A 55,705-nucleotide genomic window follows, 5' to 3' on the forward strand; every position below is an offset into this window, starting at 1 on the left:
CGCCTCCCGGCCCGGATAGGGCTCGTCCGGGCGGCGGGTCCCGCCCGCGAAGGGACAGGCGCCGTGCGATGATTGCTGCGTCACGCAGACACTGTGACACACATTCGCTGTGTTGTGCAGCAACATCGGAGGTGGCGGTGGAGCCGGAGGAGGTCGTGGCCGCGCTGGCCGCGTGGAGCGTGCGCCTCGTGCAGTTCAACGGGCTCGTCGCCGACCGGCTCGGGGTCGGGACCACGGAGCTGCAGTGCCTCTACGAGCTCGCGCAGCACGGCCCGGCCACGCCCGGCGCGCTCGCGGCGCGGCTGAACCTGACGACGGGGTCGGCGTCGCGGATGGTCGAGCGCCTGCACGCCGGCGGGCACGTGCGCCGCGTGCCGGACCCGGCCGACCGCCGCCGGGTGCTCGTCGAGCCCGAGCCGGCGTCGCTCGCGCGGATCGGGGCGGTCTACGAGCCGCTCAACGCCCGCCTGGCCGCCCTGCTGACCGACGTCGACGAGGCCTGGCTCGACCGCATGGGCGCGTTCCTCGTGGCCGCGGAGGAGCGCACCGACGACCTCATCCGGGAGCTGTGAGCGTGGTGTCCGCCGGCAGCGTCTCCGGCAGGCCGGCGCGGACCAGGTGCTCGGGGCCGATGAACGCCGTGACCTCGGCGATCCGCCCGTCGGGGGCGAGCGTGAGGACGTCGAGCACCATGCCGCGCCACCGCGTCGTCTCGTCGTCCCAGGTGTAGCAGCCGACGGCGAGCTGGCCGTTGGCGCGCGCGGGCACGTGGCGCCAGGGGGTGATCAGCGGACCGGCGTGCAGGAACGCGGTGACGGCCGGCAGCCCGCGGTACCAGGCGGCGCTCGGCGGCATCGCCCAGGTGACGTCGGCGGTGAGCAGGCCGACCAGCGCGTCGGCGTCGCCCGCCTCGAGCGCGGCCGTGTAGCGCGCGACGGTGGCGGAGAGCTGCACGTCGGACAGGGCGCGCAGGGTGCGCTGCTGGCTGGGGCCGTCGACCTTGCTGGCCAGCGTCGCCCGGGCGCGCTGCACGGCGCTGTTCACCGACGCGGTGGTCGTCGCCATCATCTCCGCGACCTCGGCGGCCGAGAAGCCGAGCACTTCCATGAGCAGCAGCGCCGCGCGCTGGTTGCCCGGCAGGTGCTGCAGGGCGGCGACGAAGGCGAGCTCGACGGTCTCGCGCTCCTCGACCGTCGCGTCCGGGTCGTCGGGGTAGGGCCCGAGCCAGGCCACCTCGGTGCGCGGCGGGTCGTCGGCGAGCCCCTCGCTCGACGGGCCGAGGTCCATCGGCAGCGCGCGCCTCCCGCGCCGGCCCGCCGTGTCGAGGCTGGTGTTGGTGGCGACCGTGTAGAGCCACGATCGCAGCGCGCCGGGGCGTCCGGGCCGGTCCTCGAAGCGGTCGATCGCCCGCCAGGCCCGCAGCAGCGCGTCCTGCAGTGCGTCGTCGGCGTCGTGGACCGAGCCGAGCATGCGGTAGCAGTGGGCGTGGAGCTCGCGGCGCAGCGGCCCGACGAGGCGCGCGAAGGCCTCGTCGTCGCCGGCCCGCGCGCGCTCGAGATCCGGGTCCGGGGCCGGCTCCACGGGGATCGTGCTCATGCCCGGGAGTCTGCCGCGTGGGTCCGACATCGCCGACCCCGATCCGGAGGTCACGGGACGCCGTGTCACTCGCCGCAACGCCTCTCGGGCCGCTCGGCCGACGCGCCTGCCCCGGCCGGACGCACCGTTCGACGCGGTGTGCCGTCATCCGGGGACTGCTGACTCGGGTGGGGGACGTCCGTGCCTAGTCTGTCTCCGTGCGCTCGGAGCGGTGGTCGTCCCGGACCGCGGACCTGACGCTCCCCGAGCGGGTGGCGTGGGTCCTCGGCGACGACGACGGCCGCCCGCTGTCCACGCTCACCGAGCCCGCGGGGCTGCTGGTGGCCGCCGCGATGGTCGAGCTGCTGCTCGACGCCTCCCTGCTCGACGCGGGCACGGCCTACCGCCGGGGGCCGGTCGAGGTCACCGATCCGCTGCTGCGGTGGGTGGGCGAGGGCCTCGTCGCCCACGGCGGCGCGAAGGCCGACCTGCAGCACGCCGTCACGGGCCCGCGCGGCGCGCAGATGATCCGCCGGACCATGGACCGCCTCGTCGAGCGCGGCCTCGCGGCCCGCGAGCCGCGGCGGGTGTTCGGCTACCTCACGATGCCGGTGTTCGGGTCCGCGCTGCGCGTCCACGACGTCGACGCCCTGCACCACGACCGTACGGCCGTCCGCGCCGTCCTCGAGGGCGACGAGGACCCCGACGAGGCCGTCGCGATGCTCGTCGTGCTGCTGCACCACGGGCGGCGCGTGCGCGAGCTGAGCCCGTCCGACCCGGCGCTCGCGGCCCGGCGCGCGCGGGCCGTCGCCGACGGCCGGCACGTGTCGCTCGGGGTCGCCCAGGACATCCGCCGGCTCGTCTCCCCGACCGTCGGGGCCGTCCTGGCCGCCCTCACCGCGACCACGGTGATCGGTTCGGACCACTGATCGCGTCCGGGTGGCTGCACTCGGCCGATTCCCTCGTCCGGACCCTCTGTGGTGGGGCTGTGGCGGGGCGCGAAACGGATTACGGTAGGGCATCCGTCCGGGCGCGAGGGCCCGGGACTGGGGGAGGGGAGCTTCCCATGACGTCCACCAGCCCTCCTGAGGGCCTGCCCGTCCTCGAGGCCGGCGCGCACCGGGACGCCGAGGCCGGCAGCTGTCTCATGGAGTACGTCTCCGTGCTCGCCGGTGAACGGTTCACCGACCGTCCACGCTGCACCCATCCCGCGCTCGCGGCGGTGGCGTGGCAGGTCAACGACGCCGTGTCGTCGACGGCCCGCCAGCAGCTGGGCACCCGCGCGGTGACGCTCATCGGTCTCGGCCGCGACACCGGCGTCGACGTCCGGCCGCTCGTGCTCGCGACGATCGCGCGCGCCGGGCTCGCGATCGATCCGGCCAACCGCTTCTTCCCCCGCCTGCAGCGCAAGCTGGAGCGGCGCGCGGAGCTCCGGCCCCGTCGCCGGGCCCGGGGCGAGGAGGGCGACGGCGGGCGCCTGGCGACCCTGCTGCACGTCGGCCCGGTCAACCACGCCTGCGCCCACCTGCTCGTGGCCGCCCGCGTGGCCGATCTCGACGCCGACGCGCGCGACCGGATGCTCATCGGGCTGCTCGACGACACCATCGCCGCGGTGCGCGACGCCGAGCGCGAGCGCCGGGCCGGGCGCGAGGTGCGGACGGCCGTCGCGACGGGCTGAGGCGTGCCCCTGCTGAGGGCAGCGGGACCTCTCACCGGGCTGACCGGCGGGACATAGGTGCAAGATCGCATCGAGACCGACCGTCGGACTCGACGCGATCGTGCGCCTAGCCGACCCCGACGCAGATCAGCGGCTTGACGCAGACGTCCAGGCCGCCGCCTCCCGACGACCCGCCGGCGTCGCGGTCGGGCTCGTGCTGCGGGCTGCCGCCGGACGACCCGGAGCCGGAGCCCGACCCGGAGCCCGCGCTCGTGCCGGACCCGGAGCTCGACCCGGATCCGCCGGCGGAGCTCGAGCCGCCGGACGACCCCGATCCGGCCGAGGACCCGCGCTCCGGGTCCGCGCGCTCGCGCGACGGGCTCCCCGTCCGGGGCGCGTCGGCGTCCCGCGGCACCGGGGTCGCGGCACCGACCGGGCTCGGCGCCGCCGGCCCCGACGGCGTGACGGCGACGGGCGCCGTCCCGCCCGGCGGCGGCGCCGGGGTCACCGAGCTCGACACCGCGGGCGCCGGCGCCGGGTCCGGGGCCGCGACGTCGGAGAGCGTGCTCGGGGCGAGGTAGCCCGCCTGCGCGGAGCCCAGCATCACCACCGCGCCGAACAGCGCCGCGAACAGCACCTTCTTCACCACGCCGACCTCCGACGCCGACCTCCGACCCGCGTCCCGGGCAGCCGGACATCGCGGGCGACACCGGGCGCGTGACCTGCGACGACAGGGTCTCGCCCGATCGCGGCGGCGGATCACCCGACAGGACGCGCGTGATCGACCCCCCGGCGTCACCGGCGTCCGGACGGGCGATCGGAGAGTCGCTGGATCGTGATGCCCGCGAGGGGCACGTCCGGCGGGCCGGCGAGCCCGTCGTCAGGCGGAACGTGCCCCTCGCGACGGGCGAGGGCTGCTGGCGAGGGGCGCCCCTCGCCGGTCTATTCGAGCGAAGGTGCCCTTCGCTCGGAACCGCGCGAGCCCCGGGCCCCGCGGCTCCAGAGCACCACGGGCGCCGCGGCGAGGCCGGCGAGGGCCGCGACGACGAACGCCGCGGAGCCGCCCGCCGCGCCGAACACCGCCGACAGCGCCGCCGCGCCGAGGCCGGTGCCGGCGTCGTAGGCGGTGTTCCACCAGGTGCTCGCGGCGCCCGAGCGGGTGGGACCGGCGCGGGCGAAGAGGGCGAGCAGCGTGTCGCTCTGCACGGCACCGAAGCCCAGGCCGACGAGCGTGGCGCCGGCGAGCACGGCCAGGCCGGCGGACGACCCGCCCACCGCCACCACCGCGGCGCCGAGGGCGACGACGGCGAGCCCGGCGAGCGTCGGGACGGGGGTGCGCAGGCGCGCGCCGGGCCGGTCGGCGAGCTCGCCGGCGAGCCCGCGCCCCGCGAGCTGGCCCGCGGTGAGGACGGCGAGCGCGATCGCGGCGGTGCCGGTGCCGCCGGCGAGGCCCGACGGCGCCCACAGCGGCAGCACCGTGATCACCCCGCCGGCGGCGGCCGCCGACACGACCATCGCCGTCCACGGCGGCATCGCCACCGTGGCGGGCAGGGAGCCGGTGCGGTCGCGGGGCGCTGCGCGGGTGGTGGGCAGGCGCGCGCAGCACACGGCCGCGACCAGCGGCATCACGGCCCCGGCGAGCAGCACCACGGTCGGGTCGAGCACCTCGTAGGCCCACACGCCGCCGCTGAGCAGGACGAGCTGCGGGAGGCCGAGCGCCACGCCGTAGAGCCCGATCGCGCGCCCGCGCCGCGACGGCGGGGCGAGGTCGGCGACGAGCGCGGCCCCGGTCACCGTCACCAGCCCGAAGCCGATGCCGCGCACGACGGCCACCGCGAACAGCACGGGCAGCGCGGCGGTCCCCGCGAGCAGCGCGGCCGGCACGCCGAGCGCCACGGCGCCGAGGATCAGCGCCGCCCGCGGGCCGGTGCGCCGCAGGACCGTGGGCACCGTGAGCTGGGTGGCGACGGTGGCCGCCATGAACACGCCGGTCGTCGCGCCCGCCGCGGCCGGGCTCGCCCCGCCCGCGGCGGCGTGCACGGGCACGAGCGGCAGCAGCAGCGCGTAGCCGCCGAAGGCGAGCACCGTCGCGACGAGGACCGCGACGAACGGGGCGGTCCAGAGGCCCGCCGGGCGGGGGTCGGTCAGGAGGCGCCGCGCGCGTCGAGCTCCGAGGAGATCTTCGCGGCGAGGTCGGTGTCCTTGGCGGTGAGGCCGCCCTCGGAGTGCGTCGACAGCTTGAACTTCAGGCTGTTGTAGCGGATGTCCATGTCGGGGTGGTGGTTGTCGGCCTCGGCGAGCTCGGCCACCGCGTCGATCGCGGCGATCGCCTCGGGGAAGCTCGGCAGCTTCGCGAACCGCACGATCGTGGCGTCGTCCTCGCGCTGCCAGCCGGGCAGGCCCTGCAGGGCGTCGGCGATCGCGTCCTCGGTCAGGAGTTCAGCCATGCCCGGATCCTGACACGTCCGGCCGGGCGCCACACTGATCACGTGCGCAGGGTCGTGGTCGGCGCCGCCCTCGTGCGCGACGGGCGGGTGCTCGCCGCGCGCCGGACCCGGCCCGCGGCCGCCGCCGGGCGCTGGGAGCTGCCGGGCGGCGCGGTCGAGCCGGGCGAGGACGAGGCGACCGCGCTCGCCCGCGAGCTGCGCGAGGAGCTGGCGCTCGACGACGTCGGCGTCGGCGAGCGCGTGGGGCCGGAGGTGGCGCTGCCCGGCGAGCGCGTGCTGCGCATCCGCGTCTGCCGCGCGGCGGGGGAGCCGACGGCGCTCGAGCACGACGCGCTGCGCTGGCTGGGTCCCGACGAGCTCGACGGGATCGACTGGCTGGACGCGGACCGGGCCGTGCTGCCCGCCCTCGCGGCCGTCCTCAGGCCGCCCGGGCCTTCTTCAGCGCCTTCTTGAGGTCCTTGCCCGTCACCCCGGCCTCGGTGAGGCGGGCGGCGCGCATGAGCAGGACCGGACAGCCCTTGCAGCGCGGCGTCGACCGGCAGCACTTCTTCTTGATCTTCTTGGCGCCGGTGAGCGGGGCGGCGTCGGCGTAGGCGACGAGGTGCAGCGGCACCTTCGGGCCCTTGGCCTTCTTGGGGGGTTTGGGCTCCTTCGGATCCTTGGGCTCCTTGCCCTTCTTCTTGCCGCCCTTGCCCATGAGGTGAGGCTAACCTCTGCCCCGTCGCGAGGACCAGGGGTGAGCGCGGACCGACCCGTCGGTCCCCACCCGCGGTGACCGTGTCACGATGACGATTCCCGGTACGGCCGGTGCCAGCTGCGCTGTCGACCGCCGACCGGGGCACGGAGCGGTCTCCCGAGGAGAAGGGCCGGACGACGGCGTGAGTGGTCCCCGACGTGCTGTCGGTGTGCTCCGTCTCCTCCGTGTCCTCCCCGCCCTGGCGCTCGTCCTCGCGGTCCTCGGGGCGTGCTCCGGCGCGCCCCCGCCCGTGGTCGGCCAGGTGCCCGTGCCGGCGCCCGCCCCCACCCCCCAGCTCGAGCCCGACCCCACCGAGCTGCGCATCGGCGTCGACGACCTCGGGGTCGGCTTCAACCCGCACCGGGTCGCCGACGACACCCCCCTCTCGCGCGCGATGGCCGCGCTGGTCCTCCCGTCGGCGTTCCGCCCCGGCCCCGACGGCGAGCCGCGGCTCGACACGTCGGTGGTCACCTCGGCGCGCGTCACCTCGACCGAGCCGTTCACCGTCTCCTACGAGATCGCCCCGGCGGCGAGCTGGTCGGACAACGCGCCGGTGGCCGCCGAGGACTTCGTCTACCTCTGGCAGCAGATGCGCAGCCAGCCCGGGGTGGTCGGCGCCGCCGGCTACCGGGCGATCACCGACGTCCGCTCCCGGGCGGGCGGCAAGGCCGTCGACGTGGTGTTCGACCGGCCCTACCCGGCGTGGCAGACGCTCTTCGACCACATGCTGCCCGCCCACCTGCTCAAGGACGCCCCGGGCTCCTGGGGCGGCGGGCTGACCGACAGCATCCCGGTGTCGGCGGGCCCCTTCACGGTGCGCGTCGTCGACCGCATCCGCGGGCAGGTCACGCTCGCCCGCAACGACCGCTTCTGGGGCACCCCGGCGGTGCCCGACGAGGTCGTCTTCCAGGCCGCCGAGGCCCCGTCGCTGATCGACAGGGTCCGCTCCGGCGACGTCCAGGCCACCCAGTTCCGCGCCGACGCCGAGGACCTCGCCGCCCTGCGCGCCGTCGGCTCCTCGCTGTCGGTCCGCACGCTGCCCGAGCCCGCGCTCGTCCAGCTGGCCCTGCGCAGCGACGACGGACCGCTCGCCGACGTCCGCGTGCGGCGCGCCGTGGCGTCGGCGATGGACCGCTCCGCGCTCCGGTCGGTCGGCACGAACGGCGGGCCGTCGGCGCAGCTGCCCGCCGACTCGTTCGGCCGCGCGCCGTCCGAGGAGGACTACCGCTCGACGCTGCCCGCGGACTCGCCCGCGGCGCGCCAGGACCTGGCCGAGACGTTCCGGCTGCTCGCCGACGCCGGGTACACGCGCGGCGCGGACGGCACGTGGGAGCGCGGCGGGCAGCCGCTGATCCTGCGCCTCGCCGCCCCGCCGCAGGTCGCCCCGTACGGGCGCCTCATCGCCACCCTCGGCACGCAGCTGCGGGCGGCCGGGATCGCCTCGGTCGTCGTCGCCGACGGCGGCATGTCGGGCTTCGCGCCCGGGCGCGGGCCGGCCACGACGACCACCCCGGGGTCGCCGAGCCCGGTCCCCGCCCCGCCCCCGACCGGCACCAGCCCGTCCGGCGGCGCCCTGCTCGCGACCACGCCCACCCCGACCCCGGGCGGCGGGACGAGCAGCACGCCGCGGTCCGGGCCGACCAGCAGCTCGAGCACCACGACGACCACGGTCCCGCCGACGCCGAACTCCTCGTCGGACCTCGCGGTGGCCGACATCGCCGTGGAGTCCCTGCCCATCGGCGGCGACCCGATCGCCGACCTGGCGTCGGTCGTCGGCTGCCCCGGCGGGCGCGCGCCGGCCACCTCGGGCCGCACGGGCACCGACCCGGGCGTCGCGCTGGCCGCCGCCGACGTCGCGCCGACGTCCCCGAACGCCCCGGGCGCGCCCGTCCCGAACGAGGCAGCCCCGAGCTCGGCCGCCGGGCCCACCAGCACGTCCCCGCCGACGAGCGCCGCCCCGCCCGCGTCGACCACCGGCGCGGCGCCGACGTCCACCGACGCCGCCGGGCCCTCCACGGCCGCGACCACCCCGGACGCGGACGAGCTCGACGAGCTCACCGAGGACCTCGCCGACCCCCAGGCCTCGGAGGCGCTGACGCCCACCGGCTTCTGCGACCCGGCCCTGCAGTCGCTGCTCGACGCCGCGTCGGCCGGCACCGTCTCGCCGGACACCGCGCTCGCGCTCGCGGAGCCGTCGCTGTGGTCGTTGCTGCCGGTGATCCCGCTCTTCCAGGCGGCATCGGTGCTGGTCAGCCCCACCGAGCGCACCGACGTGGTGGTCGGCCCGCTCACCGAGAGCCCGTTCGCCGGCGCCGACCGGTGGACGCCGCCCCCGGCGACCCAGCGCGGCGACGACGGCATCAACTGACCGACCCGGTCTCGCTGGGACTGTTCACGTGAACGTTCCCGGAACTCTTGCCGCTTTCTTCGGAAACCCTTAGGTTCCGAGCGGTCGAGTCACGCGCGGTGATCGATCAGTTGCCCCGCGCGAGGGACCCGGCGGTGCTACCACCATGAGGAGGAACGTTGCCGTTGCGTCGGTTGGCCACGGTCGTGGCCGCAACGCTCGCCGTGGCGCTGGTCGCCACCGCGTGCGGCGGGGGAGGGGGCGGCAACGACCAGGCCGCCCAGACCGTGAGCCTCGACTGGGGCGAGCCGGAGAACGCGCTGATCCCGGGCAACAACACCGAGCAGAACGGCGGTGACGTCCTCGACGCCCTGTTCGCCGGGCTCGTCAAGTACGACGTGAACACCGCGGCGCCCTCCAACGAGGCGGCGGAGTCGATCACGTCGGCGGACAACAGGGTCTGGACGATCAAGCTCAAGCCGGGCTGGACGTTCCACGACGGCACGCCGGTGACCGCGCAGAACTACGTCGACGCGTGGAACTGGGTCGCCTACGGCCCGAACGCCGCGCAGGCCCAGTCGTTCATGGAGAAGATCGACGGGTACGACGAGGTCTCGGGCGAGGCGCCGACCGCGCCGGCGATGCGCGGCCTGCGCGTGGTCGACCCGCAGACCTTCGAGGTGACCCTCAAGGCGCCGTTCGTCATCTTCCCGACGACGCTCGGGTACTCGGCGTACTACCCGCTGCCGCAGAAGTTCTTCACCGACCGCGCGGGCTTCGAGGCCGCACCGGTGGGCAACGGCGAGTACAAGTTCGAGTCCCGCACGCCGAACCAGAACATGACGCTGGTCCGCAACGACCAGTACGCCGGCTCGGACAAGCCGCAGGTCCCGCGCCTGGAGTTCCGGGTCTACGCCGACATCCAGACCGCCTACGACGACGTGGTCTCCGGCAACCTCGACCACGTCAAGGCGATCCCGCCGGCCGCGCTGACCGGCGGCCGCTGGCGCCAGGACCTCGGCGCCGGCGCGCACGCCAAGGACGGCCTGCAGACCACGGCGCTGGGCTTCCCGCTCTACGACCCGCGGTTCCAGAACCCGCAGGTGCGCCAGGCGATGTCGATGGCGATCGACCGCCAGGCGATCGTCGACCAGATCTTCGGCGGCACCTACAAGCCCGCCGACGGTCTCGCGACGCCGGCCGCGCAGGGCTACCTGCCCAACCAGTGCGGCGCGAACTGCCAGTTCAACCCGCAGCGGGCGCGTGAGCTGCTCGCCCAGGCCGGCGGCTTCCAGGGTCCGCTGACCCTCACGGCCAACGCCGACGGCGGGCACAGCGAGTGGATGCAGGCGGTCACCAACCAGCTGCGCCAGAACCTCGGCATCGACGCGCAGTACACCCCGCTGCCCTCGTTCTCCGAGGTCCGCCAGCAGGCCAACGCGTTCCAGTTCCAGGGGCTGTTCCGCGCCGCGTGGATCGGCGACTACCCGAACCTGGAGACGTTCCTGACGCAGCTCTACCGCACCGACGCGTCGTCGAACGACTTCAAGTACTCCAACCCGGCGGTCGACCAGGCGCTCGACCGGGCGGACCAGGCGCCGAACGAGCAGGCGGCCGAGGCGGGGTACCAGGAGGCCGAGCGGCTGATCCTCGCGGACATGCCGTCGATCCCGCTGTTCACACGGCAGATCATCTACGGGGACTCGTCGCGGCTCGCCTCCGGTGACCGCAACCCGCTGGACCGTCTCGTCACGACGTCCTTCCAGCTCAACCCGCAGAACTGACCCCGGACACCGACCACCACCACCGTCCGTGCGGGGCCGGGCACTCCCTGTTCTCATAGGGGAGCCCGCGTCCCGCACGGCGGGTCGGAACGACCGAGGAGTCCTCCCGTGGGTCGCTACACCCTGCGGCGCCTGCTGCAGCTGATCCCCGTCTTCCTGGGGACCACCTTCATCGTCTACGCGCTCGTCTGGGGCCTGCGCGACGACCCGTTCGCCGGCAAGTGCGGGCAGCGCGAGTGCTCGCCGGCCTTCAAGGCCGCCATCACGGAGCGCTACAACCTCGACGACCCGCTGATCGTCCAGTACCTGAAGTACCTGGGGAACGTGCTCACCGGCGACTTCGGGCAGACGTTCTCGGGCACCGAGGTCTCGACGCTGATCGCCGACGCCTACCCGATCACCGTGAAGCTCGCGCTCATCGCGCTGGTCATCGAGGCGGTCATCGGCATCATCGCGGGCGTCGTCTCCGGCCTGCGCGGGCGCGGGTTCGTCGACTCGCTGGTGCTGGTCTCGACGCTCTTCCTCATCGCGCTGCCGGTGTTCGTCACCGGCCTCGTGCTGCGCCAGGTCCTCGGGGTCGAGCTCGGCATCATCCGCACGTCGGTGTCGGGCGACCCGTCGATCGGCGAGCTGATCGTGCCCGGCTTCGTGCTCGCGAGCCTCTCGATGGCCTACGTCGCGCGCCTGACCCGCACGAGCCTCATGGAGAACACCCGCGCCGACTTCGTGCGCACCGCCGTCGCCAAGGGGCTGCCCCGGCGCCGCGTCGTCGGGGTGCACATGCTGCGCAACTCGCTGATCCCCGTGGTCACGTTCCTCGGCACCGACATCGGCGCGCTCATGGGCGGCGCGATCGTCACCGAGGGCGTGTTCAACATCCGCGGCATCGGCGGTCTGGTCTACCGCGGCCTCCAGCAGCAGGACACCGCGACCGTCGTCGGCATCGTCGCGCTGCTGGTGATCGTCTACCTGATCGCGAACCTCGTCGTGGACCTGCTCTACGCCGTGCTCGACCCGAGGATCCGCTATGACTGAGCCGCTGACCACGGCCCCATCACCCGGCGTCGACGACGGGGTCGTCCCCGACAACGGCCCCGGGCAGGCCACCCGCGGCCTGTGGGCCGACGCCTGGACCGAGCTGCGCGGGCGGCCGCGCTTCTGGATCGCCGCCGCGCTCATCGTCCTGTTGCTGCTCATGGCGCTCGCGCCGTCGCTGTTCACGTCCGTCGACCCCACGGTCGGGCTGCTCGAGCGGTCCCGGGAGCCCCCGGGGCCGGACGCGGTCTTCGGCTACGACCTGCAGGGCCGCGACGTCTACGCGCGCACCATCTACGGGGCGGCGCCGTCGCTGGCGGTCGGGTTCCTGGCGACGTTCGGCACCGTGGTCGTCGGCTCGCTCGCCGGGCTGCTCGCCGGCTACTCGCAGGGCTGGCCGGACTCGCTGCTCTCGCGCATCGGCGAGATCTTCGCGGGCCTGCCGTTCGTGCTCGGCGGCATCGTCATCCTGACCTCGTTCAACAAGCCGGGCCAGATCGTCGGCGCCGGTCAGCTGGTGTTCCAGGTGGTGCTGACGATCGTCGTGCTGACCTGGCCGGTGGCCATGCGCATCATGCGCGCGGCGGCGATCGAGACCTCGCAGCAGGACTACGTCAAGGCGGCCAAGGCGCTGGGCGCGGGCCCGTTCCGGGTGGTGCTGCGGCACATCCTGCCCAACACGCTGGCACCGGTCCTGGTCTACGGCGCCATCCAGTTCGGGGTGTTCATCGGCGCCGAGGCGACGCTGTCGTTCCTCGGCATCGGCCTGCGCGACCCCGTCGTCTCGTGGGGCGTGATGATCTCCGAGGCGCGCGACCGCGTGCAGGACATCCCCTGGGCCCTGTTCTTCCCGGCCGGCTTCCTGGTGATCACGGTGCTGGCCTTCGTCATGATGGGCGACGCCGTGCGCGACGCCCTCGACCCGAGAGGGCGGTGACCGTGGCTCCTCTCCTCGAGGTCGACGACCTCCGCGTCGAGTTCGGCCGCGGCCGCGAGACGGCGTCGGTGCTCAACGGCGTGAGCTACCACGTCGACGAGGGCGAGACCCTCGCGGTGCTCGGCGAGTCCGGCTCCGGCAAGAGCGTCACCGCGCAGACGGTGATGGGCATCCTCGACACCCCGCCCGGGCGGATCACCGGCGGCTCGGTGCGCTTCCGCGGCGAGGAGCTGCTCGGCGCCGACCCCGAGCGCCGCCGCCTGCTGCGCGGCGAGTCGATGGCGATGATCTTCCAGGACGCGCTGTCGGCCCTGAACCCCGTCTACTCGGTGGGCTTCCAGATCGCCGAGCAGTTCCGGTTCCGGCGCGGGATGTCGCGCAAGGACGCGATGGTGAAGGCCGCCGAGATGCTGGACCTCGTCAAGATCCCCAACGCGAAGCAGCGCGTGAAGGAGTACCCGCACCAGTTCTCCGGCGGCATGCGCCAGCGCGCCATGATCGCGATGTCGCTGGCCCTGGACCCGGAGCTGCTCATCGCCGACGAGCCGACCACCGCGCTCGACGTCACGGTGCAGGCGCAGATCATGGAGCTGCTCGACGAGCTGCGCCGCGAGCGGGGGATGGGCCTGATCCTCATCACCCACGACCTCGGCGTGGTCGCCGAGGTCGCCGACCGGATCGCGGTGATGTACGCGGGACGGATCGTGGAGCACACCGACGCCGCCTCGCTCTACGCGCACCCGGCGCACCCGTACACGCGCGGGCTGATGGACTCGGTGCCGCGCGTCGACGACGTCGCGGGCGCTCCGCTGCGCCCCATCCCGGGCCTGCCGCCGAGCCTGTCGGCGATCCCGGACGGCTGCCCGTTCCACCCGCGCTGCGCGCACGCCGTGGACGTGTGCACCGACGAGGTGCCGGCGCTGCGCGAGCTGGGGTCCGGCCACCAGGCCGCCTGCCACTTCGCCGAGCGCTTCGTCGCCGAGGGGCCCGACCGTCCGACGACGCACGAGGTGGTGTCCCGGTGAGCCAACCGATCCTGTCGGTCCGCGACCTGGTCAAGCACTTCCCGGTGACCCGTGGCGTGCTGTTCCGCAAGACCGTCGGGCACGTGCGCGCCGTCGACGGCGTCTCGCTCGACCTGCACCCGGGCGAGACGCTCGGGGTCGTCGGGGAGTCGGGCTGCGGCAAGTCGACGCTCGCGCAGGTGCTGATGCGCCTGACCCCGCCGACCAGCGGCACCGCGACGTTCGAGGGCGAGGACCTCTTCGCCAAGCGGGGCGCCGCGCTCACCGCGTGGCGCCGGGACATGCAGATCGTCCTGCAGGACCCGTACACGTCGCTGAACCCGCGCAAGACCGTCGGCGACATCGTCGGCGAGCCCTTCGACATCCACCCAGAGGTGGCGCCGAAGGGCGACCGGCGGCGGCGCGTGCAGGAGCTGCTCGAGGTGGTCGGGCTCAACCCCGAGCACATCCGCCGCTACCCGCACCAGTTCTCCGGCGGGCAGCGCCAGCGCGTCGGCATCGCCCGCGCGCTGGCCCTGCGCCCCAAGGTGATCGTCTGCGACGAGCCGGTGTCGGCGCTCGACGTGTCGATCCAGGCGCAGGTGCTCAACCTGCTCTCGGACCTGCAGCGCGAGTTCGGGCTGGCGTACCTGTTCATCGCCCACGACCTCGGCGTCGTGCGCCACCTGTGCGACCGGGTCGCGGTGATGTACCTCGGGTCGATCGTGGAGACGGGGACCGCGGAGGAGATCTACGGCCGCGCGAGCCACCCGTACACCCAGGCGCTGCTCTCGTCGGTGCCGGTGCCGGACCCGTCGCTGCGCGGGCGCCGCGCGGCGATCCGGCTCGAGGGCGACGTCCCGAGCCCGGCGGACCCGCCCTCGGGGTGCCGGTTCCGCACGCGCTGCCCGAAGGCGGCGGCGATCTGCGCGCAGGACCCGCCGGCGCTCGAGGTCCGCCCGTCGACCGACCACCCCGCCGCCTGCCACTTCGCCGAGCCCCCGCACCTCGTCCGGGCGGACTAGACGAGCTGCCCGTCGCGCACGAGCACGGTCGCCTCGGGCCAGGCCGCCGGCGGGCGGGCCGCGGCGAGCACCATCGCCGGGTCGGTGTCGGTGCGGTTCCGGTGGTGCGTGTCGATCAGGCGCGTCGTGACGCCGGGCAGGCGGGTCCAGCCCGCGGCGCGGTAGAAGCCCTCGACGGCGGGCCCGCAGGACAGGAACCCGAACGGGACGCCGAGGTCGACGAGCGCGTCCGCCACGCGGGCCATCAGCGCCCGCCCGACGCCCCGGCCCTGCCGGGCGGGGTCGACCGCGACGAGCCCGACGTCGCCGACCAGCACCTCGCCGCCGTCGGGGAGCGCCCGCAGGAACCGGCGGACGATCCCGGCGTGGGCCACCGGGGCACCGGCGTCGTGGGCCACGATCCGCCGCTCGGGACGCGCGCCGGCCCAGCTCCGCCCGTCGGCGAACCGGTCGGGCCGGTCGTACGCCCGCGCCAGGAGGCGGGCCAGCGGACCGTGCGCCGCGTCGTCGAGGTCGGTCTCCCACGACACCGACCAGGTCAGGTCCGTCACGGGAGTGAGTCTCGCCCCACCCCGCCCGGTCGCGTGCCCCCGGACGGCCTACCGTGCCCCGGGTGAGCCCCGGACCGCTGCTGCTCGTCCACGCCCACCCGGACGACGAGACGATCACCTGCGGCGGCGTGATGGCCCTGGCCACCGGCGCGGGCATCCCGGTCACCCTCGTGACCTGCAACCGTGGTGAGGCGGGCGAGGTGATCCCGCCCGGCCTGCGGCACCTGTCCGGCGATGCGCTCGGCGAGTACCGCGAGGGCGAGCTCGCCCGGGCCTGCGCGGCCCTCGGCGTCACCGACCACCGCTGGCTCGGCGAGGTCGGGGCGTGGCGGGACTCGGGGATGGTCCGGGTCGGCGAGGGCATCCTCGCGGCGGCCCCGGAGTCGGTCGACGACGACGCCCTCGCCACCCCGCGCGGCTTCGAGGCGCAGGTCAAGGCCCTGGTCGAGGTGATGCGCGAGGTGGAGCCGCGCGTGGTGGTGACCTACGACGAGCGCGGCGGCTACGGCCACCCCGACCACGTGCGCGCGCACGACATCACGCTCGCGGCGGTCGACATCGTCGACCCCGACGCCACGGTGATCACCGTCGTCGCCACCGCCGCCGCGCACGACGAGGTCGACGCCGGCCTCGCCGTCCTGCGCCGGCGGTCGTGGCTGCCGGTCCCGGTCCCGCCCGTCGAGGACCTGCCGACGGTGCCCGACGCGACGATCACCACCCGGGTCCCGCTCGGCGCCGCCCGCGTCGCCAAGCTGGCCGCGCTGCGCGCCCACGCCACCCAGATCACCGTCCACGACGACGGCAGCGAGCCCCCGGCCTACGCGCTGTCCAACGACCTCGCCCAGCCCGTCCTGCCCGCCGAGTGCTTCGTGCACCTCCGCGGCCCCGCGAGCGCCCCCGACGACCTGTTCCCGCCGTCGTGAGCGAGGGCGTCCCCGACTGCGTGGCAGGCAGCGAGGGTGACCCTCGCTCGACGGAGGAGCCCACCCCGACGCCGCGCCGCACCCTGCTCCCCCTCGCCGTGGTCGCCCTGCTCGCGCTCGACGCGGTGCTGCTCGCGTGGACCGAGATGGCGTGGCTGACCCTGCGCACCGCCGCCGACGGGGTCCCGCTGCCCCTCGCGGCGGCCGTCGCGCTGGTCACCGTCCCGGTGCTCGTGCTCGCCGCCGACACCGCCTGGCCCGCGAGCCACGCCCCGTTCGTGCCGCTCGCGGCGTGGACGCTGACGATCCTCGGCGCGGGGCTGTGGAGCCCCGCCGGCGCCGGGGTCCTGCCGCCGGACTGGCGGGCGGTCCTCCTGCTCGCGGCCGGGGTGCTGCCCGGCGCGCTGGCGCTGTCGTGGACCTCGGCGAAGCGGCGGGTGCTCACCCGGGCCCCGTCCGACGGTTGAGCAGCGCGCCGGTCGGGAAACGAGCCGCCATGCCCGCCATCCCCGACGAGCACGTCGTCCGCGTCCTGCGACCCTTCGTGGCCGCCACCGGCCCGGTGCTGCGCGGACTGCGTGACGCCGACCCGTTCCGTCTCGGCCGCCTCGCCGAGCGCCGCGCGATCGAGCTGCACGAGAACGGGGGCAAGGCCCTCCCGGCCCCGACGACGAAGCGCGGCAAGGTCGGTCGGGCCGTGCGCACCGGGCGTGCGCGCGCCCTCGACCGGCTCGCCACCTCGAAGCTCCCCGGCACGCCGCGCTGGCAGGCGATGAGCCCCGAGGAGCGCGACCAGTGGTGGGTGTCACGCGTCGGCCGCTTCACCTCGGTCGTCGCGTCGATCCCCGGCATCGGCGGTGCCCTGGCGCGCCGGCTGCCGGTCTCGGACATCCTCGGGCTGGGCGCCCAGGGCCTCGTGGTGTGCGCGATCGCGAGCGAGCACGGGATGGACGGCCGCGACGAGCAGGTCCGCCTGCTCGCGTCGGTGCTCTTCGGGCGCGAGGTCGACCCGCGCCGCCACGGCGACGCGCACGGCCCCGAGGTGGAGCGCGAGGCCGGCGAGCTGGCCGGCGAGGTCGGCGAGGGGCACACTGACGGCCGCCTCGCGGCGCTGGCCCGGGCCGTGTGGCGCATGGGCAAGACGCTCTGGGGCCTGCAGGGCGAGCTCGATCGGCGCCCGCAGGGCCGCCGGGCCTGGCGCCTGCTGGCGAACCTGCCGGTCGTCGGGGCGGTCGGCAGCTACCGCAACGAGCGCTCGGCGCTGAAGCGCGCCGCCCGCGCGGCCGCGAAGTGGGTCGCCCGGAACGGCGCGGTGTGACGGCCGCCATCGTCATCCGGGGCAATCAGGTCGCCCCCGCGCAAGCGTGACGGGGCGACGACCGGAATACTCGCCGCAGGCGTGCCCCGAGGCCGCGTGACACCACCACGCGAGGGTCCGGGCCGTCGGACGACGTGAGTGAGGAGCAGGAGCAGACGTGACGTACGTGATCGCCGAACCGTGTGTCGACGTGCTCGACAAGGCGTGCATCGAAGAATGCCCTGTCGACTGCATCTACGAAGGGGGCCGGATGATGTACATCCACCCCGACGAGTGCGTCGACTGCGGGGCGTGCGAGCCGGTCTGCCCGGTCGAGGCCATCTACTACGAGGACGACGTGCCGGACCAGTGGTCCGTGTACACGCAGGCGAACGTCGACTTCTTCGACGAGCTGGGTTCGCCCGGCGGCGCCTCGAAGGTCGGCAAGGTCGAGCGTGACGCCGGCCCCGTCCCGGACCTGCCGCCGCAGGGGGAGTGACCACCACGGGTCGGGTCGGGGTGCACTTCCCCGCCCTGCCGGACTTCCCGTGGGACAGCCTCGCCGGGGCCGCCGCGGTCGCCCGCGGCCACCCCGACGGGGTGGTCGACCTGTCGGTCGGCACGCCCGTGGACCCGGTCCCCGCGGCGGTCGGCGAGGCGCTGCGCGCCGCGTGGGACTCCCCGGGCTACCCGCAGACGTGGGGCACCCCCGCGCTGCGGGAGGCCGCGGTGGACGCGCTGGCACGCCGCCACGGGGCCGGGCGCTCGTCGGACGAGGGCCTGGACCCGGACGCCGTGCTGCCCACCATCGGCTCGAAGGAGCTGGTGGCGTGGCTGCCGACGCTGCTCGGGCTGGGCCGCGACGACGTCGTGGCCTTCCCCGACCTCGCGTACCCGACCTACGAGGTGGGGGCGCAGCTCGCGGGCGCGACGCCCGCGCGGGTGCGTGACGACGAGCCGCTGCCCGCCGGCACCCGCCTGGCCTGGCTGAACTCGCCGTCGAACCCGACCGGCCGCGTCCTGGACGCCGCCGCGCTCGCCGCGCGGGTCGCCGAGGCCCGCGAGCTGGGCGCGGTCGTCGCCGCCGACGAGTGCTACCTCGCCCTGCCCGGACCGGGGGTGCTGACGACCTCGGTGCTCGACCCCGTGGTGCACGGCGGCAGCGTCGAGGGCCTGCTCGCGGTGCACTCGCTGTCGAAGACCTCGAACCTCGCGGGCTACCGCGCCGGCCTCGTCGCCGGCGACCCGGTGCTGGTCGCCGGGCTGCTCCAGGTCCGCAAGCACGCCGGGATGATCGTCCCGCGCCCCGTGCAGGAGGCCATGACCGTCGCCCTGCGCGACGACGTCCACGTCGCCGAGACCCGCGCGCGCTACGACGACCGCCGCCGCGTCCTGCGGCCCGCGCTCGAGGCCGCCGGCCTGCGCGTCGAGCACTCCGAGGCGGGCCTCTACCTCTGGGCCACGGCCGACGAGCCGTGCCGCACCACGGTCGACCGCCTCGCCGCGCGCGGCATCCTCGTCGCCCCCGGCGAGTTCTACGGCCCCGCCGGCGGCGCCCACGTCCGCGTCGCCCTCACCGCCTCCGACGAGCGCATCGCCGCGGCGGCGGAGCGCCTGGCGGAGTGACCACCACCGGCACCCGGGTGCGCCCGGCCGTCGTGCTCCTGGCGGTCCTGGCCCTCGCCGTGAACCTGCGGGCCGCGCTCTCGGCCTACCCGCCGCTGCTCGAGACGATCCGCGCCGACCTCGGCCTCTCGGCGGCGTTCGCCGGGCTCGTACAGGCCGCCACCATCCTCATGATGGGCGCGGGCTCGTTCGCCGCACCGGCGCTCGCGCGCCGCACCGGGCGCGAGCGGGCCGCGGCGCTGGGCGTCGCGGCGATCGCGCTGGGCTCCCTCACCCACGGGCTGCCCACTGCCGTGGCGCTGGTGGTCGGGAGCCTCGCCATCGGCCTGGGCATCGGGGTGGTCGGCGTGGCGATCACCGGCGTCATCCGCGACCACCTGCCCGAGCGGGCCGGCACGGCCACCGGGCTCTACACCGTGGCGATGATGGGCGGGGCGACCGTCGCGTCGCTGACGGCGCTGCTGCTCCAGGACGCGCTCGGCGGGTGGTGGTGGGCCCTCGCGGCGTGGACGCTGCCCGCCGTCCTCGCCCTCGTCGTCTGGTGGCCCGCGACGCGGCAGCTGCACGACCTCCCGGGCGCGGCCCCCGTGCGCCTGCCGTGGCGCAACCGCTTCGCCCGGCTCGCCGTGCTGTTCCAGGCGATGTCGTCGGTGCAGTTCTACGGCTGGCTGACCTGGCTCGCCCCGTTCTACGAGGCGCAGGGCTTCTCGACGGAGCGGGCGGCCGTGGCGCTGTCGGTGTGGAACGTCGTGCAGATCCCCGCCGCGCTGCTGATCCCCCTGGCCGCCGAGCGGCGCCGCGCCTGGGCGCCCTGGGCGGCGTTCTGCGTGCTCTGCGCGACCGCCGGCGTCGCCGGCGTCCTCGTCGCGCCCGTGCTGCCGGTGGTCGGTCCGTGGCCGTGGATCGTCCTGGCGTCGGTCGCCGTGGGCGCCGGGTTCCCCCTGGGGCTCGCCGTGGTCGCCTGGCGGACCCCGGACGGGGCGACGGCGGCGTCGGTGTCGGCGCTGACCCTCGGGTCGGCCTACTTCCTCGCCGCGCTGGCGCCGCCGGTGATGGGCGTGCTCATCGACCTCGCGGGCTTCCGCGCGGCGCTCGTCGTGATCCTCGTGGCGGCGCTCGTGCAGGGCGTCGCGGTCGTGCGACTGGGGCCACGCCGGGTGACCTACGACCCCGAGACCGACCCCGTCCCCTAGGACCGGACCCGGTCCGACCGCGGTCGACGAACTCGCGTGGCTGCTCACCGCCGTCGGGTTCGCCGCGGCTGCACGCGTGTGGGCCGATCGGACGGTCGGCACCCACGTCGCGTGACACGGCTCACCGCGGCGAGCACCGTGGTCCCCGGACGGACGAGCGAAGGGGACCGTGATGGCCACGATCGGTGTGGACGAGGCGTCGTACCGCAGCGGTGACACCTCGGCGCCGCTGTCCGAGCAGACGATCGGGGACGCGCTGCGGGAGGCGGCGGCCGCGGCTCCCGACCGTCGCGCCGTCGTCGAGGGCGCGCCCGGCCCCGGGCCGCTGCGGACGCTGACCTACGGCGAGCTGCTGGGGCGCGCCGAAGCCGTCGCCCGCGCCCTGCTGGGCCGGTTCCGGCCGGGCGAGCACGTGGCCGTGTGGTCGGGCAACTCGCTGGAGTGGATCGAGCTCGAGTACGGGGCGGCGCTCGCCGGGCTGGTGCTCGTCACCGCCAACCCGGCCTACCAGGCCGGCGAGATCGCCTACGTGCTGCGCCAGTCGCGCAGCGCTGGCCTGTTCCACGTCGCGAGCCACCGCGGCAACCCGATGGCCGACATCGTCGCCGAGGTCCGCGACGACCTGCCCGACCTGCGCGAGGTCGTCGACCTGGCCGACTTCGACGCGTTCGTGGCTGGCGGCGACCCGGAGCAGGAGCTGCCCTCGGTGCGCCCCGACGACCGGGTCCAGATCCAGTACACGTCGGGCACCACCGGGTTCCCCAAGGGCGTGCTGCTGCGCCACCACGCGATGCTCGAGAACGCCCGCCTGACCCTGCAGCGGATGAGCGTCGGCCCGGGCGACGTGTGCGTGTGGCCGATGCCGCTGTTCCACACCGCGGGCTGCGGGATGGGGGTGCTCGGCACGCTCACGACGGGCGCGACGATCGTCTACCTCACGGTGTTCGACCCGGCGCTGCAGCTGGCGCTGATCGAGTCGCAGCGTGCCACGATCTCCGGCGGCGTCCCGACGATGCTCATCGCCCTGCTCGCCCACCCCGACCTCGCGACCCGCGACACCTCCTCGCTGCGCTGCCTGTTCGCCGGCGGGTCGCCGGTGCCGCCGGAGGTGGGCCGCGAGGTCGAGGCGCGGATCGGCGGCCGGATGTCGATCGTCTTCGGCACCACCGAGACCGCCCCGATCGTCACCGCCACCGCGCCCGACGACTCTGACGACGTCCGCCTCGGCACGCTCGGGTCGCCGCTCCCGCACACCGAGGTCAAGATCGCCGACCCGGTCGGCGGCGAGGCCGTGCCCGTCGGCACCGTCGGCGAGCTCTGCGTGCGCGGCTACCTCGTCATGGAGGGCTACTACGCCCGCCCCGAGGCGACCGCCGCCGTGCTCGACGCGGCCGGCTGGTACCACACCGGCGACCTCGCCTCGATGGACCGGGCGGGCACGCTGCGCGTCGAGGGCCGGATCAAGGACATGATCATCCGGGGCGGCGAGAACATCTACCCCCGCGAGATCGAGGAGCTGCTCCAGGGCCACCCCGCCGTCGCCGAGGTCGCGGTCGTCGGGTGCCCCGACCCGCACTGGGGCGAGACGGTCGCCGCGTTCGTGCGCCCCGCGGCCGACGCCGTCCCGACCGGCGAGGAGCTGCACGCCTGGTGCCGGGCGCACCTCGCCGCGTTCAAGACGCCCGCGAGCTGGCACCTCGTCGACGTCATGCCCGTGACCGCGTCCGGGAAGATCCGCAAGAACGTGCTGCGCGACCGGCTGGTCACGAGGGAGACGGACGCAGCCGACGCGTGACCGCCGCGTGCACCGGTTCGACGACGCGCGCGGCGACCGGGCCCAGGACGGCCATGAGCAGCACGTACGTCGTCGCCAGCGGAGCGAGGCCGGGGTCGACGGACCCGGTGGTCAGCGCGAGCCCCGCGATGACGATCGAGAACTCCCCGCGCGCGACGAGCACCGCGCCCGCGCGCCACCGTCCCAGGCGCCCGACCCCGATCTGGCGCGCCGCGAACCAGCCGGCGGCGACCTTCGTGGCCGTCGACACGATCGCCAGTGCGATCGCCGCCGGCAGCACGGCGGGGATCTGCGCGGGGTCGGTGTTGAGCCCGAACACCACGAAGAACACGGCGGCGAACAGGTCGCGCAGCGGGGCGAGCACGCGCGTGGCGCTCTCGGCGGTGTCCTCGGAGATCGCGATCCCGAGCAGGAACGCGCCGACGCCCGCGGAGACCTGCAGCTGCGAGGCGATGCCGGCGACCAGCAGCGCGATGCCGAACACCCGCAGCAGGAACACCTCGGAGGTCGGCGACTCGACGACCGCCGACACCACCCGGCCGAACCGCAGCGCCACCACGAGCACGACGACGAGCAGCGCCAGCGCGATCGCGACCGTGCGCAGGCCGGCGACGAAGCCGAGCGCGGCGAGGGCGGCCGTGGTGATCGGCAGGTAGAGGGCCATCGCGAGGTCCTCCATGACGAGGACCGAGAGCACGGCGGGCGTCTCGCGGTTGCCGAGGCGCCCCAGCTCCTCGAGCAGCTTCGCGACGATCCCGGACGACGACACCCACGTCACGCCGGCCATCGCGAGCGCGCCGAGCGGGCCCCACCCGAGGATCAGCGCGGTGACCGCGCCCGGCGCGGCGTTGAGCACCATGTCGACGACCCCGGCGAGCCACGACCGGCGCAGGCCGCCGACCAGGTCGGACGCCGAGTACTCGAGCCCGAGGAGCAGGAGCAGCAGCACCACCCCGACCTCGCTCGCGAGGCCCGTGAACGGCTCGATGCCCTCGAGCGGCAGCAGCCCGCCCGAGCCGAACGCCAGCCCGCCGAGCAGGTAGAGCGGGACCGGCGAGATGCCCAGGCGCCCGGCGAGCCGCCCGAGCACGCCGAGACCGAAGAACAGCGCGCCCAGCTCGATCAGCGAGAGGGCGGTGGTGTGCAGGTCAGCCGTCCTCGAGGATCGACGCGGCCTGCCCCAGCCCCTCGCCGGTGCCGACCACGACGACGAGGTCGCCGGCGCGGAACACGAACTCCGGGCCCGGCGAGGGCGACACGACGTGGTCGCGCACGACGGCGACGATCGAGGTGCTGGTGCGCGTGCGCATCGCGGTGTCGCCCAGCGTGCGCCCGTCGTAGGGCGACCCGGCGCCGACCGGGAACTGCGCGGTGCTGATGCCCTCGACCTCGCGCTGCTGGTCCTGCAGCTGCGCGACGAGGTTCGGCGCGCCCAGCAGCGTGCCCAGGGCCTGGCCCTCCGCGTCGGACAGGGCCACCGACGCGCTGCAGGCGTCCGGGTCCTCCCGCGCGGAGACGAGCAGCTCGCGGTGACCGTCGCGGTGGGTCAGGACCCCGATCCGCCGTCCGGACGCGGTGTCGAACTCCTGCTTCGTGCCGATGCCGGGCAGACGAGTGATCTCGACGTCCACACGCCCACCCTACGAGTCAGGGTCGCGGGGCGCCGTGCGCAGGGGTGGTCCCGGCGATCTCCGTGAGGGCCCGGCCGAGGACGTCGGAGGGGCGGGTGACCCCGAGCGTGAACTCGCTCGCGAGGACGTCGTGCGGTCGGCCCGACCCGCCCCGAAGGAGAGGCCCGAGCGGATCGTTACCGTTCCGTGACCTGCTGTGGGGCTTTGTCCTGGGGTTTCTCGGGCGGCGTTGTCGGGGGTCGGTCCTAGCGTTCTTCCCGTGAGCGTGGAGCAGGATCAGCGGCCCGGGCTGGTGGCCCGGTTGGCTGGTCGTGCTCCCGACGCCGATCTTCATGCGCTGTTGGACACGGTCGATCCGAGCACCTTGGACGGCCCGGAGCTGGCGGCGTTCGTGCGGGCCCGGTTCGCGGTGCACAACCGCGCCGAGGCCCAGCTGCTGGCCGGGCTGCGGGAGCTGGGGATGGCCACCGAGGACGCCGAGGGGCGCCCGCGGCGGTTGCCGAGCTCGGACGAGTTCTCCGGCGACGAGGTCGCCGCCGTGCTGGGGTGTGCGCGCACCACCGCGTCGCGGCGCCTGGAGCTGGCCGAGGACCTGTTCTGCCGGTTGCCGGTGCTGGGTGAGGCGTTGTGGTCGGGCACGCTCGACGAGCCGAAGGTCCGCGCGATCAGCGAGGGCGTGGCCGACCTGTCCGAGGACCACGCCCGGCTCGCGGTGGCCGAGGTGCTGCCCGAGGCGGCCGGCATGCCGGTGATGGCGCTGCGGGAGCGGCTCAGCGAGGTCGTGGTGGCGATCGACCCGGACTGGGCGGAGCGGCGACGGAAGCGGGCGGAGGCGCGGGGGCGGGTGGGGTTGGTGTGCAACCCGTCAGGGACGGAGACGTTGTCGCTGGCCGATGCGCCCGCGGCGGACGGGATCGCGTCGATGGCGCGGGTGGAGGCCCTGGCCGCGCAGGTGCGCGGGCAGGGAGTGCTGATCCCGATCAACCAGCTGCGCCTGCAGGTCGGCACTCGTCTGCTCGACGGCTCCACCGCCGGGATGACCGACGACGACCTCGTGGCCCTGCTCGCCGCCGAGTACCACGCCCTCCAGCGCCCCGACGACCCCGACGACCCCGACGACCCCGACGACGGCGGGCCCGATCACGGACCTGACGACCGGCCGGACAACGGGCCGGACGGTGGCGGGCCGGACGACGGCGGGCCGGTTGATGGACCGCACGAGAGTGGCCCCGAGGACGACAGCGCTGACGACGAGGCTGACGACGAGGCTGACGGCGAGGCTGACGGCGAGGCGGACGACGAGGCCGGCCACGAGACCGGGAGCGGTCGTCACGACCTCGAGCTGTCGGTGCCGGCGCCGGGCTCACCCGACGCCCAGGGCGCCGTGGACCTCCCTGGCCTGCCCGGCGTGCCCGGCCTGTCCGGCGAGCCGGAGCAGGAGCCGGAGCGGCGGGACGGGCGGTTGCGGCACGGCACCGTCGAGGTCCGGCTCCGCCTGTCCACCGCGCTCGGGCTCGACGAGCATCCCGCCAGCGTGCCCGGCTACGGCGCGGTCACTGCCGCCGTGGCGCGCGACCTCGTCCACGCCCGTCACCACGGCGAATGGCGCGTCGTGCTCGTCGACGGCGACGGGCACCTCCACCACGTCCTGCTCGCCCGCAGCCGACCAGCCGGCCCCCGCACGCGGGGGCGAGCACCGGGCGCGACCCGGACCGGCGCGATCGTCGAACTCCAGGTTCCGACGACGCTGCTCGCCGCCCTGAACCCGTACGACCACCCTCCCTGGGCGCCGCTGCTCGCCGAGCTCCGGCAGCGCGTTGCCGCGCTGCAGCGCGACGGCGCGCTGGGGACGCCTCCGGACGCGGGCAGCGGGCCCGATCAGTGGCGACGCCGCCGGCCCGGCGCCGAAGCCGACCGCTGGACCCGCGCCCGCGACCGGCACTGCGTCGTGCCGTGGTGCCGTCGCGCCGCCCACCGCGCCGAGATCGACCACACCCGCGACCACGGGCGCGGCGGCCCCACCGTGACCTGGAACCTCGGCGCCTGGTGCACCCACGATCACCGCGTCAAGCACCTCGCCGGCTGGCACGTGCGCCAGCCGATCCCGGGCTGGTTCGTCATCCGGACCCGCGCCGGGCTCATCTACACGACCGGGCCCCCGCGCATCCTGCGGTCGCTCCCCGCCCCGAGCCCTGCGGATCGACCGCGACCGCTGCCCGACGACGGCTGGCCCGACCACGCCACCGACAGCGAGCACCTGGACGACTGGCGACGGCGCTTCACCGCCACCGTCGGTGGGAGGACGACCCGACCCGCGTCGACGCCGCCGGTCGACCACGCCCTCGGTGACCCACCCCCGTTCTGAGGGGATCAGTCGTTCGCGTGCAGCGCCGCGTTGAGCTCGACCTTCGCGCCCTCGGTGCGCGGCAGGGCGTGCACGGTGCCGCTGACGGAGTCGCGGCGCAGCAGGAGCCCGGAGCGCCCGGAGAGCTCGGCGGCCTTGACGACGCTCCCGTCGTCCAGCGTCACGCGGGTGCCCGCGGTGACGTAGAGGCCGGCCTCGACGACGCAGTCGTCGCCGAGGGAGATCCCGATGCCGGCGTTGGCCCCGAGCAGGCAGCGCTCGCCGATCGAGATGACCTCCTTGCCGCCGCCGGAGAGCGTCCCCATGATCGACGCGCCGCCGCCGACGTCGGAGCCGTCGCCGACCACGACGCCGCCGGAGATACGCCCCTCGACCATCGAGGTGCCGAGCGTGCCGGCGTTGAAGTTGACGAAGCCCTCGTGCATCACGGTGGTGCCGCTGGCCAGGTGCGCGCCGAGGCGCACGCGGTCGGCGTCGCCGATCCGCACGCCCGTGGGGATCACGTAGTCGACCATGCGCGGGAACTTGTCGACCGAGTACACGGTGACCGGACCGCGGGCCCGCAGCCGGGCGCGGACGCGCTCGAACTCCGGCACCGGGCAGGGGCCGTGGTTGGTCCACACGACGTTGGCGAGGTGGCCGAAGATGCCGGTGAGGTCGACGCCGTGGGGCCGGACCAGGCGGTGCGAGATGAGGTGCAGCCGCAGGTAGGCGTCGTAGGCCGACGCGGGCGGGCCGGTGAGGTCGGCGACGGTGCGCACGGCGACGACCTCGACGCCGCGGGCCTCGTCGGTGCCGAGCGCCTCGACCAGGGAGGGCTCGAGCTCGCCGGCCGGCACGACGACGGTGCCCGGCTCCTCGGCCATGCCGTCCGCCGCGTCCGAGAGCTCGGGCAGCGGATACCAGGTGTCGAGGACGGTGCCGTCGAGGGCCACGGTGGCGAGGCCGACGCCGACGGCGCGGGAGGAACGCGGGGCAGCGGGAGTGCTCATCGTGCGCCAGGCTATCGGCCGCCCACTCCTGGAGGTCAGGTGACCGAGCGCGCCGCGTCGCGGGTCGCGACCGCGTCGACGCTGCTCGCGGCGGCGTCCGGCGTCGTCGACCTGTGGGCCGTGACGAGCCTCGGCGGGCCGTTCGCCGGCGTCGTGACCGGCAACCTCGTCACCGTCGGCGGCGCGGCCGGCCGCGGGGACGCGACCGCGGTGTGGCCGCCGCTGGTGGCCGTGCTCGGGTTCGCGGCCGGGGTGGCGGTCTGGTCGTTCGCCTGGCGGCGCCGATCCGAGGCCGTCGGTGCCCCGCTGGTCGTCGAGCTGGTCGTCCTGGGGGTGCTGGCGGGGGCCTGGGCCGTGCCGGGGGTGCCGACGCTGGTGCTGCTGGCGGTGGCCGCCGCCGCGATGGGTGGGCAGAGCAGCACCGCGCTGCGGCTGGGGGAGTCCACGACCTACCTGACGGGCACGCTGACCGGGGCGATGGCGGCGCTCGTCGCCGGCGGCCCGCGGGGGCGGATCGTCGCGCTCAAGCAGCTGGCGGCGGTGCTGGTCGGCGCGGCGGTGGCGGCGCTGGTGCTCGGGGTGCTCCCGTGGGCGGTGCCCGTGCTCGCCGTGGTGCTCGTGGCGGGCGCGCTCGTCGTGCTCGGACGCCGTCCCGCCGCTCGATGAGACGAGCCCTCACTCCAGCAGACCGACCACCCGGTTAGCCTCGGGCGGCGTGAGCGCTCCTCCCGTCACCCTCGACCTGCTGGCCGACCCCGTGTCGCTGACCGCGGCACTGGTCGACGTGCCGAGCGTGTCCGGGAACGAGGAGGCGCTCGCCGACGCCGTGCAGGCCGCGCTGGCGAGCCAGGCGCCGCACCTGGAGCTGCTGCGCTCGGGGCAGGCCGTCCTCGCCCGCACCCGCCTGGGACGCCCGCGCCGGGTGCTGCTCGCCGGGCACCTGGACACGGTGCCGATCGCCGACAACGTCCCCTCGCGCCGCGACGGCGGCACCCTCTACGGCTGCGGGACGAGCGACATGAAGTCCGGGGTGGCGGTGATGACCCACCTCGCCGCCGCGGTCACCGAGCCCGCCCACGACGTCACGCTCGTGCTCTACGACTGCGAGGAGATCGAGTCGGCGCGCAACGGCCTCGGGCGCCTCGAGCGTGAGCACCGCGACTGGCTCGACGCCGACCTCGCGCTGCTCGGCGAGCCGACGTCCGGGCAGGTCGAGGCGGGGTGCCAGGGGACGCTCCGCGTGGTGGTGGGCACGGGGGGCCGGCGGGCGCACTCGGCGCGCTCGTGGCTCGGCGAGAACGCGATCCACGCCGCGGCGCCGGTGCTGGCGCGGCTGGCGGCGTACGAGGCGCGCGAGGTCGACATCGACGGCTGCCGCTACCGCGAGGGCCTGCAGGCCGTGAGGATCGCGGGCGGCGTGGCCGGCAACGTCGTGCCCGACGCCTGCGAGGTGACCGTCAACTTCCGCTTCGCGCCCGACCGCACCCTCGACGACGCCCGCGCGCACGTTGCCGACGTCTTCGCGGGCTTCGCGCTCACCGAGACCGACGCGGCCCCGGGCGCGCTGCCGGGGCTGGCGGCGCCGGCGGCGGCCGGCTTCGTCGCGGCGACCGGCACCGTGCCCGTCGCCAAGTACGGGTGGACCGACGTCGCCCGCTTCGCCGCGCTCGGCATCCCGGCCCTGAACTTCGGCCCCGGCGACCCGAACCTCGCCCACACCCGCGAGGAGTCGGTGCCGGTCGGCGCGATCTCCGAGGCGTGCGACGTCCTGCGCACCTACCTCACGCGCGCCTGAGCCCGTCCCGTTCCGAGCGAAGGGCACCTTCGCTCGGATAGATCGAGCGAAGGTGCCCTTCGGTCAGGACCGGGCGAGCCTCAGATCGCGGCGACCTCGGCACGGCCGGCGACGAGCTGGCGCGTCACCGTCGCGATGCGCTGGCCGGCGTACTGCGTGGCCTGGCGCGTCTCCTCGGAGATCGGGATGGAGCCCTGGCCGTCGACGTGCGACGGGCCGTAGGGGTTGCCGACCTGGAACTGGATCGGGTCGGTGTAGCCCGGGGTCACGGTCACGCCGCCGAAGTGGTGGAACGTGTTGTAGAGCGCGAGCAGCGTCGACTCCTGCCCGCCGTGGGCGGTCGAGGTCGAGGTGAACCCCGAGTAGACCTTGTCGGCGAGCTGGCCCTGCGCCCACTGCGGGCCGAGGGTGTCGATGAACTGCTTGAGCTGCGCGGCCACGTTGCCGTAGCGGGTGGGCGTGCCGAACACGACGGCGTCGGCCCACAGCACGTCGTCCGCGGTGGCCTCGGGGACGTCCGCGGTGGCCTCGGCGTGGGCGGCCCACGCCTCGTTCGACGCGATGGCCTCCGGCGGCGCCAGCTCGTGCACCTTGCGCAGGCGCACCTCGGCGCCCGCACCCTCCAGGCCCTTCGCGTACTCCAAGGCCAGCGAGTGGATGGTGCCGGTCGAGCTGTAGTAGATGATCGCGACCTTGGGCGTGACCGCCACGGTGGTGCCTCCTGAGGAGAAGTTCGTCTTTCAACCAGGGCGTGCCACGCCCCGCGACGTCGCAAACCGTGAACCGCTGTGAACCCCGTGGTCCGGCCCCGTTCGGGTCGGGCTCCTACGCTCGACGGCATGCTCCACGACGACCCGGCGGGCCAGGACGCGACGGCGCCCCGCCCGACGACCATCGACCGCCGTCGCCCGGAGCACCGCGACCCGGCCCGGCTGAGCTCGACCACCGACCAGCGCCTGCTCGACTCGCGCGGCCCGATCGACTGGGTGCACTCCGACGCGTGGCGCCTGCAGCGCATCCAGGCGGAGTTCGTCGAGGGCTTCAGCGTCCTCGCCGAGATCCCGCGCGCGGTCACCGTGTTCGGGTCGGCCCGCACGCCCCGCGAGCACCCCGACTACGCCCTCGGCATGGAGCTGGGCGGGGCGCTGGTCCGTGCCGGCTACGCCGTCATCACCGGCGGCGGCCCGGGCGCGATGGAGGCCGCCAACCGCGGCGCATCCGAGGCCGGCGGGCTCTCGGTGGGCCTGGGCATCGAGCTGCCGTTCGAGCAGGGGCTCAACCCCTGGGTCGACCTCGGCGTCGGGTTCCGCTACTTCTTCGCCCGCAAGACGATGTTCGTCAAGTACGCCCAGGCGTTCGTATGCCTGCCCGGCGGCTTCGGGACGCTCGACGAGCTGTTCGAGGCGCTGGTGCTCGTGCAGACCGGCAAGGTCACCCGATTCCCCGTGGTCCTGCTCGGCACCGCCTACTGGAGCGGTCTGCTCGAGTGGCTGAAGGGGCCCGCCGTCGAGGCCGGGACGATCAGCCCGCGCGACGTCGACCTCATCCACCTCACCGACGACATCGACGAGGTCGTGAAGATCGTCGAGGAGGGCTTCCGCGAGGTCGTCGGTTCATGAGGCCGCTCGCGGTCTGCGTGTTCTGTGCGTCGGGGCCCGTCCCCGAGCCCGCGATCGCGCTGGCCGGCGAGGTCGGCGCGGCGATCGCGGCGCGCGGCTGGAGCCTCGTCTCCGGCGGCGGGCGCGTGTCGATGATGGGCGCCGTCGCCCGGGCCGCGCGCGAGGGCGGGGCACGGACGGTCGGCGTCATCCCCGAGGCGCTGGTGGAGCGTGAGGTCGCCGACGACCAGGCCGACGAGCTCGTCGTCGTCGCCGACATGCGCACCCGCAAGGGCGAGATGGACGCGCGCAGCGACGCGATGCTCGCCCTGCCCGGCGGGCTCGGCACGCTCGAGGAGCTGTTCGAGGCCTGGACGTCGGGGTACCTGCGCATGCACGACAAGCCCGTCGTCGTGCTCGATCCCGACGGGTTCTACGACCCGCTGTTCACCTGGCTGGAGAGCCTCGTCGGGACCGGGTTCGTGTCCGCCCGCGGGATGGCGGGCGTCGTGCGCGCCACCACGGTCGACGGGGCCCTGGACGCCCTAGCGTCGCCGGAGGTAGCGCACCAGCAGCGTGCCGTCGTCGACCAGCAGTGACCCGACGTCGAACGCGGCGGGCGGGCTGAGCGCCTCGTCGGTGCGCGCCATCCGTGCGGCCTGCCCGGCGACGGCGAACGGCGCGTAGCTCAGCCGGATCTCGTCGACGAGGTCGCGCGCGAGCAGCGTCCCGACGATCCCGGGCCCGCCCTCGCAGTCGATCCGGCGCAGCCCCCGCGCGGCGAGCTGCGCGACCGCGTCGGCGAGGTCGACGTCCTCGTCACCGGCGACGAGCAACTCGGCGCCCGCGTCCTCCCACGCCTGCCGCTTCGCCGCGCCGGCCGCCGACGTGACCACGATCGACGGGACCGCGACGTCGACGAGGCTCGTGGCGTCGGGCGGCAGCGACCCGGACGTGACCAGCGCCAGCGGGGCCACCGGCGCGAGGCCGTGGCGGGCGCGGCGCGCGGCGGTCGCGGTGTCCGGGCGCAGGCCGGGGTAGTCCTCGGCGACCGCGGTCCCGGCGCCGAGCAGCACGACGTCGGCGAGGTCGTGGGCCAGCGCGAACACCCGCCGGTCGGCCGGCGTCGAGAGCCCCCTCGACCGGCCCTCGACCTCGATGCCGCCGTCGAGGGAGCTGACAAAGTTCACCGCGAGCCAGGAGTCCCGGACCGAAGAACCAGCGGGGTAGGTGTAGAGCTCCTCGAGCCCGGCGTCGTCGAGCACTGGGTCGACTCCGGGGGCCGGCAGCGGCCAGACCCGGTGCATCACGTCCAGCGTTCCGCGCGCGACGGGGGCCGGTCGCCGAGCACGCTCGCGACCATCTCCAGGGTCTGGCGGGTCTCCTCGACCTGGTGGGCGCGCACCATCGTCACCCCGGCCGCCGCGGCCAGCGCCGTCGCGGCGAGCGTGCCCGTCAGGCGCCCGTGCAGCGGCACGTCGAGGGTCTCGCCGACGACGCCCTTGTTGGACATCGCGAGCAGCACCGGCGTCCCCGTCGCCACGAGGCGCGGCAGGCCGCGGAGCACCTCGAGGCTCTGCCGGGTGTTCTTGCCGAAGTCGATGGTGGGGTCGAGCAGGAGGCCCTCGCGCGGCACGCCGGCGGCCACGGCGCGCTCGGCCAGCGCGGTGGTGACCGCGACCACGTCGCCGACGACGTCGTCGTAGACCGGCCGAACCGGGTCGGTGCGCGGGGTGAGCCCGCCGGTGTGCGCGCAGACGTAGCCCGCCCCGTAGCGCGCGGTGACCGGCAGGATGTCCGGGTCCCAGCCCGCCCAGCTGTCGTTGACGAGGTCGGCGCCCGCGGCGAGGCAGGCCTGGGCGACCTCGGCGCGGTAGGTGTCGACGCTGATCGCGAGGTCGGGGTGCTGCTCGCGGGTCCAGGTCAGGGTGGGCAGGAGCCGGTCGAGCTCCTCGGCGACCGACACCTCGGGACCCGGGCTCGCGGGTACTCCGCCGAGGTCGACCACGTCGGCGCCGGCCGCGACCGCGTCGTCGATCGCCTTGCGGGCGTCCTCGGGCGCCCACGTGCTGCCCTGGTCGTAGAACGAGTCGGGCGTGCGGTTGACGATCGCCATGATGAGGGCGCGGTCACGGCGGAGGTGCCGACCGCGGAGCACGATGTGCGTGAGGGCGTCCTCGGCCGCGGCGCTCGCCATGCCGTCTTGATACACGATCTCCAGGGTCCCGAGACGAGGAGCAGAACGCAGCGTGAGGGCAGGCACCGAGGACTGGTTCGCCCGCCGGACGTGGGCCCGGCCGCCCTGGACCGCCGCCGGTCTGACCGTCGCGAAGGCCGGTCGCACGGTGTCGGTGGTGCTGCCGGCGCTCGACGAGGAGGCCACCGTCGGGGGCGTGGTGGCCGCCGTGCGTCCGCTGCTCGGGACGCTGGTCGACGAGCTCCTCGTCGTCGACTCGGGGTCCACCGACGCCACCGTCGCCCGGGCGCGGGAGGCCGGGGCGCGGGTGGTGGCGCGCGACGCGGTGCTGCCCGGGGTGCCGGTGCGCCCGGGCAAGGGCGAGGTGCTCTGGCGCTCGCTGGCCGCGACGTCGGGCGACCTCGTCGTCTTCCTCGACTCCGACCTCGTCGACCTCGGCCCCGACTTCGTCGTCAACCTGCTCGGACCGCTGCTCACCGTCGACGGCGTCGCGCTGGTCAAGGGCTTCTACCACCGGCCGTTGAGGCTTCCGTCTTCCGGGATGGCGGACGCCGACGCGGCGCTGACCGGCGGCGGGCGCGTCACCGAGCTCACCGCACGCCCGGCGCTCGCCGCCCTGCGCCCCGAGCTCGCCGGGGTCGTGCAGCCGCTCGGCGGCGAGTACGCCGCGACCCGCGAGCTGCTCGAGTCGCTGCCGTTCGCCGCGGGCTACGGCGTCGAGATCGGGCTGCTGCTCGACACCCACCGCGAGCGCGGGCTCGACGCCATCGCCCAGGTCGACCTCGGCGTCCGCAAGCACCGCCACCGCACCCTGCGCGCGCTGGGCGCCACGGCCGCGGAGGTGCTCGACGCCGTCGTGCGCCGCTGCGTGCCCGGGCACCCCGGCGCGGACCCGCTCACGCAGTTCGTGCCCGTCGACGGCGACTGGCTTCCCGACGAGCAGATCGTCGCCACCACCGACCGCCCGCCGCTCGCGACACTGCGCGCCACCGGGAGCTGACAGGGACCTGTCGATGGGTCGAGCTCCGCTCCGCTTCGTCTCCCTGTCGGGGTCTCCACCTACCATCGGGGCCCATGGGGAGCGCGCTGGTGTACGTGATCGTGGTCGGCCTCGTGGCCGCCGCGGTCTACCTGCTGGCGGCGTTCGTCTTCGGCCGCGGCGAGGAGCTGGCCCCGATGCCGCCCGGCGCCACGCCGACGCGGCTGCCCGCGCGCGACCTCACCGGCGGCGACGTGCGCGACCTGCGCTTCCAGCAGACCCTGCGCGGCTACAAGTGCAGCGAGGTCGACTGGGCGCTCGAGCGTCTGGCCGCCGAGGTCGACGCGCTGCGGGCGCGCGTCGACGCGATGGAGGGCGGGGAGCCCGCCCGCCCGGCCGTCGAGCCCGCCGCGGTCCTGCGGACCAACGGCACCGGGCTCGCCGACCCGACGCCCACCGACCCGACGCCCCCGGCGGGTTCGGCCGAGCGCACGTACGGACACTCAGCGTCGGCGGAACCCCTCCGCTGACGAGCAGAGGAGAGGCATGGCGCGACGAGAGATCACGCTGTCCGTGGACGTCGACGCGCCCGTCGAGACGGTCTGGCGGCAGGTCACCGACTGGGAGGCCCAGGGCGAGTGGATGCTCGGCACGTCGGTGCGGGTCACGCGCGGGGACGGCGTCAGCGTCGGCTCCGAGCTGGCCGCGACCACGGGTGTGGGGCCGCTGGGCGTCACCGACACCATGGAGATCGTCGGTTGGGACCCGCCGCACCGCGCGACCGTGCGCCACACCGGGGCCGTCGTGCGCGGCAGCGGCGTGTTCAGCGTGCTGGAGCGCCGGGGTGACGACGGGCGCGAGGCCTCGACGTTCGTGTGGAGCGAGCAGCTCGACCTGCCGCTCGGCCCCCTCGGCGCGCTGGGCTGGCCGCTGGTGAAGCCGGCGTTCGCGTGGGGCGTGCAGCGCTCGCTCGACACGTTCGCCCGGCGGTGCGAGAGCGCCCGATGACCTCCCCGGTGAGTGCGGCCGTGGTCGGTCCCGACGGGGTCGGCCGTTGCCCCTGGGGCGCCGGGGACGGGCTGCTCGCGGACTACCACGACACCGAGTGGGGCCGTGAGCTGCGCGGACGCGACGCGCTGTACGAGCGGATCAGCCTCGAGGCATTCCAGTCGGGGCTCTCGTGGCTGGTCGTGCTGCGCAAGCGCCCGGCGTTCCGGGCCGCGTTCGCCGACTTCGACCCGGAGGCGGTGGCCCGCTTCGGCGACGACGACGTCGAGCGCCTGCTCGCCGACGCCGGGATCGTCCGCAACCGCGCCAAGATCGAGGCGACGATCGCCAACGCCCGTGCCGTGCTCGGGCTCGCCGAGCGCGGCGAGGACCTCGACACGCTGCTCTGGTCGTTCGCCCCGCCCGCGCGGGAGGCGCCGCCGGTGGGCTTCGAGGACGTCCCCGCCACCACGCCGGAGTCGACCGCGATGGCCAAGGCCCTACGCGCCCGCGGCTTCCGGTTCGTGGGGCCGACGACGTGCTACGCGATGATGCAGGCCACCGGGATGGTCGACGACCACGTCGCCGGTTGCTTCCGCGCCGTGACGCCGTCGGGTGCCCCTGCGGCCGGTCGGGCGGGCGCCTGACCGGGGCGGACACGCCCGGGTGATCGCTCCGGTGTCGTGCCTGTCGGGTCCATAGGGAAGAATCGTCGCTTGTCACACGGCGCTCGCTCCCCGGCCGCCCTCTCGGGCGACACGGGGGACGAAGACGACCAGCTCGTGGAGGGAGCACGCTATGGCGGCCATGAAGCCCCGGACCGGTGACGGTCCCCTCGAGGTCACCAAGGAGGGGCGCGGCATCGTGATGCGCGTGCCTCTCGAGGGTGGGGGGCGCCTCGTCGTCGAGATGACGGCGGACGAGGCGGGCGACCTGCGAGAGGCTCTGCAGGGCGTGGTCGGCTGAGCACCCCGACCTCCGCGGGGCGGGACGGCGCCGGCCCCGCGGTCGCTGCGCAGGACGTCGCTGCGCAGTACGCGGCACCGGCGCTGCCCACCCCGCTCGCCGTCCTCACCACCGACGTCCCTCCCGGTGACGGCGCCGAGAGTGCCGCCACCGTGCGCTGGCGGCGGCGTGACGAGCGCGCCGACGACGGCGAGACCGCGGACGACACCTCCGACGACACCTCCGACGACGCCGGTGACGGTGCCGTCGAGGGGGCCGTCGAGGGTGCCCCGCCGGGCTGGCGGCCCTCGGCGGGCTCGGTCGCCGCGCTGCCCGGTGCTGGTCCCTCGGCCCCGGCGAGCTGGCTGGTCGGCGTGGGGGAGGGCCGCGCGCGGGACTGGCGCTCCGCCGGCGCCGCCGCGGTCCGCGCCGTCCGCGACGCCCCGGCGAGCGCCCTGGGCACCGGCGACGAGCGCGTCGCCGTCCTGCGCCCCGACCGTCCCGAGGACGCGCCGACCTCGGCCGACGACTGGGCCGCGCTGGCGCTCGGCGTCGTCCTCGGCTCCCACCGGTTCGCCGTGAAGTCCGACGGCACCCCGCTGCGCCTGCGGGTGCACGTCGGCGTCCCCGGCGAGCACCGCGGCGCGGTCGAGCGAGCCGTCGAGCTCGCCACGGCCACGGCCCGCGCCCGCGACCTGGCCGACACGCCCTCGGGCGCCAAGTCGCCGGCCTGGTTCGCGGACACCGCGTCCGCGCTGGTCGCCGACGCCGAGGGCCTCCGGGTCACCGTCCGCGACGAGCACTGGCTCGCCGCGGAGGGCTTCGGCGGCGTCCTCGCCGTCGGCGGCGGCTCGTCGCGCCCGCCCCGGTTCCTCGAGCTGGCGTGGACCCCGGAGGGCGCAACCGACCACGTCGTCCTCGTCGGCAAGGGCATCACCTTCGACACCGGCGGCATCTCGATCAAGCCGAACGCCGGCATGGCGGACATGCGCACCGACTGCGCGGGCGGCGCCGCCGTCGTCGCCGCGCTCCGGGCGGTCGCGCGGCTGGGCGTGCCGGTGCGGGTCACCGGGCTGGTCCCGCTCGCCGAGAACCACGTCTCCGGGTCGGCGTACCGCCCGGGTGACATCGTGCGCCACCGCGGCGGCACCACCACCGAGGTCACCAACACCGACGCCGAGGGCCGCATGGTGCTCGCCGACGCGATCGCCTACGCCCTCGAGGAACTGGCGCCCGACGTGGTCGTCGACGTCGCCACGCTCACCGGGGCGATGAAGGTCGCCCTCGGCGTGCGCACCGGCGGGGTCTTCGCCAGCGACCCGGCCCTGCGCGCGGCGATCGTCGCGGCCGGCGAGGGCACCGGCGAGGCGTGGTGGCCGATGCCGCTGACCGCCGACCTCGACCCCGACGTCGACTCCCGCATCGCCGACGTCCGCCAGGCCCCCGGCGGGCCGGGCGCCATCGCGGCGGCCCTGTTCCTGCGCCGCTTCACCGACGGGCGGCCGTGGGCGCACCTCGACATCGCCGGGCCCGCGCGCTGCGACAGCCCGCACGAGGAGGTCGCCAAGGGCGCGACGGGCTTCGCCGCCCGGACGCTCGTGGAGTTCTGCGCGTCACGCGCCTGACGGCTCGCGCAGGGCCGCGCAGAGCAGGCCGTCGGCGATCGGCAGCACCAGCGGCACGAGGCGCTCGTCCTCCCGGACGACCCGCACGGTCTCGCGCAGCGCGCCCGCGACGGCCTCGCGGCGCACCGGGTCGGCGAGCCGACCCGCCCAGAGCACGTCGTCGACGACCACCACGCCGCCCGGGCGCAGCAGGCGCAGCGACGCCTCGAGGTCGCGGGGCATCTCGGTGGTCACGCCGTCGACGACGACGAGGTCGTAGCCGGCGTCCGAGAGCTTCGGCAGCACCTGCCGCGACGTCCCCTTGATCATCCGGACGCGCCCGGGCGGGAACCCCGCCTCGGCGCACGCCGCGCGCGCCCGGCCCTGGCGCTCGCCGTCGGGGTCGATGCTGGTCAGCAGCCCGTCGGCGGGCATCCCGCGCAGGAGCGCGACGGTGCCGATCCCCAGGCCCGTGCCGATCTCGACGACGGCGCGCGCCCGCGTCGAGGCGGCGAGGAAGGTCAGCGCGGCCGCGGTCGCCGGGGAGACGGCGACGACGCCCGCCTCCGCCGAGCGCGCGCGCAGCCCGGCGAGCAGCTCGTCCTCGACGAGGAACGCCTCCGCCCGCTCGGCGACGCGGGTCCGGGCACGGGCGGCGACCTCGGCCTCGTCGGGACCGGGGGCGTCGGTGGCGACCGGGGCGCTCGCCTCCGGCCTGCGGACGGCACGCAGGGGCCGGGACGGGCCGCGCGCGCTCCCACCGCCGCGCCCGCCCGGGCGTCCCGTCGCCATGGGAGCAGGCTAGATCGCGTCGCGGCCGGGACCGGCGTGCCGCGCCGACACGCCGCCGACACGGTCGGGGTGAGGGCGGGATCACGTCCACCTGCGGAAACTCAGGGCCCTCTCAGCTCGACCTCACCCCTGTGACATGACGGCCCGCCAGAGTGGTGCCCACGTCGCCGGCACCCCGACCGGCCGCCGTCAGCCGAGCCGAGGAGCACGCACCCCGATGCCCGACCGACCCGCCCCCGCCGCCGCCGTCTCCCCCTCGGGCGCGCCGTCCTCGGGCGGGACGGCTCTCCTCGAGCGTCCCGAGCACGCCCCCGCGGCCATGGACGACGTCTTCGACGAGACCGGGACGTGGGTGCCGCCGACCTGGGACGACGTCGTGCGCCAGCACGCCGACCGGGTCTACCGCCTCGCCTACCGCCTCACCGGCGACGCCCACGACGCCGAGGACCTCACGCAGGAGACCTTCATCCGCGTGTTCCGGTCGCTCTCCGGCTACAAGCCCGGCACGTTCGAGGGCTGGCTGCACCGGATCACCACCAACCTCTTCCTCGACATGGTCCGCCGCCGCGCCCGGCTGCGGATGGAGGGCCTCCCCGAGGACACCGACCGCCTGCCCGGCGGCGGCCCCGACCCCGAGCAGGTCTGGTCCGAGGCCCACCTCGACCCCGACCTGCAGGCCGCCCTCGACGCGCTCGCGCCCGAGTTCCGCGCCGCCGTCGTGCTCTGCGACGTGGAAGGTCTCTCGTACGAGGAGATCGCGGCGACCCTCGGTGTCAAACTGGGGACCGTGCGAAGCCGCATCCACCGCGGGCGTCAGGCCCTGCGCGCAGCGCTCGAGTCCCGCGACCCCTCCTCACGGAGCTCGGCATGATCTCCGGACGCTCCGGGGGCTCGGGCTGGTCGCGGCGGTTCACCGAGGCCGGCCATCTCGCGCTCGACGCTGTCGTGGCGTTCGTCGACGACGAGCTGCCGCCCGGTCCGGCCCACCGCGCGGCCGCGCACGTCGACCGCTGCCTGTCCTGCGCCGCCGAGGTCGCCGCCCAGCGGCAGGCCCGGCGCCGGGTCCGCGCGGCCGGCGGTCCCGCCGTCCCCAGCTCGCTCATCAGCGCCCTGTGCTCCATCCCCGACGCGGCGCCCGTCCCGCAGGCCCCCGCGGGCCTCGCGGTCGGTCCCGACGGCGAGATCGTCGTCGCCGCCGACCCGGACCACGACGAGCCCGGCCACCGCGCCCGCCGCTGGCCCCGCCGCCGCGCCCTCGGGGTGCCGGTGGCCCTCAGCTCCGGGGTGGTCGTCGGCGCGGCCGCCCTCGCCGCGTTCGCCGGGCCGGCCATCGTGTCCGGCACCGCGCCGTCCTCGGCGGCCACGCGCGCCCCCGCTCTGCAGACCGTGGCGCCGAGCGTCACGCCCACCGCCGCGGCCGCCGACCTCGCGGTCCGCGACCGCACCGCCGCCTCGCGATCCGGCGCGCTGCCGGGCCCCGGCGCTCCCTGAGTGCCCGTCCGCTGACCGGCCCTTCACCGCTGCGGTCGCACGCTGTGACGGTGTCGACGCGTGGCGCGCCCCGAGGCTCTACGGTGGTGGGGCGATGAGCACCACCCTTCTGCGGCCTGCCCGCCCGCGCACCCGCCGGGACACGCGATGACCGGACCCACCGACCCGCAGGGGTCCACGCCCGACGCCGCCGACACCGCTACCCCGGGCGAGCACGCCGACGGCGCGACCAACGGCCACGGTCCGGCGCAGACCAACGGGCAGACCAACGGGCAGACCAACGGGCAGTCCAACGGGCACGGCGCGAACGGGCACGGCGCCGCGAACGGGCACACGAACGGCCACACGAACGGGCACGGCAACGGCCACCACGCCGACGAGCGCGAGCTCGCCGCCGTCTTCGGCCGCCCCGCGGGCGTCGAGGGCGGCTTCGGCGAGCGCGACACCGGTCGAGCGCGCCCGCCCGGCCGGGGCGAGGCCCCCGCGCCGGCGCTGGTCGCCGCGTTCGGCCGCCCCGAGGGCCCGGACGCGACCTCGCTGCAGCGCCCCGAGCGCCCCGCGGACGACGACCGGGGCCCCGACGACTTCTGGGAGAACGACACCGCCACCAGCGACCCCTGGCGCGACCCCGACGCGGGCGCCGAGCTGGGCGGTCCGGCGCTGCGGGAGTCGCGCTCCGGTGAGGCCGCGCGCCCGGTGGGCCCGCGACTCTCGGCCCGCGAGCTCGTCCTCGGGCGCCGTGTCCAGCCCACCGCGCTCGCCCTGCTGGCCGTGATGGCGCTGCTGCTCGGCGCGGTCGGCGGCGTGGTCGGCTGGGCCGTCGCGGGCGGTGCCGACAGCCTCGTCGACCCGGGCGCGACGCTCACCCCGGTCGAGGCGGGGCGCGAGCGCCCGCCGGGCTCGGTCGCCGACGTCGCCGGGCGCGTCGCCCCGGCGGTCGTCTCGCTCGAGCTGCAGGCCGGCAGCAGCGGGGGCACCGGCTCGGGCGTCGTGCTCACCCCGGACGGCTACATCGTCACCAACAACCACGTCGTCGAGCTGGCGGCCAACGACCCGCGCGCGAGCCTCGAGGCCGTCTTCGCCTCCGGGATGCGGGCGCCCGCCCGGGTCGTCGGGCGCGACCCGAACACCGACGTCGCGGTCGTCAAGGTCGACGTCGCGAACCCGGTGGTCGCCCAGCTCGGGCGCTCGGCGGACCTGCGCGTCGGCGACGGCGTGATCGCGATCGGCTCGCCGCTCGGCCTGGCCGGCACGGTCACCGAGGGCATCGTCAGCTCCGTCGACCGCCCGGTGCGCCTCGACGCCGAGTCGGCCGAGGCCAACCCCGTCATCGACGCCATCCAGACCGACGCGGCGATCAACCCCGGCAACTCCGGCGGCGCGCTCGTCGACACGTCCGGGGCCGTCGTCGGGATCAACACCGCGATCCGCACCCTTGGCGGCGGCGAGGGCGGCTCGATCGGGCTGGGCTTCGCCATCCCGATCGACGACGTCCGCACCATCGCCCAGTCGATCATCCGGACCGGCGGCTACGCCCACAGCGACCTCGGGGTGAACGCCAAGTCGGTCACCGACGGCACCGCGGACGGCGCGCAGATCCTCAACGTCCGCCAGGGCGGGCCCGCCTCGCGCGCGGGCGTGCAGGAGGGCGACGTGGTCCTGCGCGTCGACGACCGCCCGATCGCGTCGGCCGACGAGCTCGTCGTGGCCGTGCGCGAGCACCTGCCCGGCCAGACCGTCAGCCTCGGCGTCGTGCGCGAGGGCCGTCCGCTGACGCTGCAGGTCACGCTCTAGGGGGCAGGGTGTTCGACAACGTCGGCTGGCCCGAGCTGCTGGTGCTCGCCCTCGTCGGGCTGTTCGTGCTGGGCCCGGAGCGCCTGCCCGCCGCCGCGTCCTGGGTCGCGAGCACCGTGCGCACGATCCGCGACTACGCCACCGGCGCGCGCGACCAGCTGCGCCAGGAGCTCGGCCCCGAGTTCGACGAGCTGCGCAAGCCCCTCGAGGACCTGCGCTCGGTCCGCGACCTCGACCCGCGCCGCGCCGTGCGCCAGAACCTGTTCAGCGAGCCGCCCGCCGACGGCACGTGGAGCGGCTCGGCGACGCCCGGCACCGCGGCCCCCGCCACGCCCGCCACACCGCCGGCCACGCCGCCGACCAACGGGACGTCCCCGACCCCACCGCCGCGGACCCCCAGCCGGCCCCTGGGCGCCGGGGAGATCGCCCCCGTGGACCCGGACGCCACCTGACCCGTCAGGTCACTCCTCAGTTGACCTGGCGCCCGCGGCCCTCCCAGTACTGCTCGCGCAGCTTGAACTTCTGCAGCTTCCCGGTGGCCGTCCGCGCGAGCTCCTCGCGGAACTCGATCGACGTCGGCGCCTTGTAGCGCGCGAGGTGGGCCTTGCAGTGCTCGATGAGCTCGGCCTCGCCGACCTGCTGCCCCGGGACGAGCACCACCAGCGCCTTGATCGTCTCGCCCCACTTCTCGTCGGGCACGCCGATGACCGCGACCTCGGCGACCGCGGGGTGGTTGAACAGCGTGTCCTCGACCTCGATGGAGGACACGTTCTCCCCACCGCTGATGATCACGTCCTTGCGGCGGTCGCTGATCGTCACGTACCCGTCCTCGTCGACGCTGCCGCCGTCACCGGTGTGGAACCAGCCGTCCTGCAGCACCTTCTCGGTCTCGTCGGGGCGCTCCCAGTAGCTCTTGAGGACGACGTTGGACCGGGCGAGGACCTCGCCGTCGTCGGAGATCCGCACCTTCACGCCCAGGGCGGGGGCGCCGGCGCGCCCGAGCCGGGACGCCCGCTCCTCGGTGGGCTGGTCGTCCCACTCGGCGCGCGTGCGGTTGAACGTCAGCAGCGGCGAGGTCTCGGTGAGGCCGTAGATCTGGATGAACTCCCAGCCCAGCACCTCCTCGACCTGCGCGATCGTCCGCGTGGGCGGGGGTGCGCCCGCCCCGACGATGCGGACCCGTCCGCGGCCGGGGATCTCGCCCTCCCAGTCGGCGGCGGCGGTGAGCACGGCGCTGATCACCGCCGGGGCGGCGCACAGCACGGTGACGTCGTGGGCCGCGACCCGGCGCAGGATCTCCGCGCCGTCGACCTTGCGCAGGACCACGTGCTTCGCGCCGAGCCCGGTCACGGCGAACGGCATGCCCCAGCCGTTGGCGTGGAACATCGGCAGCGTGTGCAGGTAGACGTCGCGGTCGCTCACACCGAGGTGCATCCCGAAGGTCGTCGCGTTGACCCACAGGTTGCGGTGGGTCAGCTCCACGCCCTTCGGGCGGGCGGTCGTGCCGCTCGTGTAGTTGATCGTCGCGGTGGCGTCCTCGTCCGGCTCCCACGGCACGGGCGCGACGCCGAAGCGGTAGATCTCCTCGTCGCCCTGCTCGCCGAGCACCACCGTGCGCGCGCACGGGACGCCCTTGAGCGCCTCCTCGAGCTCCGGGTCGACGAGCAGCAGGCTCGCCCCGGACTGCTCGACGATGTAGGTGACCTCGTCGACCGAGAGCCGGAAGTTCACTGGCACCAGCACGCGCCCGTGGCCCGCCACCCCGAAGAACGCCACGAGCAGGCGCGCGCTGTTGTGCGAGACGATCGCGACGCGCTCACCGAACCCGACGCCCATGGCGTCCAGGGCCGCCGCCTGCGCGCGGGCGAGCTCGGCGACCCGTGCGTAGGTGAGGTCGGTCAGCGGCGCGGCCGGCTGGTCGGGCTCGTCGACGATCCCGGTCCGGTCGCCGTACACGATCTCGGCGCGGTCGAGGAAGTCCTGGATCTCGAACGGGACCTGCATCATCAACTCCCGGAGGACGGTCGGTGTCCCGCACGGTCTACACGTCGACGAGGACGTTCGGCGAGAGGTCGCTCACGACCGGCCTCCGCAGCTCGAAGACCGTCCGGGCTGACTGTTACTTTCGGTCACGTGCTTGCGCATCAGCGTGAGCCGGTCCGACAGCGCGTCCTCGGGGCGGCCCACCGGCTCGACAGCGACCCGCGCCTGCTCGCGGCGCTCGAGTGGGCGCGCTCGCGGCTGCCCGGCGACGCCGCGTACGGCGACCCGCTCTCGACCGGCGACGACGCCGTCGGCCGCGTCGCCGCCCAGCTCGCGCCCCTTGCGGCGACCCGCCCGAGCGTGCTGCGCGAGGTCGGGCTCACCGCGCTGCAGCTGTGGCAGGCCCACGCCGGGCTCGAGGAGCGCCCCAGCGACGAGCAGGTCGTCGTGCTCTTCACCGACCTCGCCGGCTTCTCCGACTGGACGCTCGAGGTGGGCGACGACGTCGCGGTGTGCGCGCTGCGCCGCGTCGGCGCAGCGGTGGAGCCGCTCGTGCGCCGCCGCGGCCGCGTCGTGAAGCGCCTCGGCGACGGGCTGATGGCCGTGCACCCGAGCGCCGAGGACGCCGTCGAGGTGGCGCTGGCCGCCCGCGACGCCGTCGCCGCGCTCGACGTCGACGGGCACCGCCTGTCCCTGCGGGCGGGCGTGCACGTCGGCACCCCGCAGCCGCTCGGCGGCGACTACTACGGGCGCGACGTCAACATCGCCGCCCGGATCACCGACGCGGCCGGTCCCGGTGAGGTCTGCGTCTCGAGCCCGACCCGCGCGCTGCTCGACGGCGGGGAGTTCGCGACGTTCCCGCTGAGCAGGCGCCGCGGCAAGGGCGTGCCGCCCGACATCACCCCGTGGCGGGTCGGTCGCCGGCCTCCGGGCTGAGCCTGTTCAGCGGGTTGGCGCGCAGGCCGCCCGACGGGTCGAGGCGGCCCAGGATCGCCGCGGTGACGCAGGCCAGGGATTCGACGCCCGTGTCGTCGAGCACGTCGAAGATCAGCCGGCGGACCTCGGCGGCGTGGCCCGGGGCGGTCTGCCGAACCTTCTCCAGGCCCGCGTCGGTGAGGCGGGCGACGGTGACGCGGCCGCTCTCGGGCGAGGGCTCGCGCGTCACCCAGCCCTGCTGCTCGAGGCGCGCCACGACGTGCGAGAGGCGGGAGAGCGAGGAGTTGACGGTGGCCGCGAGCGCGCTCATCGGCAGCGTGCGCCCGGGCGTCTCGGAGAGCATGGCCAGCGTCAGGTAGGAGAACTGGGTCAGCCCGGCGTCGCGCTGCAGTTGCGCGTCGAGCGCCGCGGGGAGGAGCGTCATCACCGCCGCGGTGCGCCGCCACGCGCGCTGCTCGTCGTCGTCCAGCCAGGGCTCCTCGTGCATGGGTCCCACATTACTTGATGCTTCAACTCTTCGCAGGTAGTGTCCGGAGTTGAAGCATCAACTTGTCACTCCAGGGAGACACCATGGACCCGTTCGCCACCGCCCACCCGGGAGCGGCGTTCGACGCCTACGAGCCGGCCGCGCGCGAGCGCGCCGCCCTGCGCACGCCCTGGACACCGGAGGACGGCCCGCTGCCCGCGCTCTACGTCAGCCACGGGGCGCCGCCGCTGTTCGACGACGCGGAGTGGATGACGCGCCTGGGGGAGTGGGCCGACCGGCTGCCGACCCCGGAGGCGATCCTCATCGTCTCGGCGCACTGGGAGTCCGCGCCGCTGACGCTCTCGAGCGCGGAGGCCGGCACCCCGCTGGTGTACGACTTCGGCGGCTTCGCCGAGCGCTTCTACCGGATGACCTACGCGACCCCCGACGCCACGGCGCTCGCGGCCCGGATCGCGGCGACGCTGCCCGACGGCCAGCCGGTGCACACCTCCCGCCGCGGTCTCGACCACGGCGCCTGGGTGCCGCTGAAGGTCATGTACCCGCTCGGCGACGTGCCCGTCCTGCAGATGAGCCTGCCGACCGAGGACCCGGACCGCCTGCTCGCCATCGGCACCCGCCTGCGGGAGCTGCGCAGCGAGGGCGTGCTCGTCATCGGCTCGGGCTTCATGACCCACGGCCTGCCGTTCCTGTCGCGCGAGATGCTCGCCGGCCAGGAGACCCCGGGCTGGACGGGCGACTTCGACGCCTGGGCCGCCGAGGCCCTCGACCGCAGCGACCTCGAGACCCTGCACCGCTTCCGCGACGCCCCGGGCATGCCGTACGCCCACCCGACGGCCGAGCACTTCGTGCCGCTGTTCGTCACCCTCGGCGCGGCCACCGACCCCGAGGGCCCGGTGACCACGACGATCGACGGCACCATGTGGGGCCTCTCCCGGCGCTCACTGCAGGTCGCTTGACAGTCGGGCCTGTGACGAACGAACGGCGCTCTCGCTGCTTCCGAAGCAGCGAAAGCGCCGTTCGTTTCTCGGGGTCCTTGGCGAGCGACGGTACGGGCTCGCCCGGGTGGCGCAGGCGGGATGAAAACGCTGGCGCACGGCACGAGCGCCGGGGCATCCTGCCCAGGATCGGGGCGAATGTCCCCGGGAACGACTTCGAGGAGTGAACGCCATGGCCGCCCTCTGCGGGCGCCAGGTGAGGCGCCGTCACGCCATCTCTCGGTGACGCCGGCTGTGTGACTGCGCGGCGTCCTGCTCGAAGGGTCGTACCCCGCAGTGTTCACTTCTTCTCCGCACGACTCCGTCCTCGCCTCCTACGGCTGGGACGGCTCCTGGGAGCAGCTCGCTTCCACCTCCGACGCCTCCGGTGTGCCCGGCCGCGTCGCCCGTGTCGACCGCGGCCGCGTCGACGTCCTGACCGCCGACGGCCGCGTCCACGCGTCGTCGCGCGGGCACTGCGCCGTCGGCGACTGGGTGCTGGTGGCGGACGGCGCCGTCGCCGCCGTCCTGCCCCGCCGCACCACCCTCGCCCGCGCCGCGACCTCGGGACGTTCCGAGGCCCAGGTGCTGGCGGCCAACGTCGACACCGTCCTCGTCACCGTGCCCGCCGAGTCGGCGGCGCGCACCGGGCGCGTCGAGCGCCTCGTCGCCCTGGCGTGGGAGAGCGGGGCGACGCCGGTGCTGGTCGTCACCAAGATCGACCGCACCGACGACCTCGCCGGCGTGCTGTCCGAGCTCGCGCTCTCCGCACCCGGTGTGGAGGTCGTGGGCGTCAGCGCCGTGACGGGCGAGGGCGTCGAGGACGTGGCCGCGGCGGCCCGGGGCACCACGGTGCTCGTCGGGCCGTCCGGTGCCGGCAAGTCGACGCTCGCCAACGCCCTGCTCGGCGCCGACGTGCTGGCGGTCGGGGCGGTCCGCGCCGTCGACGGCAAGGGCCGGCACACCACCGTGCACCGGGAGCTCCTGCCGCTCCCTGGTGGCGGTGTCCTCGTGGACACGCCGGGCCTGCGCGCCGTGGGCATCCGCGACGCCGCCGAGGGCATCGAGCGCGCCTTCGCCGACGTCGTCGACCTCGCCGACGGCTGCCGGTTCTCCGACTGCGCCCACGAGCACGAGCCCGGGTGCGCGGTGCGGGCGGCGGTGCACGACGACGAGCTCCCGGAACGCCGCTTCGAGGCCTACCGCAAGCTCCGGCGCGAGGACGAGTGGGCGGCGGCGCGCACCGACGCCCGCCTGGCCTCGGAACGGCGCGCACGGTGGAAGCAGGTCACGAAGGACCAGCGCGCCCGCTACCGGGCTCGCGGGCGCTGACCGCCCTGCCCTCTGGACGAACGAACGGCGCTTTCGCTGCTACGGAAGCACCGAGAGCCCTATCGGCGTGCTCAGCTGGACGTTCGTTTCGCGAAGGCGCGCGCGGACGGGCGAGCGACTACCGCCCGGCGGGCGAGATGTTCAGCGACATCCCCGCGAGGCCGCGGGACCGCACGGAGAGCTTCTCGGCGACGGCGCGCAGGGCGGCGCCGGCGGCGGAGGCCGGCTCGCTGAGCACCAGCGGCACGCCGGCGTCGCCGCCCTCGCGCAGGCGGGTGTCGATCGGGATCTGGCCCAGGAGCGGGACGTTGCCGCCGACGGACTTGGCCAGCGAGTCGGCGACGACCTGCCCGCCGCCGGAGCCGAAGAGGTCGAGCTTCGAGCCGTCGGGCATGTCCATCCACGACATGTTCTCGATGACCCCGGCCAGGCGCTGGCGGGTCTGCAGCGAGATCGCGCCCGCGCGCTCGGCGACCTCCGAGGCCGCCTGCTGCGGCGTGGTGACCACGAGCAGCTCGGCGTTCGGGATGAGCTGCGCGACGGAGATGGCGATGTCGCCGGTGCCCGGGGGCAGGTCGAGCAGCAGGATGTCGAGGTCGCCCCAGAACACGTCGGCGAGGAACTGCTGCAGCGCGCGGTGCAGCATCGGGCCGCGCCAGACCACGGGCGTGTTGCCCGGGGTGAACATGCCGATCGAGATCAGCTTCACGCCGTGGGCCTGCGGCGGCATGATCATGTCGTCGACCTTGGTCGGCTTCTCCTCGGTGCCGAGCATGCGCGGCACCGAGTGGCCGTAGATGTCGGCGTCGACCACACCGACCGAGAGGCCCTTGTCGGCCATCGCGGCGGCGAGGTTGACCGTCACCGACGACTTGCCGACGCCGCCCTTGCCCGAGGCGACCGCGTAGACGCGGGTCATCGAGCCGGGCTGGGCGAACGGGATGACGGGCTCGTCGGAGTCGCCGCGGACCGTCTTGCGCAGCTCGCGGCGCTGCTCGTCGTTCATGACGTCGAGCTCGACCGACACGGCCGTGACGCCGGAGACCGCGGACACCGCGGTGGTCACCCGCTGGGTGATGGTGTCCTTCATCGGGCAGCCGGCGACGGTCAGGTAGACGGCCACCTCCACCTTGCCGTGGTCGAGGACGTTGATGTCCTTGACCATCCCCAGCTCGGTGATGGGCTTGTGGATCTCGGGATCCTCGACGCCGGCCAGGGCGGACCGGATCGCGTCGACGGATGGTGCTGCGGCCATCGGACCCTTCTCGGACTCGGCGTAGGGCGGTCCCGGGGGCGGAGCCCCGCACGGGTACCGGCGGACGAGCACTCGGGGGCCCGTCAACTGGTCCCCATGCTACGTGCCGCCTCCCGCGCACCGCCGGGCACGCGGAGCGTCGCCCGTCACCCCGCGGTCACACGCCTTTCACGCGGCGTGCACGGACGCGGTGCCGGCAGGCGGTCAGTGCCCGTTGCGGTGCAGGTCGCCGTCCGACGGAGCGGTGTGCCCCGCCTGGTCCAGCGCGCGGGCCAGCGCCTGCTCGAGGTTACGGGCCACCGCCCGGTCGACGGCCCGCGCGACGGCCTTCTCCAGCGCCTTGTCGGTCCGCCCGTCGGCGTCGCGGGTGCCGTCGCGCACGCCGCGGACCTGCTCGAGCTCGCCGCGCAGGTAGTCGCGGGTGACGACCTCGCCGAGCTGCAGGCGCATCGACGCCAGCTCGCGGGCGAGGTACTCGGTCTCCGCGGAGAGGCGCGAGGCGCGCGTGCGGTCCTCCTCGAGGGACACGCGGTCACGGTCGTCCTGGCGGTTCTGCGCGAGCAGGATCAGCGGCGCGGCGTAGGCGGCCTGGGTGGAGAACGCCAGGTTGAGCAGGATGAAGGGGTACGGATCCCACTGCAGGCTGATCGCGAAGACGTTCAGCGCGATCCACGTCGCCACGATCACCGACTGCCACAGCAGGAACGTGCCGGTGCCGAGGAAGCGCGCGAGGCTCTCGGCGACGCGCGCGAACCACTCCGTGTCGACGGTGAGACGGATGCGGCGGGTCCCGGCGGGCTGGTCGAGACGCCGCCGGGCGCTGGCCTCAGGCACGGCTCGCTCCGGGGACGGGCGCCGGCGGGGTGGCCGGCGGTGCGGGTTCGGGGTCGGGGTGCGAGCGCCAGTCCTCGGGGAGCAGGTGGTCGAGGACGTCGTCGACCGTCACCGCCCCCACCAGGTGCCCGGCCTCGTCGATGACCGGCCCGCAGACGAGGTTGTAGGTCGCGAAGTAGCGGGTGACCTCGGCGAGCGTCGCGTCCGGCCCGATCCGGGTGAGCTCGGAGTCGAGGACGCCCGCGACCAGGTCGGACGGCGCCTCGCGCAGCAGCCGCTGGGAGTGCACGCAGCCCAGGTAGCGCCCGGTCGGCGTGGCCGTGGGCGGGCGGCAGACGAACACCATCGACGCCAGCGCCGGGGTGATGTCGGGGTTGCGGACGTGCGCGAGCGCCTCGGCGATCGTCGCGCCGGGCTGGAGCACGATCGGCTCGGGCGTCATGAGCCCGCCCGCGGTGTTCGACGAGTACGACAGCAGGCGCCGGACCGGCTCCGACTCCTCGGGCTCCATCAGCCCGAGCAGCTCCTCGGACTCGGCGCCGGGGAGGTCGGCGAGCAGGTCGGCGGCGTCGTCGGGGTCCATCTCCTCGAGGACGTCGGCGGCGCGCTCGGTCGAGAGGTGGCGCAGGAGATCCTGCTGCTCGGAGGACGGGAGCTCCTCGAGCACGTCGGCCAGGCGGTCGTCGCCCAGGCCGTCGGCGACGTCGTGGCGCCGGCGCTGGGGCAGGTCCATCAGCGCGTGCGCGATGTCGGCGGGGCGCATGTCCTCGAACGTCGAGAGCAGCTGCTCGGTGCCCTGCCCGGTCTCGTCGAGCGAGAGCCCGGAGATGGCCGCCCACGGCAGCACCTGGATCGGACCTCGCCGGCCGAGCCGCCCGACGAGCTCGCGGACCGCCACCCGCGTCACCAGCCAGTCGCGGCTGCGCTGGTGCTCCATGAGCACGTCGGCCACCTGCGCGTCGGCGTCGTGGTCGACGACCCGCACGCGGGCGTCGAGCATCTCGCCGACGACGAGCACCTCGTTGGGACGCTGGGCGAACGCGCGCAGGTTGACCTGGCCGGTGGCGAGCGTCACCGCGGCGGCGTCGACCGCCGTCACGCGCAGCATCGGCACGAAGATGCGCCGGCGCGAACCCACCATGACGACGAGACCGAGCACGCGGGGCGGCCGCGGGCCGACCGACACCGCGCACACGGCGTCGCGCACGCGCCCGATCCGCTCCCCGTCCGGTCCGAGGACCGGGAGCCCGACCATGCGGGCCACGAACACCCTGGCCATGGCGGTAGTCACGCCAGAAGGCTAACCGCCATCGGGTGTCGAGCTGGATCGAGTCACCTCTGAGAGGGTCGCCACCTCGGCCGATGCGTCGCGGGAGCGCGTGTCAGCATCGGCCGCCGGTCACGTGCATATGGAGGTCAGCTACTCGTGAGTGTCGAGAACCGCCCCCGCCGGTCGTGTCTGGCGGTGCCCGGGTCGAGCCAGAAGTTCATCGACAAGGCCCGGACCCTGCCCGCCGACCAGATCTTCCTGGACCTCGAGGACGCCTGCGCACCGCTGGTCAAGCCCGAGGCCCGCAAGACGATCGTGGCGGCGCTCAACGAGGGCGGCTGGGAGGGCAAGACGCGCGTCGTGCGCGTCAACGACTGGACCACCGAGTGGACCTACCGCGACGTCACCGAGGTCGTGGAGGGCGCCGGGGCCAACCTCGACGCGATCATGCTGCCGAAGGTGCAGACGCCCGAGCAGGTCCACGCGCTGGACTTCCTGCTCACCCAGATCGAGAAGACGATGGGCCTGGAGGTCGGGCGCATCGGCGTCGAGGCCCAGATCGAGAACGCGCGCGGCCTGAACAACGTCGTCGCGATCGCCGAGTCGTCGCCGCGCCTGGAGACCATCGTCTTCGGCCCCGCCGACTTCATGGCCTCGATCAACATGAAGTCGCTGGTCGTCGGCGAGCAGCCCCCCGGCTACACCGAGGGCGACGCCTACCACTACATCCTCATGCAGATCCTCATGGCCGCGCGGGCCAACGACCTGCAGGCCATCGACGGCCCCTACCTGCAGATCCGCGACGTCGACGGCTTCCGCCGCGTGGCGAACCGGGCGGCGGCGCTGGGCTACGACGGCAAGTGGGTGCTGCACCCCGGCCAGATCGACGCCGCGAACGAGACGTTCTCGCCGTCGCAGGAGGACTACGACCACGCCGAGAACATCCTCGACGCCTACGAGTGGTTCACCTCGGAGGCCGGCGGCGCCAAGGGCTCCGCGATGCTCGGCGACGAGATGATCGACGAGGCCTCGCGCAAGATGGCGCTGGTCATCGCGGGCAAGGGCCGCGCGGCGGGCATGACCCGCGGCGAGCGCTGGACGCCGCCGGAGAGCTGACCAATACTCGTCGGTAACTTCTAGGACAGCAGGAGCACCACGCATGGCACGCCTCGCCCAGACCGCCGGACTGACCGATGTGCAGCAGGAGATCCTGTCCACGGTCCGCGACTTCGTGGACAAGGAGATCATCCCGCACGCACAGCAGCTCGAGCACGACGACGTCTACCCGCAGGACATCGTCGACGGGATGAAGGAGATGGGCCTGTTCGGGCTCATGATCCCGGAGGAGTTCGACGGTCTGGGCGAGTCGCTGCTGACCTACGCGCTGGTGGTCGAGCAGATCGCCCGCGGGTGGATGAGCGTCTCGGGCGTCATCAACACCCACTTCATCGTCGCCTACATGCTGCGCCAGCACGGCACGCCGGAGCAGAAGGCGCACTACCTGCCGAAGATGGCGACCGGTGAGATCACCGGGTCGTTCTCGATGTCCGAGCCCGACCTCGGCTCCGACGTCGCCGCCATCAAGACCAGCGCGAAGGTCGACGGCGACGACTACGTCGTCAACGGCGCCAAGATGTGGCTGACCAACGGCGGGTCGTCGAACCTGTCGGCCGTGCTGGTCAAGACCGACGAGGGCGCCGAGAAGCCGTACCAGAACCTGACGACGATCCTCGTCGACAAGGAGCGCGGCTTCGGCAAGGTCGCCGAGGGCCTCTCGATCCCCGGCAAGATCGACAAGATGGGCTACAAGGGCGTCGACACCACCGAGATGGTGTTCGACGGCTTCCGCATCCCGCAGTCGCAGGTGCTCGGCGCGGCCCCCGGCAAGGGCTTCGCGCAGATGATGGACGGCGTCGAGGTCGGCCGCGTCAACGTCGCCGCCCGCGCCTGCGGCATCGCGATCCGGGCATTCGAGCTGGGCATCGAGTACGCCCAGCAGCGCTCCACGTTCGGCAAGCCGATCGCGCAGCACCAGGCGATCTCGTTCAAGCTCGCCGAGATGGCCACCAAGGTCGAGGCCGCGCACCACATGATGGTCAACGCCGCCCGCCTCAAGGACCGCGGCGAGCGCAACGACGTCGAGGCCGGGATGGCCAAGATGATCGCCTCCGAGTACTGCAAGGAGGTCACCGAGGAGTCGTTCCGCATCCACGGCGGCTACGGCTACTCGAAGGAGTACGAGATCGAGCGCCTCATGCGCGAGGCCCCGTTCCTGCTCATCGGCGAGGGCACCTCGGAGATCCAGAAGACGATCATCAGCCGTGGTCTCCTCAAGGACTACAAGCTGCGCTGATCAGCGGTACTGTCCTCCGTCACACTGGCTCCCCGCCCGGGCACTACCGGGCGGGGTTCGCCGTTGTACGGGACGAGATCGTCGAGAGGACAGCGAGGGATCGTCGTGACTGCGCCGTTCACCGGGCGCCCCGGTACCCAGCCCGGGCTGCCGAACCTCCCCGAGCCGCCGTCCGGCTGGCCGGTGGGCTCCTACGCCAAGTACGAGGAGGCCCAGCGCGCCGTCGACCACCTCGCCGACAACGAGTTCCCCGTCGCCGACGTCACCATCGTCGGCGTCGACCTCATGCTCGTCGAGCGGGTCATCGGCCGCCTGACCTGGGGCCGCGTCATCGCCACCGGCGCCGCGTCCGGTGCCTGGCTGGGCCTGTTCGTGGGTCTCGTGCTCTCGCTGCTCTCGCCCGCGGGCGGGATCGGCGGCCTCGGCGCGATCCTCACGGGCCTCGTCATCGGCATCGTGTTCGGCATCGTCTCCGGCGCGATCACCTACGGCGCCTCCCGCGGCCGGCGCGACTTCACCTCGCAGAGCCAGATCGTGGCCGGGCGCTACGACGTGCTGTGCCAGCCCCGCAACGCCGAGAAGGCACGCGACATGCTCGGCAAGCTGGCGATGGGCACCGACGGCTGAGTCCCGGTACCAGCGATGCGGCATCGCTGGCACTCAAGGCCAGGATCGCCACATCCTCGCCGGCGCGACACGCCGGGGGAGACGTGAACTGGCAGGCCCCCGGACCTTGATCGCGATCCCGGTGACGAACCCCCGCGGATCTGCGTGGTTTCGTCACCCGGACGCCGATCATGACGACGGTCAGGCCCCGCCGACGCCCGTCGCGCGGACCACGGACAGCGGCGTGGCGATGTCCTCGAGCGACTTGCCCTCCGCCGCCACGCCCAGGACCGCGGCGACGATGCCACCGATGATCATGATGACGGCGCCGAGGATGTAGGCCCAGAACAGGCCCGACGTGCTCGGGTTGTCCTCGCTGCCGATCATGAACGCGTAGAGCAGCGGGGCCACGGAGCCGAAGATCTGGGCGATCGCGAAGAACACCGCGATGGCCTTCGCCCGGACCTCCATCGGGAAGATCTCGCTGACCGTCAGGTACGCCGCGCTGGCGCCCGCGGAGGCGAAGAAGAAGATGATGCACCAGGCGATCGTCTGGGTCAGCGCGTTGAGCACGCCGGCCTGGAAGAGGAACGCCGTGATGATCAGCAGGACGCCGGCCAGCAGGTACGTGCCGGCGATCATCTGCCGGCGCCCGACGGTGTCGAACAGCCGCCCCAGCAGGAGTGGGCCGAGGAAGTTCCCGATCGCGAACGGGATGTAGTAGATCGACGTGTCCGCGTCCGGCCCCAGGTAGAAGTGGGTCAGCACGATCGCGTACGAGAAGAAGATCGCGTTGTAGAGGAACGACTGCGTGATCATCAGGACCGCGCCGAGCGTGGAGCGGCCCGGGTAGGTCCGGAACAGGATCCGCAGCAGCGTGAGGTAGCCCGCCGAGGGCGTCGGGCGGATCTCGATGGCCTTCTGCTCGTCGACGGGGTCGACGTGCTTGCCGGTGGTCGTCTCGACCTCGTGCTCGATGAAGCGGATCGACTCCTCGGCCTCCGCGCCGCGCCCGTGCATGATCTGCCAGCGCGGGCTCTCGGGCACCGAGCGGCGCAGGAAGATGATCACGATCGCCAGCACCGGGCCGATGAGGAAGGCCAGCCGCCAGTCCCACGCGGGGGAGATGGCGCCGGAGAGCAGCGGGATCTGGATGACGGCCGCGATCGCCGCGCCCGCCCAGTAGGTGCCGTTGACGATGATGTCGGTGCGGCCGCGGTACGGCGCGGGGATCAGCTCGTCGATCGCGGAGTTGATCGCCGCGTACTCGCCGCCGATGCCGGCGCCCGCGATGAACCTCGTCAGGTAGAGGAACGTGATCGACGCGGCGCCCGTGCCGAGGGTGAACGCGGTCAGCGCGCTGCCGCCGAAGTAGATCGCCAGCGTGATGAAGAAGAGCTTGCGGCGCCCGAGGCGGTCGGAGATCTGGCCGAACACCAGGGCGCCGACCACCTGGCCGATGAGGTACACGGTGGCGAGCAGGCCGACCGCCGTGGTCGAGATGCCGAGCCGGTCGGCGCCCGAGAGCTTCTCGCCGACGTTGCTCGCGATGGTGATCTCGAGGCCGTCGAGGATCCAGCAGGACCCGAGGGCCAGCACCATTCTCGTATGGAAGGGAGACCACGGGAGTCTGTCGATGCGGGCCGGGATGAGGCTCCGGACCGATTCCTGGGCAGGCGATGGGTATTGCGTCGTCATGGCACCTCCCGTGTCACCGAGTGTTCACAACGAGAACGACTCTAGTCACACGCTCAGCGCTCTGGCCTGCCGAAATACCTCTGAGTGCTCGATTGACTACAACACGAATTCACCGAGTGTGACGACGAATTCCGGTAGTTTCGGGATGCAACGACCGCGAACGGGACAAATGCCACCGACGATTCCGACGGTTCTGTCCGGTTCCCGATTACAGCCAGCGGTTGCGGCGGAAGGTCCGCCACAGCACCGTGCAGATCAGCAGGATCGCCAGGATCACGGCGGGGTAGCCGAACTCCCAGTGCAGCTCGGGCATGAAGTCGAAGTTCATGCCGTAGATGCCGGCGAGCATGGTCGGCACGGCGAGCAGCGCGGCGTAGGCGGTGATCTTGCGCATGTCGTTGTTCTGGCGCAGCGTGATCTTGGCCAGGACCGCGTCGACCAGCGTCGTCAGCAGCTCGTCGAACGAGGCGACGCGCTCGGCCACGGTCGCGAGGTGGTCGTCGACGTCGCGGAAGTAGCTGCGGACCTCGGACGGCACGAGCGGCGAGTAGCCCTCGGTCAGGCGGCGCATCGGCGTCACGAGCGGGGTCACCGCCCGCCGCAGCTCGAGGACCTCGCGCTTCATCATATAGATCTGCTCGGCGCCGACCTCGGTGTACGGGGCGAAGACCTCGGTCTCCATCGTGTCGATGTCGCCCTCCACGCCCTGGGAGACGTCGAGGTAGGCGTCGACGATGTGGTCGGCCACCGCGTGCAGGACGACCGCCGGGCCCTGCGCGAGGTGCTCGGGGTCGGCCTCGAGGTTGTGGCGGACGCGGCGCAGGCCGGAGTGCTGGCCGTGGCGGACCGTGACGACGAAGTCCTTGCCGAGGAAG

General features: G+C 74.6%; 58 protein-coding genes and 1 pseudogene (2 of these 59 running past the window's edge). 38 read left to right on the forward strand and 21 right to left on the reverse strand.

What is annotated here, in order from left to right:
• Positions 1–84, reverse strand: partial view of a cytochrome P450 family protein gene (locus EV188_RS32985; RefSeq protein ID WP_133827275.1) — the start only. 1,089 nt of this gene lie to the left of the window's left edge; only the first 84 of its 1,173 coding nucleotides appear in the window; it begins with the start codon at positions 82–84; its stop codon lies off the left edge, out of view.
• Between the two features lie 53 nt (positions 85–137).
• Here EV188_RS32985 and EV188_RS15945 point away from each other — a divergent pair, with 53 nt between their 5' ends.
• Positions 138–572 (forward strand): MarR family winged helix-turn-helix transcriptional regulator, encoded by a 435-nt coding sequence (locus tag EV188_RS15945; protein ID WP_208114224.1) that lies wholly within the window; start codon positions 138–140, stop codon positions 570–572.
• Here EV188_RS15945 and EV188_RS15950 read toward each other — a convergent pair.
• Positions 556–1,596 carry a sigma-70 family RNA polymerase sigma factor gene (locus EV188_RS15950; protein WP_133827277.1) on the reverse strand — a complete coding sequence of 347 codons (1,041 nt, stop codon included), beginning with the start codon at positions 1,594–1,596 and terminating at the stop codon, positions 556–558. The genes EV188_RS15945 and EV188_RS15950 overlap by 17 nt on opposite strands.
• Positions 1,597–1,793: 197 nt before the next feature.
• Between EV188_RS15950 and EV188_RS15955 the strand changes: the two genes are divergently transcribed.
• Both EV188_RS15955 and EV188_RS15960 read left to right on the forward strand, forming a co-directional pair.
• Positions 1,794–2,504, forward strand: coding sequence for a GPP34 family phosphoprotein (locus EV188_RS15955; protein ID WP_133827278.1), 711 nt, complete (start codon positions 1,794–1,796; stop codon positions 2,502–2,504).
• Between the two features lie 137 nt (positions 2,505–2,641).
• Entirely contained in the window at positions 2,642–3,253 is a 612-nt protein-coding gene (locus tag EV188_RS15960; protein WP_133827279.1) for a hypothetical protein, read from the forward strand.
• 106 nt (positions 3,254–3,359) lie between these two features.
• Here EV188_RS15960 and EV188_RS32260 read toward each other — a convergent pair whose 3' ends face one another.
• The 3 genes from EV188_RS32260 to EV188_RS15975 form a co-directional block, all read right to left on the reverse strand.
• Positions 3,360–3,878, reverse strand: coding sequence for a hypothetical protein (locus EV188_RS32260; RefSeq protein ID WP_208114225.1), 519 nt, complete (start codon positions 3,876–3,878; stop codon positions 3,360–3,362).
• Positions 3,879–4,174: 296 nt separating this feature from the next.
• On the reverse strand, positions 4,175–5,317 hold the full coding sequence (locus EV188_RS15970) for an MFS transporter (protein WP_243741745.1): 1,143 nt from the start codon (positions 5,315–5,317) through the stop codon (positions 4,175–4,177).
• Between the two features lie 59 nt (positions 5,318–5,376).
• Positions 5,377–5,679: a 4a-hydroxytetrahydrobiopterin dehydratase gene (locus EV188_RS15975; protein ID WP_133827281.1), complete on the reverse strand. Its 303-nt coding sequence runs from the start codon at positions 5,677–5,679 to the stop codon at positions 5,377–5,379.
• A 42-nt stretch (positions 5,680–5,721) separates the two neighbouring features.
• Here EV188_RS15975 and EV188_RS15980 point away from each other — a divergent pair, with 42 nt between their 5' ends.
• A complete protein-coding gene (locus EV188_RS15980) occupies positions 5,722–6,132 on the forward strand; it encodes an NUDIX domain-containing protein (RefSeq protein ID WP_133827282.1) in 411 nt (136 codons plus the stop codon).
• Here the strand turns inward: EV188_RS15980 and EV188_RS15985 are convergent.
• Positions 6,098–6,376 (reverse strand): hypothetical protein, encoded by a 279-nt coding sequence (locus tag EV188_RS15985; protein WP_243741746.1) that lies wholly within the window; start codon positions 6,374–6,376, stop codon positions 6,098–6,100. The two genes, EV188_RS15980 and EV188_RS15985, sit on opposite strands and share 35 nt — an antisense overlap.
• A 208-nt stretch (positions 6,377–6,584) precedes the next feature.
• Between EV188_RS15985 and EV188_RS15990 the strand changes: the two genes are divergently transcribed.
• The 6 genes from EV188_RS15990 (at position 6,585) to EV188_RS16015 (ending at position 14,547) form a co-directional block, all read left to right on the forward strand.
• Positions 6,585–8,783 carry an ABC transporter family substrate-binding protein gene (locus tag EV188_RS15990; protein ID WP_133827283.1) on the forward strand — a complete coding sequence of 733 codons (2,199 nt, stop codon included), beginning with the start codon at positions 6,585–6,587 and terminating at the stop codon, positions 8,781–8,783.
• Between the two features lie 173 nt (positions 8,784–8,956).
• Entirely contained in the window at positions 8,957–10,546 is a 1,590-nt protein-coding gene (locus EV188_RS15995) for a peptide ABC transporter substrate-binding protein (RefSeq protein ID WP_133827284.1), read from the forward strand.
• Positions 10,547–10,654: 108 nt separating this feature from the next.
• Complete coding sequence (locus EV188_RS16000; protein ID WP_133827285.1) at positions 10,655–11,581, forward strand: ABC transporter permease; 927 nt, start codon at positions 10,655–10,657, stop codon at positions 11,579–11,581.
• Positions 11,574–12,518: an ABC transporter permease gene (locus EV188_RS16005; RefSeq protein WP_133827286.1), complete on the forward strand. Its 945-nt coding sequence runs from the start codon at positions 11,574–11,576 to the stop codon at positions 12,516–12,518. The genes EV188_RS16000 and EV188_RS16005 overlap by 8 nt, the downstream gene beginning before the upstream one ends.
• Before the next feature lie 2 nt (positions 12,519–12,520).
• Entirely contained in the window at positions 12,521–13,543 is a 1,023-nt protein-coding gene (locus tag EV188_RS16010) for an ABC transporter ATP-binding protein (protein ID WP_133827287.1), read from the forward strand.
• Complete coding sequence (locus tag EV188_RS16015; RefSeq protein ID WP_133827288.1) at positions 13,540–14,547, forward strand: ABC transporter ATP-binding protein; 1,008 nt, start codon at positions 13,540–13,542, stop codon at positions 14,545–14,547. The genes EV188_RS16010 and EV188_RS16015 overlap by 4 nt, the downstream gene beginning before the upstream one ends.
• On the opposite strand, the gene EV188_RS16020 is transcribed toward EV188_RS16015, so the two are convergent.
• A complete protein-coding gene (locus EV188_RS16020) occupies positions 14,544–15,098 on the reverse strand; it encodes a GNAT family N-acetyltransferase (protein WP_133827289.1) in 555 nt (184 codons plus the stop codon). The genes EV188_RS16015 and EV188_RS16020 overlap by 4 nt on opposite strands.
• Positions 15,099–15,160: 62 nt before the next feature.
• Between EV188_RS16020 and mshB the strand changes: the two genes are divergently transcribed.
• The 7 genes from mshB to EV188_RS16055 all read left to right on the forward strand — a co-directional run bounded on the left by mshB (position 15,161) and on the right by EV188_RS16055 (position 21,932).
• On the forward strand, positions 15,161–16,021 hold the full coding sequence (gene mshB, locus EV188_RS16025) for an N-acetyl-1-D-myo-inositol-2-amino-2-deoxy-alpha-D-glucopyranoside deacetylase (RefSeq protein WP_341770768.1): 861 nt from the start codon (positions 15,161–15,163) through the stop codon (positions 16,019–16,021).
• Positions 16,018–16,488: a hypothetical protein gene (locus EV188_RS16030; protein ID WP_243741747.1), complete on the forward strand. Its 471-nt coding sequence runs from the start codon at positions 16,018–16,020 to the stop codon at positions 16,486–16,488. The genes mshB and EV188_RS16030 overlap by 4 nt, the downstream gene beginning before the upstream one ends.
• A 29-nt stretch (positions 16,489–16,517) precedes the next feature.
• Positions 16,518–17,339 carry a hypothetical protein gene (locus EV188_RS16035; RefSeq protein WP_133827291.1) on the forward strand — a complete coding sequence of 274 codons (822 nt, stop codon included), beginning with the start codon at positions 16,518–16,520 and terminating at the stop codon, positions 17,337–17,339.
• Between the two features lie 157 nt (positions 17,340–17,496).
• The gene (gene fdxA / locus EV188_RS16040) at positions 17,497–17,817 is read left to right on the forward strand and encodes a ferredoxin (protein WP_133827292.1); all 321 of its coding nucleotides are present in this window, start codon (positions 17,497–17,499) and stop codon (positions 17,815–17,817) included.
• Positions 17,818–17,837: 20 nt separating this feature from the next.
• A complete protein-coding gene (gene dapC / locus EV188_RS16045) occupies positions 17,838–18,944 on the forward strand; it encodes a succinyldiaminopimelate transaminase (RefSeq protein ID WP_133827740.1) in 1,107 nt (368 codons plus the stop codon).
• A complete protein-coding gene (locus tag EV188_RS16050; protein ID WP_243741748.1) occupies positions 18,941–20,137 on the forward strand; it encodes an MFS transporter in 1,197 nt (398 codons plus the stop codon). Before dapC ends, EV188_RS16050 begins: the two co-directional genes overlap by 4 nt.
• A gap of 172 nt (positions 20,138–20,309) precedes the next feature.
• Entirely contained in the window at positions 20,310–21,932 is a 1,623-nt protein-coding gene (locus EV188_RS16055; protein WP_133827293.1) for an AMP-binding protein, read from the forward strand.
• On the opposite strand, the gene EV188_RS16060 is transcribed toward EV188_RS16055, so the two are convergent.
• Together EV188_RS16060 and EV188_RS16065 are read right to left on the reverse strand one after the other, a co-directional pair.
• Positions 21,901–23,079 carry a cation:proton antiporter gene (locus EV188_RS16060; RefSeq protein WP_133827294.1) on the reverse strand — a complete coding sequence of 393 codons (1,179 nt, stop codon included), beginning with the start codon at positions 23,077–23,079 and terminating at the stop codon, positions 21,901–21,903. The two genes, EV188_RS16055 and EV188_RS16060, sit on opposite strands and share 32 nt — an antisense overlap.
• A 1-nt stretch (position 23,080) precedes the next feature.
• On the reverse strand, positions 23,081–23,563 hold the full coding sequence (locus tag EV188_RS16065) for a cation:proton antiporter regulatory subunit (protein WP_133827295.1): 483 nt from the start codon (positions 23,561–23,563) through the stop codon (positions 23,081–23,083).
• A gap of 259 nt (positions 23,564–23,822) precedes the next feature.
• On the opposite strand from EV188_RS16065, the gene EV188_RS16070 reads away from it, so the two are divergent.
• The gene (locus EV188_RS16070; protein ID WP_133827296.1) at positions 23,823–25,928 is read left to right on the forward strand and encodes an HNH endonuclease signature motif containing protein; all 2,106 of its coding nucleotides are present in this window, start codon (positions 23,823–23,825) and stop codon (positions 25,926–25,928) included.
• A 5-nt stretch (positions 25,929–25,933) separates the two neighbouring features.
• Here the strand turns inward: EV188_RS16070 and dapD are convergent, their stop codons facing one another.
• Positions 25,934–26,920 (reverse strand): 2,3,4,5-tetrahydropyridine-2,6-dicarboxylate N-succinyltransferase, encoded by a 987-nt coding sequence (gene dapD, locus EV188_RS16075; RefSeq protein WP_133827297.1) that lies wholly within the window; start codon positions 26,918–26,920, stop codon positions 25,934–25,936.
• Between the two features lie 39 nt (positions 26,921–26,959).
• On the opposite strand from dapD, the gene EV188_RS16080 reads away from it, so the two are divergent.
• Together EV188_RS16080 and dapE are read left to right on the forward strand one after the other, a co-directional pair.
• The gene (locus EV188_RS16080; RefSeq protein ID WP_166659920.1) at positions 26,960–27,586 is read left to right on the forward strand and encodes a DUF1275 family protein; all 627 of its coding nucleotides are present in this window, start codon (positions 26,960–26,962) and stop codon (positions 27,584–27,586) included.
• Positions 27,587–27,635: 49 nt separating this feature from the next.
• Positions 27,636–28,715, forward strand: coding sequence for a succinyl-diaminopimelate desuccinylase (gene dapE / locus EV188_RS16085; protein ID WP_133827299.1), 1,080 nt, complete (start codon positions 27,636–27,638; stop codon positions 28,713–28,715).
• Positions 28,716–28,795: 80 nt separating this feature from the next.
• On the opposite strand, the gene wrbA is transcribed toward dapE, so the two are convergent.
• Positions 28,796–29,425, reverse strand: a complete 630-nt coding sequence (gene wrbA, locus EV188_RS16090; RefSeq protein WP_133827300.1) for an NAD(P)H:quinone oxidoreductase — start codon at positions 29,423–29,425, stop codon at positions 28,796–28,798.
• A gap of 129 nt (positions 29,426–29,554) precedes the next feature.
• On the opposite strand from wrbA, the gene EV188_RS16095 reads away from it, so the two are divergent.
• Both EV188_RS16095 and EV188_RS16100 read left to right on the forward strand, forming a co-directional pair.
• Positions 29,555–30,334, forward strand: a complete 780-nt coding sequence (locus tag EV188_RS16095) for an LOG family protein (protein ID WP_133827301.1) — start codon at positions 29,555–29,557, stop codon at positions 30,332–30,334.
• Complete coding sequence (locus EV188_RS16100) at positions 30,331–30,912, forward strand: LOG family protein (RefSeq protein ID WP_133827302.1); 582 nt, start codon at positions 30,331–30,333, stop codon at positions 30,910–30,912. The genes EV188_RS16095 and EV188_RS16100 overlap by 4 nt, the downstream gene beginning before the upstream one ends.
• Here the strand turns inward: EV188_RS16100 and EV188_RS16105 are convergent.
• Positions 30,859–31,620 carry a dihydrofolate reductase family protein gene (locus EV188_RS16105; protein ID WP_133827303.1) on the reverse strand — a complete coding sequence of 254 codons (762 nt, stop codon included), beginning with the start codon at positions 31,618–31,620 and terminating at the stop codon, positions 30,859–30,861. The genes EV188_RS16100 and EV188_RS16105 overlap by 54 nt on opposite strands.
• Complete coding sequence (folP, locus tag EV188_RS16110; protein WP_133827304.1) at positions 31,620–32,510, reverse strand: dihydropteroate synthase; 891 nt, start codon at positions 32,508–32,510, stop codon at positions 31,620–31,622. Before folP ends, EV188_RS16105 begins: the two co-directional genes overlap by 1 nt.
• A 52-nt stretch (positions 32,511–32,562) precedes the next feature.
• Between folP and EV188_RS16115 the strand changes: the two genes are divergently transcribed.
• From EV188_RS16115 to EV188_RS16140, 6 genes and pseudogenes are all read left to right on the forward strand, one after another.
• Entirely contained in the window at positions 32,563–33,510 is a 948-nt protein-coding gene (locus EV188_RS16115) for a glucosyl-3-phosphoglycerate synthase (RefSeq protein WP_133827305.1), read from the forward strand.
• A 74-nt stretch (positions 33,511–33,584) separates the two neighbouring features.
• Positions 33,585–33,863: pseudogene (locus EV188_RS32620) on the forward strand (DivIVA domain-containing protein); the annotation flags it as partial.
• 172 nt (positions 33,864–34,035) lie between these two features.
• Entirely contained in the window at positions 34,036–34,497 is a 462-nt protein-coding gene (locus tag EV188_RS16125; RefSeq protein ID WP_133827307.1) for an SRPBCC family protein, read from the forward strand.
• A gap of 8 nt (positions 34,498–34,505) precedes the next feature.
• Positions 34,506–35,123, forward strand: a complete 618-nt coding sequence (locus EV188_RS16130; RefSeq protein WP_279536747.1) for a DNA-3-methyladenine glycosylase I — start codon at positions 34,506–34,508, stop codon at positions 35,121–35,123.
• Positions 35,124–35,274: 151 nt separating this feature from the next.
• On the forward strand, positions 35,275–35,442 hold the full coding sequence (locus EV188_RS16135; RefSeq protein ID WP_133827309.1) for a DUF3117 domain-containing protein: 168 nt from the start codon (positions 35,275–35,277) through the stop codon (positions 35,440–35,442).
• A 152-nt stretch (positions 35,443–35,594) separates the two neighbouring features.
• Complete coding sequence (locus tag EV188_RS16140; protein WP_133827310.1) at positions 35,595–37,046, forward strand: leucyl aminopeptidase family protein; 1,452 nt, start codon at positions 35,595–35,597, stop codon at positions 37,044–37,046.
• Here EV188_RS16140 and EV188_RS16145 read toward each other — a convergent pair.
• Positions 37,035–37,817 (reverse strand): O-methyltransferase, encoded by a 783-nt coding sequence (locus EV188_RS16145; protein ID WP_133827311.1) that lies wholly within the window; start codon positions 37,815–37,817, stop codon positions 37,035–37,037. The two genes, EV188_RS16140 and EV188_RS16145, sit on opposite strands and share 12 nt — an antisense overlap.
• A 319-nt stretch (positions 37,818–38,136) precedes the next feature.
• Between EV188_RS16145 and sigE the strand changes: the two genes are divergently transcribed.
• The 4 genes from sigE (at position 38,137) to tatB (ending at position 41,554) form a co-directional block, all read left to right on the forward strand.
• Complete coding sequence (gene sigE / locus EV188_RS16150) at positions 38,137–38,688, forward strand: RNA polymerase sigma factor SigE (RefSeq protein WP_133827742.1); 552 nt, start codon at positions 38,137–38,139, stop codon at positions 38,686–38,688.
• Positions 38,685–39,308, forward strand: a complete 624-nt coding sequence (locus EV188_RS16155; protein ID WP_133827312.1) for a hypothetical protein — start codon at positions 38,685–38,687, stop codon at positions 39,306–39,308. Before sigE ends, EV188_RS16155 begins: the two co-directional genes overlap by 4 nt.
• Before the next feature lie 147 nt (positions 39,309–39,455).
• A complete protein-coding gene (locus tag EV188_RS16160) occupies positions 39,456–41,102 on the forward strand; it encodes a S1C family serine protease (RefSeq protein WP_133827313.1) in 1,647 nt (548 codons plus the stop codon).
• Positions 41,103–41,110: 8 nt separating this feature from the next.
• Complete coding sequence (gene tatB, locus EV188_RS16165; RefSeq protein ID WP_133827314.1) at positions 41,111–41,554, forward strand: Sec-independent protein translocase protein TatB; 444 nt, start codon at positions 41,111–41,113, stop codon at positions 41,552–41,554.
• 16 nt (positions 41,555–41,570) lie between these two features.
• Here tatB and EV188_RS16170 read toward each other — a convergent pair whose 3' ends face one another.
• A complete protein-coding gene (locus EV188_RS16170) occupies positions 41,571–43,106 on the reverse strand; it encodes an AMP-binding protein (RefSeq protein ID WP_133827315.1) in 1,536 nt (511 codons plus the stop codon).
• Positions 43,107–43,235: 129 nt separating this feature from the next.
• Between EV188_RS16170 and EV188_RS16175 the strand changes: the two genes are divergently transcribed.
• Positions 43,236–44,021 (forward strand): adenylate/guanylate cyclase domain-containing protein, encoded by a 786-nt coding sequence (locus EV188_RS16175; RefSeq protein ID WP_133827316.1) that lies wholly within the window; start codon positions 43,236–43,238, stop codon positions 44,019–44,021.
• Here EV188_RS16175 and EV188_RS16180 read toward each other — a convergent pair.
• A complete protein-coding gene (locus EV188_RS16180) occupies positions 43,984–44,508 on the reverse strand; it encodes a MarR family winged helix-turn-helix transcriptional regulator (RefSeq protein ID WP_133827317.1) in 525 nt (174 codons plus the stop codon). The genes EV188_RS16175 and EV188_RS16180 overlap by 38 nt on opposite strands.
• An 83-nt stretch (positions 44,509–44,591) precedes the next feature.
• Between EV188_RS16180 and EV188_RS16185 the strand changes: the two genes are divergently transcribed.
• On the forward strand, positions 44,592–45,464 hold the full coding sequence (locus tag EV188_RS16185; protein WP_133827318.1) for a dioxygenase family protein: 873 nt from the start codon (positions 44,592–44,594) through the stop codon (positions 45,462–45,464).
• Between the two features lie 315 nt (positions 45,465–45,779).
• Positions 45,780–46,814: a ribosome small subunit-dependent GTPase A gene (gene rsgA, locus EV188_RS16190; protein ID WP_133827319.1), complete on the forward strand. Its 1,035-nt coding sequence runs from the start codon at positions 45,780–45,782 to the stop codon at positions 46,812–46,814.
• 118 nt (positions 46,815–46,932) lie between these two features.
• On the opposite strand, the gene EV188_RS16195 is transcribed toward rsgA, so the two are convergent.
• The 3 genes from EV188_RS16195 to EV188_RS16205 form a co-directional block, all read right to left on the reverse strand.
• On the reverse strand, positions 46,933–48,069 hold the full coding sequence (locus EV188_RS16195; RefSeq protein ID WP_133827320.1) for an Mrp/NBP35 family ATP-binding protein: 1,137 nt from the start codon (positions 48,067–48,069) through the stop codon (positions 46,933–46,935).
• Positions 48,070–48,273: 204 nt separating this feature from the next.
• Positions 48,274–48,903: a DUF1003 domain-containing protein gene (locus EV188_RS16200; protein WP_133827321.1), complete on the reverse strand. Its 630-nt coding sequence runs from the start codon at positions 48,901–48,903 to the stop codon at positions 48,274–48,276.
• The gene (locus EV188_RS16205) at positions 48,896–50,182 is read right to left on the reverse strand and encodes a magnesium transporter MgtE N-terminal domain-containing protein (RefSeq protein ID WP_133827743.1); all 1,287 of its coding nucleotides are present in this window, start codon (positions 50,180–50,182) and stop codon (positions 48,896–48,898) included. Before EV188_RS16205 ends, EV188_RS16200 begins: the two co-directional genes overlap by 8 nt.
• A gap of 147 nt (positions 50,183–50,329) precedes the next feature.
• On the opposite strand from EV188_RS16205, the gene EV188_RS16210 reads away from it, so the two are divergent.
• The 3 genes from EV188_RS16210 to EV188_RS16220 all read left to right on the forward strand — a co-directional run bounded on the left by EV188_RS16210 (position 50,330) and on the right by EV188_RS16220 (position 53,153).
• A complete protein-coding gene (locus EV188_RS16210; protein ID WP_133827322.1) occupies positions 50,330–51,289 on the forward strand; it encodes an HpcH/HpaI aldolase/citrate lyase family protein in 960 nt (319 codons plus the stop codon).
• A gap of 43 nt (positions 51,290–51,332) precedes the next feature.
• Positions 51,333–52,526: an acyl-CoA dehydrogenase family protein gene (locus tag EV188_RS16215; RefSeq protein ID WP_133827323.1), complete on the forward strand. Its 1,194-nt coding sequence runs from the start codon at positions 51,333–51,335 to the stop codon at positions 52,524–52,526.
• Between the two features lie 99 nt (positions 52,527–52,625).
• Positions 52,626–53,153 (forward strand): YflT domain-containing protein, encoded by a 528-nt coding sequence (locus tag EV188_RS16220; RefSeq protein ID WP_208114262.1) that lies wholly within the window; start codon positions 52,626–52,628, stop codon positions 53,151–53,153.
• Positions 53,154–53,333: 180 nt separating this feature from the next.
• Here EV188_RS16220 and EV188_RS16225 read toward each other — a convergent pair whose 3' ends face one another.
• A complete protein-coding gene (locus EV188_RS16225; protein ID WP_208114226.1) occupies positions 53,334–54,734 on the reverse strand; it encodes an MFS transporter in 1,401 nt (466 codons plus the stop codon).
• A gap of 304 nt (positions 54,735–55,038) precedes the next feature.
• Positions 55,039–55,705 carry the 3' portion of a magnesium/cobalt transporter CorA gene (corA, locus tag EV188_RS16230; RefSeq protein WP_133827326.1) on the reverse strand. It continues 428 nt past the right edge of the window, so only the last 667 of its 1,095 coding nucleotides appear in the window; the start codon falls outside the window, past its right edge — the gene reads right to left on this strand; the stop codon is at positions 55,039–55,041.

This window comes from Actinomycetospora succinea (assembly GCF_004363095.1).
Classification (GTDB): Bacteria; Actinomycetota; Actinomycetes; order Mycobacteriales; family Pseudonocardiaceae; genus Actinomycetospora; species Actinomycetospora succinea.

What these genes read in the sequence shown, in the direction of transcription:
- EV188_RS15950 (WP_133827277.1), bottom strand. Translation starts at nt 1,596, where the DNA reads ATGAGCACGATCCCCGTGGAGCCGGCCCCGGACCCGGATCTCGAGCGC.
- EV188_RS15960 (WP_133827279.1), top strand. Translation starts at nt 2,642, where the DNA reads ATGACGTCCACCAGCCCTCCTGAGGGCCTGCCCGTCCTCGAGGCCGGC.
- EV188_RS15975 (WP_133827281.1), bottom strand. Translation starts at nt 5,679, where the DNA reads ATGGCTGAACTCCTGACCGAGGACGCGATCGCCGACGCCCTGCAGGGC.
- EV188_RS15985 (WP_243741746.1), bottom strand. Translation starts at nt 6,376, where the DNA reads ATGGGCAAGGGCGGCAAGAAGAAGGGCAAGGAGCCCAAGGATCCGAAG.
- EV188_RS16005 (WP_133827286.1), top strand. Translation starts at nt 11,574, where the DNA reads ATGACTGAGCCGCTGACCACGGCCCCATCACCCGGCGTCGACGACGGG.
- EV188_RS16035 (WP_133827291.1), top strand. Translation starts at nt 16,518, where the DNA reads ATGCCCGCCATCCCCGACGAGCACGTCGTCCGCGTCCTGCGACCCTTC.
- EV188_RS16055 (WP_133827293.1), top strand. Translation starts at nt 20,310, where the DNA reads ATGGCCACGATCGGTGTGGACGAGGCGTCGTACCGCAGCGGTGACACC.
- dapD (WP_133827297.1), bottom strand. Translation starts at nt 26,920, where the DNA reads ATGAGCACTCCCGCTGCCCCGCGTTCCTCCCGCGCCGTCGGCGTCGGC.
- EV188_RS16095 (WP_133827301.1), top strand. Translation starts at nt 29,555, where the DNA reads ATGCTCCACGACGACCCGGCGGGCCAGGACGCGACGGCGCCCCGCCCG.
- EV188_RS16100 (WP_133827302.1), top strand. Translation starts at nt 30,331, where the DNA reads ATGAGGCCGCTCGCGGTCTGCGTGTTCTGTGCGTCGGGGCCCGTCCCC.
- EV188_RS16105 (WP_133827303.1), bottom strand. Translation starts at nt 31,620, where the DNA reads ATGCACCGGGTCTGGCCGCTGCCGGCCCCCGGAGTCGACCCAGTGCTC.
- folP (WP_133827304.1), bottom strand. Translation starts at nt 32,510, where the DNA reads ATGGCGAGCGCCGCGGCCGAGGACGCCCTCACGCACATCGTGCTCCGC.
- EV188_RS16125 (WP_133827307.1), top strand. Translation starts at nt 34,036, where the DNA reads ATGGCGCGACGAGAGATCACGCTGTCCGTGGACGTCGACGCGCCCGTC.
- EV188_RS16135 (WP_133827309.1), top strand. Translation starts at nt 35,275, where the DNA reads ATGGCGGCCATGAAGCCCCGGACCGGTGACGGTCCCCTCGAGGTCACC.
- EV188_RS16145 (WP_133827311.1), bottom strand. Translation starts at nt 37,817, where the DNA reads ATGGCGACGGGACGCCCGGGCGGGCGCGGCGGTGGGAGCGCGCGCGGC.
- sigE (WP_133827742.1), top strand. Translation starts at nt 38,137, where the DNA reads ATGGACGACGTCTTCGACGAGACCGGGACGTGGGTGCCGCCGACCTGG.
- EV188_RS16155 (WP_133827312.1), top strand. Translation starts at nt 38,685, where the DNA reads ATGATCTCCGGACGCTCCGGGGGCTCGGGCTGGTCGCGGCGGTTCACC.
- EV188_RS16160 (WP_133827313.1), top strand. Translation starts at nt 39,456, where the DNA reads ATGACCGGACCCACCGACCCGCAGGGGTCCACGCCCGACGCCGCCGAC.
- EV188_RS16170 (WP_133827315.1), bottom strand. Translation starts at nt 43,106, where the DNA reads ATGCAGGTCCCGTTCGAGATCCAGGACTTCCTCGACCGCGCCGAGATC.
- EV188_RS16180 (WP_133827317.1), bottom strand. Translation starts at nt 44,508, where the DNA reads ATGCACGAGGAGCCCTGGCTGGACGACGACGAGCAGCGCGCGTGGCGG.
- EV188_RS16185 (WP_133827318.1), top strand. Translation starts at nt 44,592, where the DNA reads ATGGACCCGTTCGCCACCGCCCACCCGGGAGCGGCGTTCGACGCCTAC.
- EV188_RS16195 (WP_133827320.1), bottom strand. Translation starts at nt 48,069, where the DNA reads ATGGCCGCAGCACCATCCGTCGACGCGATCCGGTCCGCCCTGGCCGGC.
- EV188_RS16205 (WP_133827743.1), bottom strand. Translation starts at nt 50,182, where the DNA reads ATGGCCAGGGTGTTCGTGGCCCGCATGGTCGGGCTCCCGGTCCTCGGA.
- EV188_RS16215 (WP_133827323.1), top strand. Translation starts at nt 51,333, where the DNA reads ATGGCACGCCTCGCCCAGACCGCCGGACTGACCGATGTGCAGCAGGAG.
- EV188_RS16225 (WP_208114226.1), bottom strand. Translation starts at nt 54,734, where the DNA reads ATGGTGCTGGCCCTCGGGTCCTGCTGGATCCTCGACGGCCTCGAGATC.